The following is a 54,562-nucleotide window of genomic DNA, read 5'->3' on the forward strand; positions in this document are numbered from 1 at the left end:
GTCGAGACCCGCGCCGACGCGGAGGCGTCGCCGCGGCGGAGCGCGTCGGCGAGGGTCTCGACCGTGCCGGCCAGCGCCGAGACCAGTCGGCGCGCCTCCGCCCGCGCCGCCCGCAGCGGGTTCCGGGGCACGATCGCCGTGCAGAGCAGCGCGGCGAGACCGCCGACGAGACCGTCGAGGCTGCGCGTGAACACTCCCCCGTCGGGTGCCGGGAGCACCATCACGAGCATGGCCTGCGTGCCCGCCGCCACGGCGAAGCCGGGCGACGGCGAGAGCGCGCGTCCCACCGTGAAGACGACCGCGAGCACGAGGGCCAGCTGCCAGACGCCCGTGCCCCAGAGCAGCAGGAGCACCTCGCTCAGCGCGATGCCGAGGACCATCCCGACCGCGGTCTCGGCGACCTGCTTCGGGCGCGTGTCGCGCGCGATGCCCAGACTCGAGATGGTGGCCGTCAACGACAGCACCGGCGCCGGGTGCCCGAACACGAAGCGCGAAACGGAGTAGGCGAGCACCGCCGCGAGCACGATCTGCACCACCGCGGGCGCCGACGCCACCGCGCGGGCCACGCCCCGCGAAGGTCGCAGACGATCGCCGTGGACGAGGCTCCGGATCCGCTCGGCCGCCCGATCCCGACGTGCGGGTCCTGCGGCCACCACGGTGTGGCCTACCTGGTCTTCGCCCCGAGTCGGGGCAGACGGGGAACGCCCGCCTCCGCACCGGCTCCGGGCGGGACGACGACCTCCTGGGCCGCCGCGACGCGGATCTGGCCCGCGAGGACCGTCAGCTCGAGATCGACCGGGACGGCGCGCTTGACGACGGCGAGCGCCACCGGGCCGTCCTCGTAGTGCCAGGCGCTGGAGGTGACCGCGCCGACCTCGACGCTCTCGCCGTTCCTCACCGCGAAGACGGGATCGCCGTGCGACGGCAGCGCGGAATCGGAGCCGTCGAGCTGCAGCAGGACCAGGCGGCGGGGCGGGTGGCCGAGGTTGTGCACCTTCGCCACCGTCTCCTGACCTCGGTAGCAGCCCTTGGCGAGGTGCACCGAGGAGCGGAGCAGGTCGAGCTCGTGCGGGATGGACCGCTCGTCGACCTCGGTCGCGTGGCGCGGACGCCACGCCGCGATGCGGAGCGCCTCGAGCGCGTCGGACCCGGCGAGGACCACGCCCGCCGCCGCGGCAGCCGAGGCGAGGCCCGCGAGAGCGGCGCGCGGCACGAGGGTCTCGCGCGCGTGCCAGTCGGCCGCCGGATGCTCGGCCGCGGCGTACTGCCAGCCGCCGGGCTGGACGCTCGTCCACGGGTCGATCCAGCTGACGGCGGAGTCGCCCGCCAGGCCGAGGACGAACGAGGCGGCGGATCCGTCGCCGAGGGTCGCGAGCGTCGCGAACTCGTCGGTGCGGTCCGCGATCTCGACGCGGAGCAGGAAGCGCATCCGGTCGAGCCAGGCCGCGAGGCCGGCCGTCTCGTCGCGGTCGAGCAGGAGCCAGGCCGCCTCGCCGTCGTCGACGACGCGGATCAGGTGCTCGATGCGGCCGGTCGGGTCCAGGAGGAGCGTCTCGGCGGAGTCGCCGGGCTGCAGTCCCCGGAGCGCCTGACTGGTCAGGGAGTCGAGCCAGGTGAGGCGGTCGGGACCGGTGACGGTGACGACTCCGCGCCCCGACAGGTCGACGAGCGCGGTGCCCGCGGCGAGCGCGCGCTGCTCGCGGAAGGGCTCGCCGTAGTGCGCGGCGACACCCGGCTCGGCGACGCTCGCGGTGGCGACCGCGCCGGGGACGTCGAGCAGGGGGGAGAGCGCATCAGTCGACACGGGCGAGCCTTCCGGAGGCGTGGGTGCGCAGGCCCTGGCCGAGCGCGGCGATGTCCCACGCCCAGAGCAGGTGGTCGTCGACGAGGCCGTAGAGGCGGGTGGCGGCGGCGTAGTCCTTCGCGGCGGCGGTGCGCATGACCGCGTCCGTCGCGAGGTCGATCCTCGGGCCCTTGACCTGGCCGAGGTAGAGCTCGCTCACGCCGTCCGGGTGGACGAGCGAGACCTCGATGTCGAAGCCGCCCGCGGCGTTGCGGAGGGTCTCGACCGATTCCGCGTCCGGATAGGCGGGAGCACCGCGACCCGGCAGCATCGCGGGGCCGGCATCGGCGTCCGTCAGGGCGCGGCTGAGGCGCCAGTAGCCCATCTCGCTCACCAGCGGGCTGTGCCCGATCTCGCGCTCGTCGTCGAGCAGCCAGGTGTAGGAGCTGTAGTTGAGGTAGGGCAGACCGTCGTAGCTGAAGCTGACGCGGTGGCCGAACTCGGCCTGCACGGACTCGTCGCCGACGGCGTAGTCGACGACTCCGGACCCCTCCCAGACGCCGAGCAGCCAGGAGAGGGGGACGAGCTCGGGCGGCAGGCCCGACGGAAGGGAGATCACTCCGGTTCTGACGCGGCGGCTAGCTCTGGCCGCGGTAGAGCTTGTAGACGACGACTCCCGAGACCCACGCGATCGCGAGGGAGGCGAGCCCGAGCAGTCCGAGATAGAAGAGTTCCAGCGCGAGAAGCATGGCTCCATCCTACCCGGCGGCACGGGCGCGGAGCGGGGGCGGGGCCTGCGGGACGGCGGGGAGCGTCAGCGCCCGGCGAGAGCCGCGATCGCGCTCGCGACGCCGACGACGACCATGGAGCCGACGACGCTCGTCATCGTCCGCAGGAGGTACCCGGAGGCCCGGGCGACGGCGAGCTGCACCGCGAAGGTCGCCAGCACGCATCCTCCGAACGTGAGGGCGAGCCACGTCTGAGCCGACCCCGGCGACGCCAGCACCAGCGACACGACGGACCCCGCGAGTGCCAGCACCCAGACGATGCCGACGCCCACCCGATCACCGCTCATCCGTCAATTGTGCCCTAGGGCGCGTCGAACACGGGATCGCCGTCGCGAGCACACGGCCTGACCGTGCGAGCTGCACGGAGGAAGCAGACGGTCGATGCGGGCATCGACCGAGGATCCCGACGCCGCGGATCGTGCGATCAGGACGCGGCGGAGCACGCGAGAACGTGTTCGACACGGCCCGGGCGATCGGCCGTTCCGGCCCGCCGCTAGTATTGCCGCAGACCATTTCTGGAGGATCCGTGGCGCAGTTGTTGATACTGACCTCTGCGGGGGGCACCGAGGTGCTGCCCGCGCTGGGGCTCCTCAGCCACAAGACCCGGCAGATCCCCGCCGAGCCGGCCCAGCTCGTGAACGCTCCGAGCTGCGATCTCATCTTCGTCGACGCCCGTCAGGACCTCGCCAGCGCCAAGTCGCTCTGCAAGATCCTGACCACCACCGGCATCAACGTCCCGCTCATCCTGATCCTCACCGAGGGCGGGCTCACGGCGGTCTCGGCCGACTGGGGCGTCAACGACGTGATCCTCGACTCCGCCGGCCCCGCCGAGGTCGACGCGCGCATCCGCCTCGTCATCGGGCGCCTCGCCCAGGAGCAGTCGACGTCGCGCATCCAGGCGTCCGGCGTCGTGATCGACGAGGCGAGCTACTCGGCGAAGGTGCACGGCCGCCCCCTCGACCTCACCTTCAAGGAGTTCGAGCTCCTGCGCTTCTTCGCCACCCATCCGTCCCGGGTGTTCACCCGCGAGCAGCTGCTCAGCGAGGTGTGGGGCTACGACTACTTCGGCGGCACGCGCACGGTCGACGTGCACGTGCGGCGCCTGCGCGCCAAGCTCGGCGACCTCGAGTCCCTCATCGGCACCGTCCGCAACGTCGGATACCGGTTCAACGTCTACGAAGAGGACAATGAGCGAGTCCCTCAACCTCTCCGTTGAGAACCTGGCCGACCCCGCGGTGTCGGCCGGTCTCGAGCAGCTGATCGGCCGCGCCCAGTGGTTCGACGGGCAGCCGCCCTTCAGCGACCAGACCCTGGTCGATGCGCGCACCGGCTCGCGCACGCTGCTCATCGGCCTGCGCGCCGACGTGGTCGTCGCCGCGGCCGTCCTCGGGCAGGGCGAGCTCGAGTTCGTCGTCGACCCGGAGTGGCGCGGCGTGGGCTTCGGCCGGGCCGTGCTGGAGCAGGTGCTCGCGAGCGGACGGACGGGTCTGCTCGCCTGGGCGCACGGCGACCACCCCGCTGCGCGCTCGCTCGCCGAGTCGCACGGCTTCGCTCCGGTGCGCACGCTCCTGCACCTCGAGCTCGAGCCCCTGGCCGCCCCCGAGGTGCGGGTCCCCGAGGGGTACGTGCTCTCGGACGCCCGCGGTCTCGATCCCGCGGAGTGGGTCGCGCTCAACGCGCGCGTGTTCGCCGCGCATCCGGAGCAGGGTCGGCTCACCGAGGACGACCTCGACGCCCGCCGGTCCGAGGACTGGTTCGACGAGGGCGACTTCCTGGTGCTGCGGAACGCCTCCGGCGCTCTCGTGGGCTACGACTGGCTGAAGATCGAGCCCGGATCGACGACGGGCGAGATCTACGTGCTCGGCATCGCTCCTGAGGAGGCGGGCCGCGGCCTCGGCCGCGCACTCCTGGGCGCGGGCCTCGCCCGCATGCTCGCGCGCGGCTGCACCACCGCCGACCTCTACGTCGAGGCCGAGAACCGCTCGGCCGTGGCCCTCTACCGCTCGCTCGGCTTCACCGACGCCTCCGTCGACGTGCAGTACCTGCAGCGCACGCCCGCCGTCCGCTGATCCGGAGGCTCCTCCCCCGGCGGCGTTCACGCCCCATTCACCACCGGCGGCGCGGAGCGCGCGGAGGCGGTGCCAGGATGGTCGCATGGACGGCGACAACCTCATTCTCGAAGACGGCCTGAGCGACGAACTCGACGACGACTTCGACGACGAGGAGGAGCACTCGGACCCTCTCCTCCCGGACAACCGCTACCTCGACCGCGAGCTGAGCTGGCTGGCGTTCAACCAGCGCGTGCTGGAGCTCGCCGAGGACCCGCTGGTGCCGGTGCTCGAGCGCGCCAACTTCCTGGCGATCTTCTCCTCGAACCTCGACGAGTTCTTCATGGTGCGGGTCGCCGGTCTCAAGCGCCGCATCCTCACCGGCCTCGCCCTCACGACGAACATCGGCCGCGTCCCTCTGGACGTGCTGACCGACATCTCCGAGAAGGCGCACCAGCTGCAGCAGCGTCACGCCCGGGCCTTCAAGGACCAGGTCGAGCCCGCTCTGCGGGAGGCCGGCATCGACATCGTCCGGTGGGACGAGCTCAGCGACGCCGAGCGGGCGGTGCTGGACGACTACTTCTCGGCCCAGATCTTCCCGGTCCTGATGCCGCTGGCCGTCGACCCGGCGCACCCGTTCCCGTACATCTCCGGGCTCTCGCTCAACCTGTCGGTCCGGGTGCGCAACCCCAAGACCCAGAAGACCGAGTTCGCCCGCCTCAAGGTGCCGCAGATGCTCCCGCGCTTCGTGCGCATCGCCGGCGTCGCCGCGCCCGGCGAGCCCATGCGGTTCATCTCGCTCGAGGACCTCATCGCGAACGAGCTCGACGACCTCTTCCCCGGCATGGAGATCCTCGATCACCACGTCTTCCGGGTGACCCGCAACGAGGACGTCGAGGTCGACGAGGACGAGACCGAGAACCTCATCAAGGCACTCGAGAAGGAGCTGCTGCGCCGCCGGTTCGGGCCGCCCATCCGCCTCGAGGTCACCGACGACATGGACGACGAGACGCTCGGCCTGCTCGTCCGCGAGCTCGACATCACGACGCAGGAGGTCTACAAGCTCCCCGCTCCGCTGGACCTGGGCGGCCTCTTCAGCCTGCAGAAGATCGACCGGCCGGACCTGAAGTACCCGAACCACGTCCCGACGACGGCGGCGCAGCTCATGCCGACGGAGCCGAACCAGCGCCAGGACGTCTTCAAGGCGGTCTCCCGCGGCGACGTGCTGCTGCACCACCCCTACGAGTCGTTCGCGACGAGCGTCCAGTCGTTCCTCGAGCAGGCCGCCGCCGACCCGGATGTGCTCGCGATCAAGCAGACGCTCTACCGAACCTCGGGCGACTCCCCGATCGTCGAGGCCCTCATCGACGCGGCCGAGTCGGGCAAGCAGGTCCTCGCCCTGGTCGAGATCAAGGCGCGCTTCGACGAGCAGGCCAACATCTCGTGGGCCCGCAAGCTCGAGAAGGCCGGCGTGCACGTCGTCTACGGCCTCGTCGGCCTCAAGACCCACTGCAAGCTCGCCCTCGTCATCCGCCAGGAGAAGGGCGGGGTGCTGCGGCACTACTCCCACATCGGCACCGGCAACTACAACCCGAAGACCTCGCGCATCTACGAGGACCTCGGCCTGCTCACCGCCGACGACGAGGTCGGCAAGGACCTCACCCGTCTGTTCAACGAACTGTCGGGCTACGCGATCGAGAAGAAGTTCAAGCGCCTGCTGGTGGCTCCGCGCCACCTCCGCAAGGGACTGCTGAAGCGGATCGACGCCGAGACCGAGAACGCCCGCGCCGGCAAGCCCTCCGGGATCCGGATCAAGGTCAACTCGATCGTCGACGAGGCCGTGATCGACGCGCTCTACCGCGCCAGCCAGGCCGGGGTCCCGGTCGACGTCTGGGTCCGCGGCATCTGCGGGCTGAAGCCCGGACAGGAGGGGCTCAGCGAGAACATCCGCGTCCGCTCGATCCTGGGCCGCTACCTCGAGCACTCGCGCATCTTCAGCTTCGTCAACGACGGCGATCCGATGGTCTACATCGGCAGCGCAGACATGATGCACCGCAACCTCGACCGCCGGGTCGAGGCCCTCGTGCGGATCGTCGAGCCCGCCCACCTCAGCGAGATCGACGACATGTTCGAGCGCGCGATGGACGAGAAGACGGCCTCGTGGTGGCTCGGACCCGACGGTGTCTGGACGCGCCGCCACCTCGACGAGGACGGAGCCCCGCTGTCGGATCTCCAGAACCGTCTGATGGCGCACATCACGCACCGCAAGCGCATCGCGTCGCGGGCCGCGTCCCGGGCCTCCTCCCGCTGACGCCGTGACGGGGACCGTCTACGCGGCCGGAGCGGTGTGCTGGCGGATCATCGAGGGCCGCCCGCACATCCTCGTGATCCACCGACCGCACCGGAGGGACGTCAGCCTGCCCAAGGGCAAGGTCGACCCGGGCGAGTCGCTGCCCGAGACCGCGGTGCGCGAGATCCGGGAGGAGACCGGGCTCGCCGTCGGGCTCGGCGTGCCGCTGGGCTCGACGGAGTACACGCTGCCCAACGGGCGGCCCAAGGCCGTGTACTACTGGGCCGCGAAGGTCAGCGAGAAGGCCGTGCTCCACTCCGACTTCCTGCCGAACCGCGAGGTGGAGGCGCTGGAGTGGGTGACGCCCAAGCGGGCGCGCGGGTACCTCACCTACCCGCACGACGTCGCGATCGTCGACGAGTTCGCCCGGATCGCCGCACGAGGCGCGCTCGAGACGTTCGCGCTCGTCGTGCTGCGGCACGCGAAGGCCGTGCCCGCCTCCTCCTGGGACGGTCGCGACTCGACCCGCCGCCTCAACCGGCGCGGTGCCGAGGAGGCCGCGGCCGCGGGACGCGCCGTCGCCGCGTGGCGCCCGCGCCGCCTCGTCTCGAGCACCGCGAAGCGCTGCCGGGCGACCGTCGCCCCCCTCTCCTCCCTCCTCAAGCGCCCGGTGCGCCTGTCCGAGGACATCAGCCAGGAGTCGTTCGAGAACGGCACAGCTGACATCCGGAGCCTGGTCGGCAAGCGCGTGCGCGCGCGCAAGTCGGCGGTCCTCTGCAGCCACCGGCCGGTGATCCCCGAGATCCTGCGCGAGATCGCCCTCGCCACGGCCACTCCGATCGGCCCGTACCTCGACGAGGCCTCGCACCTGCCCACCGGCGGGTTCACGGTCGTGCACCTCTCGAGCGAGCACCCGGGCTCGGGCATCGTCGCGATCGAGACGCACTCGCCGCTCGCCTGAGCCCCCTAGCTGAGCAGCCGGATCGAGCCGGTTCACCGGCGCGCCCGGCAAGCCCCGACGGGCCTCGTTCACCGCCCGTTCACCCAGCGGACCGTGGGCGGACACGACCCCCTCGTACATTCGCTCGCGGGCTGCACCAGGCCCTGTTCTGTTTCCATGCTTTCCTACCCGAAAGGGATACTTGTGAGAATCTCGCGTCTCGGCCAGGCGGCCGTCGTCGCCGCCGTCGCAGCGATCACTCTGACCTCGTGCGCAGCCAACGAAGGGGGCGCCTCCGCAGGCGGGTCCTCCGAGTCGGCGTCCGGCAGCAGCCTCGAGGGCACGCTCAACGGCATCGGCGCCTCGTCGCAGGGGTCGGCCCAGGAGGCCTGGGTCGCCGCCTTCCAGACGGAGAACCCCGGCGTCACCATCAACTACTCGCCCGACGGCTCGGGCGCGGGGCGCGAGGCGTTCATCGCCGGCGGCGCCGACTTCGCCGGCTCGGACCGCGCGCTGAAGCTCGAGGAGCTCGACGGCTCCTTCGGCAAGTGCGCCGAGGGCACCTCCGCCATCGACGTCCCCGCCTACATCTCCCCCATCGCCCTGGTCTTCAAGGTCGACGGCGTGGACGAGCTCAACCTCGACGCGGCCACCGCCGCGGGCATCTTCAAGGGCACCATCACCAAGTGGAACGCCCCCGAGATCACTGCGCTCAACCCCGACGCGACGCTCCCGGACGCCAACATCACCGCGGTGCACCGCTCGGACGACTCGGGCACCACCGAGAACTTCGCCGCGTACCTCAACGCGACCGCTCCCGATGTCTGGGACGCGGAGCCGGACGGCGTCTGGCCCTACGAGGGCGGCGAGGCGGCCCAGGGCACCTCGGGCGTCATCGACACCGTGACCAACGGCACCAACACCATCGGCTACGCCGACGCGTCGCGCGCCGGTGACCTCGGCACCGCGAAGATCAAGGTCGGCGAGGAGTTCGTCGAGTACTCCCCCGAGGCCGCTGCCGCGATCGTCGACGCCTCGCCCGAGGCGACCGACCGTCCCGAGAACGACATCGTGTACGACATCGACTACTCCACCGAGGAGTCGGGCGTGTACCCGGTCGTCCTGGTCAGCTACCTCATCGCCTGCCAGGAGTACCAGGACCCCGCGACGGCTGAGCTCGTCAAGGCGTACCTTGGCTACGTGACCAGCGAGGCCGGTCAGGAGGAGGCCGCGACCTCCGCCGGTGCCGCCCCGCTCTCGTCCGAGCTGTCGACCCAGGTCGCCACCGCGATCGAGTCCATCAAGTAGCACCCCCCGCGCGAATCGGCCCCGGACCCCCACCGGTCCGGGGCCGTCTCGCGGCTCGGCCCCTCCCCCACACCGAACGCAGGGAACCCACCATGAGCACCGCAGAGCGGCCCGTCGGCGCCATCAAGGCGAAGCAGCGTCCGGCCGACCGGATCTTCGCCGGATCGGCCGTCGCCTCCGGCACGCTGATCCTCGTCATCCTCGCCGCCGTCGCCCTCTTCCTGGTCGTGCAGTCGATCCCCGCGCTCACCGCGCCGGCCGACGACATCTCCGGCGGCGCCGGCTTCTGGGCCTACGTCGGGCCCCTGGTCTTCGGCACGGTCTACGCCGCGGCCCTGGCTCTCGTCATCGCCGTCCCGATCTCGATCGGCATCGCGCTCTTCATCTCGCACTACGCCCCGCGCCGTCTCGCGCAGGGCCTGGGCTACGTGATCGATCTGCTGGCCGCCGTGCCGTCGGTCGTCTTCGGCCTCTGGGGCATCACGGTCCTCGCCCCCTTCGTCCAGCCCTTCTACACGTTCCTCACGAACGCCTTCGGCTGGTTCCCGCTCTTCTCCGGTCCCGTCTCGGGCACCGGGCGCACGATCCTCACCGTCGCGCTGGTCCTCGCCGTGATGATCCTGCCGATCGTCACGGCGATCTCGCGCGAGGTCTTCCTCCAGACGCCGACCCTGCACGAGGAGGCGGCGCTCGCCCTCGGCGCGACCCGCTGGGAGATGGTCCGCACCGCGGTCCTCCCCTTCGGCCGCCCCGGCATCATCTCGGCCTCGATGCTCGGCCTCGGCCGCGCGCTGGGCGAGACGATGGCCGTCGCCATCGTCCTCTCGCCGTCCTTCGTCGTGAACTTCGCGCTGCTGCAGTCGACCAACTCCAACACGGTCGCCGCGAACATCGCACTGAGCTTCCCCGAGGCGTACGGCCTCAAGATCAACGAGCTGATCGCCTCCGGCCTGATGCTCTTCGCCATCACGCTCATCGTGAACATGCTGGCTCGCTACATCATCAACCGCCGCAAGGCCTTCTCGGGAGCGAACTGATGGTCACCATGACGACTCCTCCTCGCCAGCGCCGCCGCGTCGAGGACGCCGCTCCCGCGGTGACGAACACCCTCACCAGCGGGCAGCTGCCCAAGTGGGCCCCCCTCGCGCTCCTGGTCGGCAGCATCGCCCTGATGGCCGTCGTGTACGGGCTCCTCGCCGTCAGCGGAGTGACCGCCGGCTTCGACGTCGTCGGCACCGTGTTCTTCGGAGCCGTCCTCTACACCGTGTCGGTGTTCGTGCTCGCCCGACTGGTGGAGGGCGCCCGTCGCGCCACCGACCGGGTCGTCACGACGCTCGTCACCGCCGCGTTCATCGTCGCGCTGATCCCGCTGATCTCGCTGATGTACACCGCGATCACGGCCGGAGCCGCGCGCTTCGACCTCCTCTTCTTCACCTCCTCGATGCGCAACGTCGTCGGCGAGGGCGGCGGCGCTCTGCACGCGATCATGGGCACGCTCATCATCACCGCGCTCGCGGCGGTCATCTCGATCCCGATCGGCCTGATGACGGCCATCTACCTGGTCGAGTACGGCCGGGGCGCGCTCGCCCGCGGCATCACCTTCTTCGTGGACGTGATGACGGGCATCCCCTCGATCGTCGCCGGACTGTTCGCCTACGCCCTGCTGGTGCTGTTCTTCGAGCCGGGTGTCCGCATGGGCTTCGGCGGCGCGATCGCCCTCTCGGTCCTGATGATCCCCGTGGTCGTCCGCTCGACCGAGGAGATGCTGCGCCTCGTCCCGAACGAGCTGCGCGAGGCCTCCTTCGCCCTCGGCGTGCCGAAGTGGCTGACGGTCCTGAAGATCGTCCTCCCCACCTCCATCGCCGGCATCGTCACGGGCGTCATGCTCTCGATCGCCCGCGTCATCGGCGAGACGGCTCCGCTGCTCATCGTCGCCGGCTTCACGCAGTCGATGAACTACAACCCGTTCGACGACCGGATGATGACCCTCCCGGTCTACGTCTTCCGCCAGTACGCCGACCAGGGCTCCGACGCCGCCGCCTACATCGACCGGGCCTGGACGGGCGCGCTCGTCCTCATCCTGATCGTCATGCTCCTCAACCTGCTCGCACGCCTGGTCGCGCGCATCTTCGCCCCCAAGCTCGGCCGCTAACCCGAAGGATCTCCGTTGTCCAAGCGCATCGAAGTCAACGACCTCAACGTCTACTACAGCAAGTTCCTCGCGGTCGAGGGAGTCGGGCTCACCATCGAGCCCCGCACCGTCACCGCCTTCATCGGGCCCTCCGGCTGCGGCAAGTCGACCTTCCTCCGCACGCTCAACCGCATGCACGAGGTCATCCCCGGCGCCTACGTCGACGGCGAGGTGCTGATCGACGGGAACAACCTCTACGGGCCCGGCGTCGACCCGGTCCTCGTCCGCCGACAGGTGGGCATGGTCTTCCAGCGGCCGAACCCGTTCCCGACGATGTCCATCCGCGACAACGTGCTCGCGGGGGTCAAGCTCAACAACCGCCGCATCAGCAAGAGCGACGCGGACGACCTGGTCGAGAAGTCGCTCCAGGGCGCGAACCTCTGGAACGAGGTGAAGGACCGCCTCGAGAAGCCCGGCTCCGGTCTCTCGGGCGGACAGCAGCAGCGTCTGTGCATCGCCCGCGCGATCGCCGTCTCCCCCGACGTCCTGCTGATGGACGAGCCCTGCTCGGCGCTCGACCCGATCTCGACCCTCGCGATCGAGGACCTGATCGAGGAGCTCAAGAACGAGTACACGATCGTGATCGTGACGCACAACATGCAGCAGGCCTCGCGCGTCTCGGACCGCACCGCGTTCTTCAACATCGCGGGCACCGGCAAGCCGGGCAAGCTCATCGAGTACGACGACACCGCGACGATGTTCTCGCGCCCGTCCGTCCAGGCGACCGAGGACTACGTCTCGGGCCGCTTCGGCTGATCCTCCGCCGCGACGACGAGAGCCGCACTCCCCCCCGGGGCGTGCGGCTCTCGTCGTCTCGGGAGGTCCGGCGTCAGGCGGTCTCGATCGCCAGGATCGGCTCGGTGGTCGGGGTGTCCGATCCCCCCTCGTTCTCGACGGTGACGGCGACCACGGCGCCCTCGGCCATCGTCCCCTCGAGGGGCGCGACCGTCCGGCCGTCACCGCCCTCGAAGAGGCCGGCGGCCACGGGGCCCGACGAGTCGATGTACCAGAGCTCGTAGGTCTTGCCGTCGGGCAGTGGGGCGAGATCGTCGACGACGAGCGCCGAGCGTCCCAGCGAGCTCGACCAGACCAGCGTGGCGGACTCGCCCGAGGCGACCGTGGCGGTCGACTCCTGCGCGTCGGGAGCGCTGCGGATCTGCTCGAGCGCGGTCAGCTCCTGCGTCTGTCCCGAGCCCGGCGAGAGGACCGTCGGCAGCGTCACTCCGCCGACCACGATCACCGCGGCGGCGGCCGCGGCCGACAGGTAGACCGCCGGTCGCGTGAACCAGCGCCCGCGAGCCCTGGCCTCGGCACCGTGGCGGCCGGACGCGGACGGCGGCGCTGCGGCCACCTCCCGCTCGGGTTCGACGGCGTGCAGTCGAGGCGCCTCGGCCTGCTCGACGGGCTCCTCGCGCGGGAGCTGGGGCGTTGTGGCGATGAGCGCCATCAGATCGGCCTTGAGGGTCGGTGACGGCGCCACCGACGGCGCGTCATCGGCGAGCGCCTCGGCCACGGCCGAGAACTCGTCGGCTTCGACCCGCGCCTCCGGATGCTCGGCGAGGTACTGCTCGTAGCGGGCCTGCTCGCGCGGAGTCAGGATGCCCAGGGCGTGCCCGGCGGCGAGGTCGCGGGGATCCTCCGCCTCGTCGGGTCGAAGCGCATCGGTCACCGGGTCACCCCCATCTCTTCTCGAAGTCTGATCATTCCATCGCGCAGGCGCGTCTTCACGGTACCGACGGGGCACTGCAGGATCCCCGCGATCTCGCTGTGCGAGTACCCGCCGTAGTACGCCAGCTGCAGCGCCTGCCGCTGCAGCTCCGTCAAGCGGCCCATGGCGGCCGCGACCTTCTCGTGCTCAAGAGACACCTCCGCCTGCTCGGCGACCTGGTCGTAGTCACGACCGAGATCCCGGATTCCGATGCGGACGTCCCTGTCGCGGCCCGCTTGGGCCGCGCGTACCCTGTCGATGGCCCTGCGGTGTGCCATCGTGAGGATCCAAGTCGTCGCGCTTCCTTTATTCGGAGCGAAGCGTGCAGCGGTTTGCCAGATCTCGAGGAACACCTCCTGGGTCACCTCCTCGGACTGCGCGCGGTCGACGAGCACGCGGGTGACGAGCCCGAGGACCCGCGCGGCGGTGAGGTCGTAGAGCTCGGCGAAGGCCGCCTGGTCGGCGGTGGCGACGCGCTCGAGGAGCGTGCCGAGATCGGTCGTCGTCCCGTCGCTCATCCGCGCTGCCCCGCCTGCGCCCTGCTCCGGAAGCCCTGAGCCACGGAGGAGACCACGATCGACACCGCGGAGACGAGCACGACGACCTCGATCGGGTGCACCACGAAGCGGATGTCGATCGCGAAGGCTCCGACATTCAGCGGCGCCGGGGCGGACAGCCGGGGCGAGAGCCACAGGGCGATCAGCCCGGCGGCCGCGGCGGTGAGTGCCGGGTATGTCCGGGGACGCAGCAGCACCCAGAGGCCGGCGATCACGTCGAGAATCGCCAGCGAGCGCATCACCGCTCCTTGCGAGACCGTGAGGCCTCCGCCGAGGAGGGCGCCGTCCGCGCCGTCGACGAGCGGAGCGCCGAGGAAGTACAGGACGGCGGCGACGAGCAGGCCCATCCCGGCCCACCACCGCGCGCCTCTCCGGAACGCGGTGCGGTTCTTCATCGGGATCGCGCCTGTCTGTCGAGGACTGTGACGTGCTGTGCAGAACGGCCGTCTCGGGCCACCCGTCACCGGGCCCTCACTTCCTCGCTCACGAGCGTGGAGAAGGGGCCGGACCGCAGGAACGCCTCTCGGCGCGAGGCCGCTCGAAGCGGCTATAAGTGGAGCCCGGGGTTACTGCGATCCGGCCGTACCCAGTGTAACCACTGCCCCCGGGGTGCTCGCGAGGCGCGTTCGCGAGCGGTGAACGGGGTTGCGGTGCGGGGCGGCCGCGTTACTCCAGCGAGTCGCTGCGCCAGAGGCGCGCGCAGCTGACGAGCTCGGCGGCGGTGGTCGAGAGGCGCAGCGCGCGCGTGGTGAGCTCGCTCGCCCGCGGTCCGTCGATCAGCTCGACGTCGTCGGCGACCGAGGCGGCTCCAGAAGCGCTCACGCGGCAGAACGCGGCCGCGCGATCGAGCGCCACGGCGAAGTCGCCATCGAACACCCCGCGCAGGATGCGATCGGCGAGCTCGGTGATCTCGGCCGGGCCCGTCGGCGTGCTGGCGCCCGCGACCACCGGATCGATCGTGGAGGACAGCTCCACGCCCCGCTGGTACAGGAAGCTCGTGCTGTCCGGGTCCTGCCGGATGACCAGGCGCAGCAGGTAGATGCGCCAGAGCGCCCCAGGCAGGCTGGCCGCGCTCGAGCGCGCCCAGAGCTCGGCGAGCGCGTCGATGCCGTTGTGATCGGTGTACTCGACCAGGCGGTCGATGATCACCGGATCGGGATCGTTCCGAACGCGGCTGAGGAGCGCGATGGCCGTCTCGTGGGCGACGCGGCTGATCTGCGCCGGGTCCTCGCCTCCCTGGAACGCCTCGAAGACGTGGGAGGGGAACTTGGTCGGCTTGTGGAAGCCGTCTGTCATGGGGCCGCCTTCCGCGGTCGGTGGGCGGACGCGCACGTCCGCCCGGTGGTGAAGAGGTTCGGTGAGGGTAACGCCCTCGGGTGCCCGAGTATGCCCCTCGACCTGCGTTCCCGCATGCCCGCGGGCCCCTGCTCCCGGGTCTCCGCGGGCGCGCTACCCTGGAGCCCGCGGGCCTCTAGCTCAGTTGGCAGAGCAGCGGACTTTTAATCCGCGGGTCGTCGGTTCGAGCCCGACGGGGCCCACCGGGAAGTGCCAGGTCAGGCATCGAAACCGATGCTTTGCTTTGCTCCCACTCGCAAGCATGGGGCAGGCATGGGGCAGAGGAAGCCCTCTCCCCTGTCTTGACGTCCTTCTCAACGACCGACGCGGCGAGCATCAAGCGAATGACGAGATTGCTTCCACGGGTCCCGAGGGGCGAGTTGCCCTAGCTGCCACTCCTCAACTTCCGAGGGCCAGAAGCGGTGCCGATTCCCGACACGGAACGACGGGAACGATGGATCGGTCGCGTGCCACCCGGCCTTCCACGTAGACACGCCCAGCATGGCTGCAAGACCCGGTACGTCGAGCGCCTTCTCGCCCCCGTACTGGCCCCGCTTCAACGACCGACCCGTTTACGACCGAGGGACTTCTTGGACTGCAGCCAAGGGGCACCGCTCGAGAGGTAGGCACGCACCTCGGACGGCCAGAAGCGATGCTGGCGACCGACTCGAAATGACGGGAACAGCGGATCGTTCGCGAGGGTGTAGGCAGTTGCTTCAGAAGTATTGAGCATGGTCGCCAGACCAAGAAGGTCGATAGCTCGCTCGCCCGCATATCTCGCATCGCCGTGGGCTGTGCCGGCTTCTCGGTCGCGCATGACTCTCCTGTCGTCGGTCGATTCTCGCTCTCGGCGACGCCGCGCGCAGCATGTCGAAGAGTCCGGGCATGTCCGCGACATGTGGTCGTCGTATCCGGCGGCACGACTCCTGCCTAGACGTACAACTCCGACATCTGATCCATCGCATGTCTGAGGCGAGTCATCGATGGGCCCGACTTGTAGTTGCGCGTCATCCGGTTTGAGGAGTGCCCGAGCAGCTCGACGATGGCGTCTTCGGACACGCCGGCCTCGTAGAGCATGTCGACAGCGGCGTGTCTCAAATCGTGCAGTCGAATGTTCTTCGTGATCCCGAGTTCTCGCCGGAGGGTCTTCCATCGGTTCGTCATCCAGTCAGGATCAATCGGGTTGCCGACTGGGTTGACGAAAACGAGACCGTTGCGTGGGACGGGGTTGCTCCTGATGTGGGCGAGCAAGATCCCCCGCAGGGGTTCGACGAGCGGAACGAAGCGCACCCCCGCCGTTGATTTGGGTCTCGTCAGATAGAGGGAGCCGTGCACATGCCTGCGCTCGAACGTGCGCGGCATGTCTACGTGCCTCTGAGCACAGTCGGCGCCACGCCGGTACGTCTGGCACGCGTCCGACGAGCACCCGTGCAACCAGGGGAACCGCTGTAACTGCCAGGAAAGCTCGAGCACTTCGCCGACCCGAGTGAGTTCCAGTCCGAGGACTTCTCCTCGTCGGGCACCCGTGAGAAGCGAAGTAGCCCACAGAGCTCCATCTGGCCGGGCGGCGAGCGAGCGAAACACCTGCCGGGCCTCTTCCGGCGTCAGGGCGGACAACGAGCCTGGCGCCTTCCGCGGGGGTCTCATCCGCTGAGCGGGGTTCCGGTCGAGGATCTCGTCGCGGACCGCATCGCCGAGACACACGGCGAGCACGCGATGCGTGTGCAGCGCGCTGCTGGGTGAGAGCCCGTGATCGAGCATTCGCGTCTCGACGCGGCGAAGGTGGGTCGGGCCGACTGACGCGAGAGGCACGTCTCCGATGGCCGGGAGCACGTGAAGACGGAGTGCGCTTTCGTAAGCGGCGTACGTCATCGGCTTGATGCGGCGTCGAGCGACCGTTTCGAGCCAGTGAGTCGACCATGCTCCGACGGTCCAGCGCAGGTGGTCTGCAGCAACAGCGGCGCGTAGGTCGGCCATTTTGCGGATGTTGCGGTCGTGCGCGATCTGCTCCGACATTACGCGGAACGCCTCGCGCGCCACCGCTTCGTCCTTGCTACGAACAGTCTTTCGTCGCCGTTTTCCGTTCACCTTTGGCAGGTCGACGGTGGCCGTCCAAAGCCCGCTGGTGCGAGCGAAGTAGACCGACCCGAACTGACGGGGGGTCACAGAGTCAATCGGCTTTTCTTCGGACACGGATAGAGGATGCCCGATTAATCGCTTGATGTCACGTGGCGAAAAGCTGACCTGTCCCACATGGAAGAATAAGTTCCCATACGGACAGAATTGCCGTCCATATGCGGCACCTCAAAGTTCAGATCCGGACTATCGAGCGGAGCTTTTCCGAAAGGCATTGCACTCCGCTCGCTGGCACTGGATAGGCTCACGCTCATGAAGCGACTGCTGCTGCCCGTACTCGTCCTCGTGATCGCTCTCGCCGGGTGCGCGACCAACGAGCCCGGGGACCCGACCGTGGGGACGCCTTCACTCGCGCCAACGCCGAGCCCAGCCAGTCCGACTCCGACGGCCTTGCCGATCTCGACGGCAACTCCGACGCCGACAGCCGCGCCCACTACCGCAGCAGCGGCACCGGTGTCTGCCATCCCTCGTCCGGACGCGGACCAGGAGGCGTTCCTGCGTGCGAGCCTCAACGAGGTTGACCCGGCGCTGGTCGGCGACGACGGCGTAGTGAACCACTCGCGCGACCAGTGCTCATCGATCCTCGGCGGCGCTTCCGAAGAGAGCCTCATCGCATCGACGAAGCTGCGCTTCGAGACGGCCACGTTCACGCCGACCGACTCGCAGGCAGTCCAGATCCTCGACGTGATCCGCTCGGGCGGGTGGTGTGGTTAGGGGCGCGGACCACCGACAGACACCGCCGATGTTGGCCTAGCGCCGCCCCTAGCTGGTGCTTCTCTCCTATGTCAACGCTCTCGTCTCACGGGCGCCCCCGGACATACCGTCGAGCTCGAAGTCGTTACGGCTAACGAAGTGGGGACCAGCTCGTGACTCAGCTGAACATCCAGGGAAGCGTGTACCTCCTCGCTGAGGAGACCGACCTCGATGCGCTGAAGGACGAGCTGCTCTCGGCGATGCGGGGAGAGCCGACGTTCGTCACCTTCGTGACGATGACTGGTGAGACGGTCACGACGTCGGTCACGTCGTGCACGCCCTTGGCGCTGATCGAGTCGGTCTCGCACGTGCACTATCCCGAGATGCTCCCCGACGACGATCCGCGGCCCCACCCGTACTCCGAGTTCGGCTAAACAACCGCGGTCAGTCACCTGTGGAGGGAGGCTCCGGACTGATACGAAGCCCCGCCGCGGTGTGAGAGTCGTGCAGCAGTTGACGCACCCACTCGGGGTTCATGCGCGGTGCGCGTCCACCGTGGTACTTGAAGCGCAGCGGGATGGCGGGGTGCAGCCAGATGGAAGTCCGACCGTCGCCCACGCTGTTGGAGTCCTTCCAACTGAAGAAGAACGATTCGCCCTTGGACAGCTTCGCGCCAATGACGGCCTGAATGTGAGCGAGAAGTCGGTCGTCAAAATCCGCCTCAACCGTTGAGTCGTACACGAGTCGTCCCACGATGGCTCCCGCCGTTGGGTGCGCTCCAGGATGCCCAACCAGGAATCCGGACGAACGGTTGAGCTTAGGCCGCGCCTGCGGTGTTTGGGCACGCACCCTCAACGTCGTGCGTTCCTACGAGGACGTCTGGCTTGACCGCTGCCACGTCAGGAACGCTTCTGCCGCGTCCCGAAGCGTGTCCCCGGCGCCGACGATCCACTCGTCGCGCGTGACGCACACGAACGTCGGCTGGCCCTGGTACTCGACGTACCTGATCCACCCGAGCTCCTCGCGCTTGTCGCCCATGCGCCACTCGTGGGGGCGAACGGAGCGGGAGACCATCGAGAGGGGGGTCCAGTGGTGCGACATGCGGCGATCGTGGACGCGACCACTGACACGACACCTCGCTTGCGCTCAGAGTTCACCTGCGGTCACTCTAGCTAGAGTCATGAGTCGCCTTGGTTAACCGCAAGCCTCTTCCTTATCACAGGGTAGTACGGGTTTGAGACATGCAAGACTTCGCAAAGGCTCTCAAGGAGAAGGGAATCCTTTGCCTTGAGGAGGTTTTCCTGCTTCACGCCTTGCGGTTGGGTGCTTTCCATGATGAGTACGCCAAGAGCTTGCCCATTATAGGACAGTCGATATCCCACTAGGCTACGAGCCTGCATTCGTAAACCGGCGGCAGTCCGTTTGTCGAATTTCTGATTCCTGCAAAGCTCCTCCTCCCACTCTGCCCTGACCGCTTTTTGCCTCCGGACAAGCGTCTCGCCCTGTTGCCAAGTGGTTGCGATATAACCCTGGTGATCGGGGTAGATGCCACGCCCTGACTCTTTCAGTGCGGGGTTCGCTGAATGTCGGGAGAGCATTACAAAAGACGACCCGTGGTGAAAGTACACCGACACTCGCTGATGGGTTGCGAGGAGATCGCAATGCTGCGCAATCCTAATCAACATGGCGTCCACGCTTTTCTCAAGCGCCAATGCAGTTGCATCAGCCAGAGCGTTTGCGTCGCTCAGCGATCGGGCCAGGCCGGCATATGTAGGTCGGAGGGTCGCCTGCGCCGCTATCCCGCTTAGACCCAGGATGATACCCAATGGGAGGGACCAGAACTGGGTTTCCGGAATAGAGGAGAATGCGAATACAAGTGCACTCAGAACCCCGAGCGTATATCCGCCATTGCCGCGAAAGAAGATTAGTGCCCTGTGTCCGGCGCGCTCAAGTGCGCTGCCGCGCACGTCTTTTTCGGCTACGGCGATTCTCTCGCTCAAGCTAAACGGCGACGAGCTCCGACTCTTGAAGAGTCAGACTAAGCCGAGAGTGAGTTGTGTGCGCGAAGGCGGACTCGAGAATTTCGTCAGCGAGATCATCGAGCGCAACATCGACATCCGCGTTGAGCTCTATCGTCACGTCCAGGTATCGATCGACCACGCGCGCATTTGCGCTGATTAAGCTGGGACGCATCTCACGCTCGCGCCTGAGGGCAGAATTGAAGAGACCCGCAAAGTCGAGGAGCTCTCTCTTTCGCAGCGCCCCGCCCGCTCCGCGGATTTCGAGAGTAACCGTGCCTTGGTAACGTGCCACTCGTCTCGCCCCCTCGCGGTTTGCATAAATGTATGGGATATGGTGCGAGGTTCCGACCAAACCTAACCACACTGTAATCCTCGCTCCTGAAGATCGGCGGAGGGAATCACCCCTTTTCGGGGGTGACATCTACTCGCCGCGTTTCCATCGCTGGACGGTGTTCGTGGAGATGCCGGCCGCCGCAGCGATCGCGCGCACTGAGCCACTCGCGTCGAGTGCAGCGAGTACGGCGTTGCGCAGCTCGGCGTCCGCGTCGCGTCGCGTAGTTCCGGCGGCCTCCAGGCGCGCGATCATCTGCGGAGTGAGGTCGGCCATCGCGCCAGGTTACCTAGCGGCACCTGTAGCGATATCGCTACGATTCCCCGCATGTGGTTCGCCCTGTACCGTCGCCTGTTCTTCCGCCGCACTCGTCCGTGTCGCGCGTGTGGCCTGTTGCCTGCGCGTCGTGACGGGTTCTGCTCCGACGGATGCGCGCGCACGTTCGAGTTCTACAACTGACGAAACGCGCCCCACCCGGCCGGGATGGCTAGGTGGGGCGCGGTTGTCACGAGCGGGTGATCCAGAGTTTCCAGGAGCCCGTCGGTGGCGTGTAATCGGCGCCGCTCATGTTGAGAACTTGGACGCGGATGGCGTCGGCTCCGTGCACGTGAGCGGTGATCGTGACTCCGCCGTTGATGGCGGCGGGCGGGGCGATGACCACCTGGTCGCCGAACTTGATGCCCGACCCGCTGGCGTTCACTTGCGCCCACCGGACTGTTCCGGTCGCGATGGGCACTGAAGCATTCCAGGTGAGGGTCGTGTCGATGATGGTTCGACCGCCGCGCCGGGTGAGCCCGTTGATGGTGAGCACTGACGGGTTCTGGCTGGTGGACGGCGCACTGCCGCCTAGGTAGGTGACGTCGCCGGACCTGATCGTGTACGCGGTTCCCGATGGGTTCGTGAACGTGTACGCGGGGAGGGTGTTGGCGGTGTCGCGGATGACGCGGATGTTGTCCACGATAAGTTCGCCGCTGCCTGCGATGTCAGCCCAGGAGACGACTCCGTTGCTGGCGGTGGCGGGGCTGTTGCTGTAGTCCACGAGCTGGTCGTGGACGAACATGCGCTTGGTGACGAGTCCTCCGCGGCGCACGGGTCCGGTGACGAATCCGGACACGCGGCCACCGTTGATTTCGACGTCCCACGCGTTGAAGATCGCGAACCCGTACCCCTGCTGTGTGCCGAGGATGGCGGTCGGTGATCCTTCGGCTTCGCAGTTCTCCCAGTAGTAGCGGGTTTCCGCGGTCGTCTGGTCGGCGATGTCGTTCTGGCTGGTGGTGTTGAACCCGTACCGCAGGAACCGGATGGCCCTGCAGTTGATGTACCGCACCGTGTTGTCGTAGGTCGCCTTGAAGGTGGCGCCGGATTCGCGGAACCCGTCGAAGCAGTCTTCGGCAACGCACCCTTCGAAGGTGGTGTCGTGGGCGCGGTTCTGGAACCCGACCTCGGTGGTGGTTGCGCGTGCCCCCGCGCCGGCTGCTCGCGCGGTGCAGTCGATGAACTTGGTGCCGCGTGCGCCGCCGTGGGTGTCGAACGCGGCGGAGTAGGTGTGTGATGCGACGGAGTCGGAGACGGTGTTGGAGACGGGGACGCCGCACGACCACACGTTGACTCCGCCTGTGGGGTAGGTGGATGGCTTGTTGGCGGGGTTGGTGGTGACTCCGTGGCGGCACATGGTGAAGTCGCCGTTGCTGATCTGGGTGCCGGTGGCGGCGGCTTGGATCTCGACGCCGTACCCGTATGCCTGCTCACTGGTGTTGGCGAGGTTGGGGAGCCGGTTGATGCGGGGGGCGATGATGTTCGCGCGGTGCACGGATCGGAGGACGATCGCGGAGGCGAGTGCGTAGTCGATGGTGACGTTGCGGAGGGTGGGTGCTTGTGCGCCGCTGACGACGATGGCGTCTGCTCGCTGTGAGGAACCGATGGCACGGTCGGCTGCCCCGACGGTGGAGATGCTGCAGTCCTCGAGGGTGAGGGTGCAGGTGGGGTCGGGGCGGTAGAGGCGAACGTTGGTGGTGTACGTGTCCGCGAGGAGCCCGGGTACGGCGATCATGGGTGCGGAGGCGATTGCGCCGCGGGTGGTGCCGCCGATGGTGATGTTCTCGCCGCTGGTGAACGTGCCGGTGATGGGCCGGTACAGGTAGTAGGTGTCTCCTGCTGCGGTCGCTCCGGCTCCGAGGAGGTAGGCGGTCGCGCCGGAGGTTGCCCCGGTGACGATCTTGCCGGAGTCGGTGAGCGGCAGTCCGGTGCCCGCGGTGGTGTACTTCGCGACGAGTCCGGTGGTGACGAGCCACTGCCCCTGGTACGTGTCGAGCCCGGACACGTACTGGGTGTTGTAGAGGTCTGAGCTGGTGAGGAAGAGGGCGTCTCCGGGCTGGGTGTTCGCGTAGGCGGCGGGCATGGTGATTGTGGTCATGACGCCGTAGGGGGTGTTGTCGCCGGATGACGCGAGCGCGAGCTGCCCGATGCTCGCTGCCGTGATTGTGGTTCCGGTTCCGGGGTCGGCGGTGAAGTCGAACACGCGCTTGCCGTCGCGCTGCAGGAACCGGGTGCCCGTTCCCTGCCCTCGGATACGCAGCTTCTTGAACGCGTAGTCGGAGGTCGCGGACCGCCAGTTGGCGACGTTGATGGGGTAGTCGCCGTTCGGGAACCACAGGGGCATGTCTGCGGTGATGGAGTCCTGGATGGCGGTGAGTACGAGCGCGTCCCACGCGGCGTCGGTGGTGGGTGTGCCGGTGTTGTCGAGGTACGAGCGGAAGTCGATGGCCTGGGTGGCCTGCGACTCCCGCCCGAACCCGTTGACAGGCTGGCCCTTCGCGTTCAGCGCGACGACTCCGCCCTTCTTGCCGATGGCGGTGTCGTTGATGAACCTGGGCATCTGTCACTCTCCGATCGTGATGGTGGTGAAGAACCCGTCGGGGCTTTCGGTCATGGTGATGGTTTGCGCGTCGAGCTCGGCGGCGATCTGCACCACCTGATCGCGCGCCTCGAGCGCTTCAGTAACGCCGATGGGCACGTAGGCACCCGCGGGCAGACCTTCGACTTCGAGGGGCACGAGATCGCCGTACGCCACGATCTGCCCGTCGACGGTGCCGTCTGGGAATCGCTTCACCAGGCCGAGTCGTGGTGTCCCGCTATCGGGGTACTCGTCCACTTCGAATCCCAGATCGAGGGGCGGGAACCCAAACGGGAACGGCCCCTCGACACCGTCGACGATGAACTTGCCGTTGACGACGTACACCTCAGTCACGGCTGTAGTCACGTACCCCAGGTCATTGGAGAACGAGGCGCGCTGACGGAGCACGATTCGTCCTGACTTGTTCGGTTTGAACGAACCGTCAAGCCAGGGGCCCGCTATGAGTCCACGGCCGGACGGGGACGCAACCGGCGCCTCACGCACGAGCGTGACAGCAGGGGTGTCGAACGAGAGTCCGACGCCGTTCACGATCCGCGCGAACACCTCGTTGTCCCCGTACGACAGCGCACCTACGGGGAAGTCCGCCTCATAGATGCCGGGGCTGACGAGACTTGCCGGGACCAGTTCGCCAAGTGTCGAGCTCCTCAGGGATACCGAGGAGATCCCTGATTGCGGATCGGAGGCCGACAATCTCACTCGGGAGAAAGGGGGCACCACAACCGACCCGTCAACCGGGTCGCTGATGCCACCCGTCGGCGGCGTGGAGTCCGGCGGTGCGACGACAGGCAGGCTGACCGTGCGCGCATCCGACCACGACTCGTTGCCAGCGTTATCAACAGCCTTCCCCCGGTACGAGTTCATGCCCGCGGGGAGCATGTTCACGTTGATGTCGAGCCCGTACGTGCTGCCGCTGATGAACCCGCCGATACCGACGAGCACGTCACCCCAGTACACGTCCACAGCTTTCACACCGGAGCCGGCGTCGGTCACGTCGAACCGGAACTGGACCGTGCCCGACAGTTCACCCTCACCAGGCGACTGCAGTGCGATAGTCGGACCGGCCTCGTCGAACTCCCACGTGTTGAAGTCCTTCGCGGCGGACGACGACGTGAGGTTGCTGGTCGTTTCGTATGCTTCGATGACAACGAAGTGCTGACGTGTGGGGTCGAGTCCTTCGATGTCGCGTGCGAGGTCGGTGATCTTCGTTTCGACAATGTCCCCGTCGAGGCGGAACCGGTATTCGACTTCGCCGCCGTTCTGCGCCACGGACTCGGTCCAGGTTGCGAGCGCAGCCGTGAGACCGGTGGCCTCAACGGTCAGCACCGGAACCGACGGCGGCTCGGTCGGGTCGGGCGGGCGAACGAAGTTGCTGATCGTCACGTTGACGGTCGCCGAGATCGCCTCGTTGGGTGCCGCGTCGAACGCGTGCGCCTCGATCGGATACGTGCCATCGGGGAACGCGGTCGAATCGAACCGGCCCTCCCAGATGTCGCCGGTCGTCTTCTCGAACGTGCCCGGGAGCTTCTGCCCAGCAGACCAAAGCTGTACTTCGGTGACGGCCACGTTGTCAGCGGCCTGCACCTGCACGATCACAGTGCCCGACACGGGAGACCCCACGGTGGGAGACAGGATCGACACGGTCGGCTTGACCGTGTCACCCACGCCCGCGCCGATCACAGCAGTGCGAGAGTTCGAAACCGGAGACTCGAGACCCGCCGTGTCGACCGCCTTGATGAGGTAGAGCTGCGTCGAGCTGAGGGGCCGACCCGCGTCCGTGTACACCGTGTCGGTGGTGCGGGCGATCTCAACAGCGTTCGCGGACGTGGTGCCCCGCAGGACGATGTACTCCTGCACCGCCACGTTGTCCGTCGAAGCGACCCACGAGAGCTGCACGTCGCGGCCCGCGATCGTCGGCACGTTGAGCACCGGAGTGGACGGAGGGGTGGTGTCCGTCGGGGGCGTGTACGTCGCCCCGAAGATCTGCGCCTGACGCTCCGGGGTGAACTTCGGGGAGATCGCGAAGACCTGCGCCGGGGTCATGTTCAGCAGCGTCTTGTCTACGGTCACCCGGTTGCGGGTTGCGCCAGTCCAGTCGTACGCGATCTTCGTGTTCGTGGTGCCCTCAAGGAACGTCGCCGAACCGACGCCGCCCATGATGATGCAGTCGGTCGCGAGAACGGACCCGGACCCGTTGAGGGCCTGCATGTTCCCGTCGGTTGCTTCGTTGTTCTCGAACGGCCACAGCGACTTCGCGAAGCCTTCCTTGCCGCCCGCGATGAACACGTTGTCGAAGCGGAGGTTCTGGTAGCCGCCGTTCTGGAACGCGACGTTCGTGGACGCGGCAGAGAAACCGTCACGGTAGACGATGTTCGAGACGTTCGGGCCGTTCTGGATCTGCCACGAATCCGAGTGCGCGTCGGAGGGGGCGTTGTTCTTCCACGGGACAGTGATGAGGTGGTAGCAGGGGGGCAGGAAGAACCCCTCGAGCAGCAGCCCGTTCACCGTCGCGGTGTTGTTGACGCCCAAGCCCGCGTAGTCACCTTCGCGGGTGATCTTCTCCGGCCAACCGAACTCCTTGAGCTCGTTGCCGTTCGCCGTCCTCCCCGCGTTCGCGTTGACGCGGATGGAACCGGTCTCGCACCACCCCCAACCGAACTTGTTGCAGTTGTTGATGTTGTACCCGTCGCGGGTGTACCGGCGGCTGTTGTTCGGGTCAAAGGAGGAGATGCCCGCCCAGACGATGTTCGTCGCAGACTCGAACGTGATCTGCCCGTTGACCTTCACGGACCCGTAGCCGTCGCGCGGCCAGATGAGCAGCTTCTTGGTCCAGTCCGCGGCGCCCTTGCCGTCGAACATGACCGACGGGATGATCGTGCCGTTCGTGACGAACGCCGAGGTGGCGCCGCCCTTGATGGTTCCCGGCTTGACGAGGATCGCCATGCCCGCGTCGACCTTCGCCTTCGTCGCGGTCGCCACCGCAGCCTCAATGGCGGGCACGGTCGGGTCGCACTCGATGACGTTCGGGACGAGGGCAGAGTTCCCCACGTCACCCCACCAGGGCGTGTTCGAGAACCAGTGGGTACCGTTCGGCCCCTTGGATCGGACGACTGCGGGTGCGGGCATGATGCTCCTCGAGCGGTCTCAGCCCGTTCCCGGGCACAAAAAAAGACCGCCCATCGGACGGTCTAGGTGGAGCGGAAGGGGGTAAGGGAGGGGTGCGCTACTCGGAGCGGTTGGGGACGGCTGTGACGGTGATGCCGGTGCCGAGCATCGCGACGACGATTGCCACCCACTCAGAGGGGGTGACGCCCCCGCCGCCATCACTCGAGGACAGCAGTGAAGCGCCGAGGATCAGCAGACCGGGCACAAGGAAGCCCGCGATGCCCTTGCGGTACTCGGCGATCGTCTCGAGGACGGTGGGCTTGCTAGCCGCGTGGTCGGGGCCGGGGGTGAGGTCGGACATGGCTTACTCCTTGCGTCGTGAGTGGCGGCGGATGAACGCCTTGAGGGCGTCGCGGTGGGGTGAGGCTTTCTGGACGCGCAGCAGCTCGATGAGCGTCTTCCAGAAGAACCAGATGAGCAGGCTGAGGACTGCCGCGTTGAGTAACGCCCGGTACTCGTACTCAGGGCCGAGCACACGCAGCAGCAGGGACAGGGACAGCAGCGCGAGCATCGCGAACTTCTGTCCGAGAACAGTCCGGCCGATCGCGGTCTCCCACCAAGGCGAGTACCGCATGTACCGGTAGATGAACCAGGCGATCGGGATGATGCCCGCAACCAGGAGAACGATCAGGATGTTGGATTCGAGCTCGGTCACTCTGGCGCCTTCCCCGGCTGGGCATACCCGTACGCTGCGGCGATACGGATCGCGAAGTGGTTGTTGGTTCGGGTGATGTCCAGCGACCGGGTCACTTCTTCGACGTGCGGGACGATCTTCTTGACTTCCTCGAGCGATTCCTCAGAGGACTTGCGAGCGGCAGCAGCCTCTCCGACTCCCGATTCGGCGCTCGCTAGCGTGCGCTTCCACCACCTCATGTGGCTCCCTCCCCGTTTGACTTGTGCGCCTCGGGAAGTGCGGTCAGGACACGGTCAGCGGTCTTCGCGTACACGAGAAGCTGTTGCACGGAGTCGAGAAGGATCGCGTTCTTCTCGCGCTCCGACTCCCACGCCGCCTTGTAGTCCTCCGCACGGGTGCGTTCCACGCCGAGCAGGAGGTCAACTGTGGATCGGGGCACGACTTGCCCGCGGATGAATGCGATGCCGAGGACAGCCGCGAACATGAGCGCGAGTCCGGTGGGGGTGGCTGGGGATCTGAGGATGGTTTCAAGTACGACGTCCACCGCCGGTCCTCCTCTCAGAGGCGAGAGGCGGGCTACTTAGCGAGGATCGCGTCGAGCTTCTTGCGCAGGTTGTCCTCACCGGGCGCGCCGGCGGGTGCGTCGGTCTGCTTGAGGATCGCGGCAAGCATGCGGCGCAGCTCGGCGAGCGTCTCGAACGAGCCCCGGTCGCGGAGGTACGCCTCGTACTCGTCCGGCGACGCGTTGAGGGGTACGCCGAGCGCGAGACCAGCGAGGCGGCGAGCTTCGGCCGCGTTCGTGTTGGCGTCCTCGAGGAGGCGTCGTTCGTCGGTGGTGAGCGGCATGTCGTCGTCCTCTTCTTGAGTGGGTCGCGTTGCGGCAAGGGGGGTGAAGTAGAGCCAGGGGTTGCGGCGGTTGCCATTCGGGTCCAGCAGGTGCCAGTGCAGGTGCGGGTCCTTCGTGCCGGTCTTGCCGGTGTATGCGACGACCTGCCCGACGTCGAAGTGCTGCCCGTCCTCGCCGACGTAGCCGGTGAGGTGGGAGAACACGTCCGCCCAGCCCGGGTTGTCGTCGTGCTCGAAGCGGCACGAGTTCCCCGCGCTGCCGTTGTTCGGGATGCGCCGCATGACGCCCGGGGTGCGCGCGTAGACGGGCGTGCCGACCGGGGCGACGATGTCCACGCCACCGCGGCCCGTGGTGAGCAGGTGGCGCTGGTAGGACTGCATCGGATCGCGGTTGTCGGCGAGGATCACTGTTGAGGGCGTTGCCAGTCGGTAGTTGCTGAGGGTCATCGCTTCGTCCTTCGGCTACCAGGGGTGGGGGGTGATCGTGACCTGCGTGCCGTCGCGGTAGATCGCGCCGCCGGTCGCCGCGGACAGCAGCAGGTCGAACGCGAGGTCGCCGCCGGGGTGCGTGAACTGACGCGTGGTCGACCGCGGGAAGACGTTGCCGGTCAGGTCGCTCTGGAATGTGCCACCGAGGGTCACCCCGTTGACGACGATCTGCACCAGGCCGATGGTCGCCGGGTTCGCGGACACTACCCACGACACGTCCACGTCGTAGTCGCCGGCAGGCATGTCCGTGAACGTGTAGGTCAGGACACCACCAGCGGTCGAGCCCAGGGCGTTGGAGTTCCCCGCGCCCGGGTCGTCACTGCGACGACGGGTGCGCTTCGATGTTGACTCGAACTGCACCGGCTTGTTCCCCGGCAGGCGCCGCAAGTCCACGTCACGCGTCACCGAGAAGTCCGTCGGGTGCACCCACGACCAGGCGATCGGCTGCTGGAACCGGGTCGCGTTGCGCTGCAGCGTCGGCCACGTCGAAGGCGCACGCAGCGGCCGGTCACGCGACGTCGTCGGACCAGCGACCGCCTCGAACTGCACCGACCCCGACTCGCCATCACGCGAGTACGTCGCGACGACCAGGAACCACTGCCCCAGAGTCGTCGAAGGCTGACCGGTCACCGGGTCGCGCGGCTGCGGGAGATCCACGAACGAGACGCCCGTGCGCTCCTCCTTGATGCCCGCCGCGAACCCCGTCCCCGCGGCGACCTGCACACGCCGGAAGCCGGCGACACGAGTCACCCGCCACGACGAAGTGTTCGCGACGCAGCCCTGCGCACCCGAGAGCAGGAACGCCTCCGACCAGTACACGGAAGTGAGCGTCTGCCCGTAACCAGAGGTTGCCATGACGTCTCCTACTTGTTGCGCGCCTGGGCGCGTTGATATTTGCCGAGCGCGGCGACGACTTCCATGAGTGCCCGCGTGGGATCGTCTGTCTTCTGGCCGAGCGTCGGGGTGACCGTTTCGCCGTCCACGGATGCGACGATGCGCACCTCGGTGATCTGGTCGACGAACTCGGTAGTGCCGTCGCGGATCGTCAGGAGGTCGCCGAGCTCGAACCCGCCCGGGCCGAAGAAGAACGACTCCGACGTCGACAGTTCGACAGCGACACCCGACGTTGGTGCGCCCTCAGTGAGCGCCTTCCGCAACGCCTGCTCGAGCGTCGAGATCAGGTTGTCCTTCGACTCCTGCGGGACGTCCTGCAGCAGGTGATACTTCGCGACCTTCTGGTCATCGGGGAAGTCCTCCGGGTACTCGAGCTTCGCGCCCGTCGACTCCGTGACCACTTCCCGCACACGACCGGTGCGCGCCTCAAGCTGAGTGTCGACCTTGCCGCGGAAGATGCGCTCCGCATCCTCGCCGTTCCCCATCACAACCACACGAGTCGCCGTTGCAGCAGACCGCGACCACGTGCCCTTCGCGATCAGACCCGACTCCGGGAAGATCGGCGACGGATACTCGCGACCCTCCACCACATCTATGCGGATGAACGGTTCGTCGGGATGCTGCACCATCGACAGGCCGAGCCCGCCGGCAGTGAGGATCTCCTGCACCGGCTCCTCAAGACGAGGGAACCGAACCTGCGGGACTTCGACTACCGCGCCGCGACCCAGATCGGGTGCGACGACGATCGGGCGATCGAGACGCGCGACGAGGTTCTGAGTGAGCAGCAGCTTCACCGCTGTCTCCGCAGACATGCGGGACGACGGCCACGCGTAGTAACCGTCCTGATTCAGAACCGTGCCCGCTGTGAGTGGACCGGTAGCGACCGCCTGGCCGAGCGACGAAAGAGTCGTCGCCTCGAGCCCAACGGCAGGGCGAACCCACGCCAGCGAGTCGAGCTCAGCCCAGTCATCCTCAACCTCGTATGTGATCAGCCCGCCAAGCAGGAAGTCGCCCTCCGGCTGCACGACGTACCCAGAGAACAGCGGCTCGCCCTTCCACGAGACCAGGACACGTGCGCCCTCAGCCTGCAGATCAGCGCTCACCGGATCACTCGAAGCGACCGTCACCGACAAGGTCCCGCGAGCATTCCGAGCGACCGTCACATCCGCCGACACGAACCTCGCCAACGGGGCAACCGGGAACAGCGCCCGGTCGTACACCGCAAGCTCAAGGTCACTCATGCGGCCCTCCGGAACTTCGGAGTCCACTCCGCACGCACCCGACCAGTGCCATTCACCAGCACCCCAACAGGCACCGCCAAACCAGCAGGCAGATCAGCGAACCCCCACGACACCCGCCGCGTCACATTCGACGACGACACCCCGTCATGCAGCAGCACCCGACGCCCACCCGAATCCACCGACAACGTCTGACCCTCAGCCACCACGAACTCGCCAGCAACCGTCCGACCATCCACCGTCAACTCGAACGACGTGAACGGCCCCTGCAACGACCAACGCAGAGGCGCCGGCACATCACCTGGGTTGAACAACGACTGCTCATCCTTCGTCAGCGACGGCGAAAAGTAGCCGGGGAACGCAGCAACCTGACCCTTATCGCGCCCGTAGAAGTCCACAGGCGGCCGGTTCGGGGTGAAGTCAAAGTCAAGGACGGTGCCACGCCAATACGGGTCATCAGCGACGAGCTCCATCGGCACAAGGGCAGTGCCGTTCACGTCAGGGTCCTGGACGGTCACCCATCCGCGATCGCTGACGAAGCGCACGTCGAGGAACCGGGAACCACGGTTGTGCGTGGCGACCTCGATCGTCGCCACACTCCCCGGCTGCCAAGACTGCCACCACTGGCCTTCGAGCGACCGGAACTCTCGGCCCGGCTTGTCGTAACCGATCTTCACGGGAAGTGAGATCCTCCGCGGGAGCGCCCGCGTTCCGACGAACTCCTGCCCGGCCTGGTTCGCGTACTCCCGAACTTGGTCCTGGTAGTCAGGGTCCCCGAGCAGACCTTCGAGACCTTCGACGGAGATGGCAACCCGCTCGCCCCGCTTCAGGGACCAGCGGGCGCCATCGGTGCCGACGACGTAGTAGCGACTCATCGCGGAAAGCCGCCTCTCCGGGGCAAGCCCGTCAACGTCATCGCTCGAGACAGCTCACGGCGAGCGTCACGTGCGAGGTCGGCCGGGTCATACGAGTAGTACGTGCCCGACTGAATGATCTGCGGCGAGAAGACGACGCTCCTGCTCGCGGCTGGCCCGTCTAACGGGGCAGCGGGCGCAACGACTTCACGCACGGCGTCACCAGGATCGTGCCGCCATGTCGACTCGGGAACAGCGAGAGTGATCGCTCCGCCGTCCGCGAAGCCGGAGAACTGGTTCCGGTCGAGCATCTGACGGAAGCGGTAGACCGCGTCCTGCCCTCCCATCCGTCGGACGTCCTCGGCGTCGAGGACGTGCTCGCCGTTCGACAGCCGGAAGAGCCCCGCGAGATCATCGCGTGGGCCTCCGGGCCCGTAGATCGCCCCACCGTTCGCACGACCGTCGCCGAGCCCGAACCCGATATTGGGGTTGGTCGCGTTGACGGTTATCGTCGCGGAGCGGCTGTTGATGTACCGGACGACGGCGTCGGTTGTCGAGAACGCCTGTGACGCGTCGGCGGTGATGACCACGTCTCCGTTGGGCAAGGTGACGATGCGGTCCGCGAGGGATTGCACCTTGCCCTGCTGCTCAGGCGCATTCGACGAGAACGCGGTCGTGGCCGACGGCGGAGTCTTGAGGACGGTGTCGATCAGCGATCGAGCCTGCTCCTCGGTCAGACCCATCTGTGTGAGTTGCCCGACCAGGGCCGTGGTCGCCGAGTTGTACCGGTCGGTAAGCGCCCCTTGGGCCTCGCCGGTTGCCGCGGCTGCGGCTACCTCGTCGCCGAGAGCCGCGATCGCCGCGCGGACCTGCGCCTCGAGAGTCGCGCCGGACTCGGATGCCGAGAGGTTCGCGGCGTCGACGCCCTCAAGCGAGAGCTTCGAGCCATCGGCCGCGTAGCCGACGGTGCTGACCGCTTCGGCGAGCCGAAGGCTGGCGTCGTTGAGGTAGCCCATGGCGACCGCGCCCTCGCCGAACTCATTGAGCTTGACGCGCGCCTCAGAGAGGGCGCCGCCCATGTTCTCGCGGAGGTTGCCGGCTGCCAGGTTCGACTGCTCATCGAAGCCCGCCATGTCGTCGATGAGGGTGTTCAGCCCGGTGAGGTCCTGATCGCCGGGCAACCACTCGAGGAAGTCGCGCAGTCCGACTACGGCATCCCGCAGAGGTCCGGCAACGAACTCGCCGAGGGACTCCGTCGAGGCAGCGGTCGACTCGACCATGCTGTCGCCGAAGTCGAGGGCGCCGTTCGCGAGGTCGAGCATGAACTGTAGGACGGGGCCACGGTTCTCGGACACGAACGTCGCGAGCTCGCCGAGCGGCTCGGAGAAGGCAGCCGCGAGGGCGCCCTTCATGCCGTCCGCGGCGACCTCGATGTTCCGCTGCGCCTGCTCGAGCTTGCTCGCGTCGTTGCTCGCGAGGGTGTCGAACATCTTCTGCGCAGCGCCCTCGACGCCGTTGAGCTGCTCCACTGCGGTCGAGAGGTCCATGTCGAAGAGGGCCTCGCCGAGGTCCTCCGCCTGAGTGCCGAAGAGGGCGACTGCGGCAGCGTTGCGAGCGACTGGGTCCTCGATGGCACGGAGTCCGTCGAGGACCTGATCGAGACCTTCCTTCGCGCTGTCGCCGCCGGCGGCGATCTTCGCGGTCATCTCTTCAGCGTTCATGCCGAGAGCGGCGAAGCCCTCGGCGCTGGCCTTTGATCCGTCGGTCGCCCGGATCTGGAACTCCTTGAGTGCGTCTGCGGCGAGGTCGCTGTTCCGCGCGCCACCCTCGAGCCCCTGGTTGACCAGACCGAGCGCTTCCTCACCTGAGAGCCCGAGCCGCTGGAACAGCGCCGGGTACTCGGTAAGGGTGTCGAGCAGGTCCTCGTTACGGTTCACGCCCTCGCGGGCGCCCGTGGCGAGGAGATCAAAGGCTTCGTCTGCGGACTTCACGAGACCGGTACGGAGCAGAGCGGTCACCGAAGCGGCGATCGGCTGCACGTCCTCGCCGAGTACATCGGCGATTCCGCCGAGACTCTGCACGACCTTCTGCGCGTCGCGATTCGTGGCCTCGGGATCGATGAGACTGAACTGCAGCGCGAGACGGGTCGTGTCCATGTTCTGCTCAATCGACTCGCCGAAGCCGTTCGCGTACGCCTCAGAGGCAGAGCGGCCGAAGCGGAGTGCGTCCGACTCGCTGATCCCGGTCAAGCCCTGCAGGCGGTCGGCGCTTCTCTCCTGCTGCAGTCCGTCGTTGAAGGCAGACACGAGCGCGTCGGCAGCGGCCTTCCCCACGCCGACGACAGCGCCGACGATCGGAATGGTCGCCAGCGCCGCGATGATGCCGACGCCGAAGTTCTGGCCGGCATCCTCACCCGAGCTCGATGCCTCAGCGCTCGCCTCTTCGAATGCCTCCTCCGCTGGGGAGATATCAGCGTCGACTGTCATCTCAGCGCGTGCCGAACGGAGCGCGGTCAGCGACCGGTCAGCGCGAGCGAGCTGCGCTTCCGCGCGGGCTATGTCCGCCGTGACCTCGATCTCGGGCGAGATCGCCTTGAGGTAATCGAGCTTGTCGCGCAGGCGTGTGGTGTCCGCTTCGGCCTTCTCGACCTCCGCGTCGACCTTGACCAGAACCTCCTTGGAGACGAGGCGACGCGCCGCTTCCTCGACGTTCTCCATCCCCTCCATCGCGGGCTTCGTGTCGGCGTCGACCTTCTTCGTGGTCTTCTGCTTCTCGATGCGGGTACCCGCCGCCTTGACGTCCTTCTCCGCCTTCGCGACCTCGTCGGTGTTGGCGGTGAAGAGGACTTCAAGTTCGGCTGCGCGCATCGTCGTCTGCCCTTCGGGTGAGTGCTCGTCGAAGGAGCGAGTCGGGGTTCTCGAGGAGCGCGAACAGCGCGTGCCGAATGCCCGGCCAGGGGCGCGCGAGGACGGCCGGGTCGTACAGGTCGATGCTGTAGACGCGGATCATGTCCGCGACGACCAGGCGCCAGTTCGAGACGATGGCGAGCAGCGACCCGTCGACTTGATAGGCGCTCGTGGGCGCCCTTACTTGCTGGGCTTCGCGCGGGACCGGGCGGTACTTCTCGTAGAGCGGGACGCCGTTGACGTCGAAGTCGTAGGGCTCTCCGATGCCGAGGGCTGCCCAGTCGGCTGCCGTCCAGTCCTCCGCGCTTTTGGGCGGGCGGCGTCCTTCGCTTGGGCCGCTGCGGCTTCGCGCTCCGGACCCCATACCTTCTCGGCGACGCTGTCTGCGTACTCGCGTCCTCGCGCCCAGAAGAGGGTCGCGTAGACGCCCATCCGGTCGAGGGTGTGAGAGCCGACGCCGTCGCGCACGAGTTCGTCGTAGGCGGTGCCGAGGGCGGGGTGGCCGTCGTCAGGCAGGTTCTCGAGGATCTCGAGGATCTCGGCGGGCACGTTGTCGCGGCCGACTTCTGCTCGTACCGCGAGGGCGAGCACCTGCCGCATGTCGGCGACGCTGGGCTCGGGAACCGTGTAGGTCACCGAGCCCAGCGTCAGCGTCAACCCGCGCGCCCAGGCGCCGAAGTCGACGGTGGTCACGCGCCGGGCTCGTCCTCGGTGAGGGGGTTCACGATCGGCGTGTAAGCGCCGACTCCTGTGAGCGTCCAGTTCTGGACCTCGACAGCGCCGTCGGGGCCGGTGTTGGCGCGGCCGGGGGTGACGGTGGCGGTGCCCTGTCCGGCGTCATCGGGGTTGGGCACGCCACCCTCGGACGAATCGGGCTGGTGGTACCAGCGCGCTTCGATCTGTGCAGTGGCGCCCTTCGCGTTGGGCTTGGTACGGGCGAAGAGCGCCTCGATCTCTTCGAGGTACTTGCCGGTCGTGCCGGAACGGTTGACCTGCGTCGCGAACGCTAGCGCCCAGTTCCATCCGGTGACGGCGTTGTTCTGCGAGCCCTCGTCGTCGTACGTCTGCGCGTCCGTCGTGTTGGGAGTCGGGGTGAGCTGGAAGTTGAACATCTTCCGGACGGTGCGCCAGATGGGGGCGGCGGTCGTGCCGATGTTCAGGTCGAGTCCGTATTCGTAGGACTTGCCGAGTACGGTGCCGGCGGGAAGGGCGTTGTCGGTCGCGCGGGTCATGATGCCTCCGGATTGTCGAGAGTGACGAGGTAGTTGTCGGTTCGCCCCTGCCGCGCACCGGTATCGGCACCCTGAGGGGAGATGGAGAGTCGGCGGATGCCGCTGATTCCCTCTCTGCGAGAGAGGTTTTGAAGGTGCGCGAAAGCCGCGCTCGCTAGCTGGTCGGCGTGCGCTATGCCGCCGCGAGTGCCCCGAAATCGGAGCTGCACCCAGCGGAGAGCGAGCCCGGTGACGGCATCGTCTGTGGCGTTGTAGAGGCGGACCGCGACTCCCTTGTTGGGAGACTCTGAAAGCGCGCCGTACTCGATACGAACATCCGTTGGCAGGTATACCGCGTCGACCGCAGGCTTCCATTCCCATCCGTCAATCTGCCCGAGGAGAGCGCAGATCTTCGTCGTGACCGCTGCATCGTCTCGTGAATGGTCAGCCACCGAGCGCCTCCCGAATGTGCTTCTCGATCATCGGTCCGACTTTTGGCCGGACGTCTTCGGCGGCCTTCTCGAGGAACTTCGGTTCGCCGCCGCGCGGGTGCTCGTATTCGAGATCCTCGTGCTGCAATCGCGCGACGAAGGACTCGTAGCCGGCCTGCGCGGTCAGGTCATCGACGCGCGCGAACGACGTGTCCTCGGTCTCGCCGGTCAGCCGGGGCGCTCGAGCGTTCGAGTTCTCGATGACCGCTTCTGCCACTTCAAGGAGCGCATCCTGAGCGGCCTTCTCGATGAGCGAAAGCACTGGGCGGTAGTAGCCCATGGGCGCCCCCTCTACTTGAGATAGAGCGTCTGAAAGGACGGAAGGGTGGGGTGCTGTCCGCGTCCGATGGCGACGACGGGGGCTTCTCTTTGGCCGGTGATGCCCGGCCATACGGTGACGAGGGAATCGATGGGCACGACCTCGTCGAAGTTGAGGTGCACTTGGGTGTTGGAGATGGTCTCGGAACCGTCAGCGCCGCGGACGGTTTCGGTTCGGTCCTCAACGAAGCAAGAGACGTCGCGGGCAGGCAGGTAGCCGCCACCCATGCCACCGCCCGACGCGTAGCCCCGGACGGTGGCAGTGTGCGGGAGGAAGTAGTCCGGCAGCGGGATTGTCATTCCAACCACCAGAGCGGGTCATTGACGGGCTGGTAGGTCACGAGAGGAACCGTGAACGCCTGCTGTGTCCGCGGCCTCAGCATGCGCTTGTGCTCGTCCGTCAGCATGAGCGTCCGGCCCGGGCGGTCATACGACCAGGACTCGGAGAAGGGACCCATGGTCCGCGACTTCTGCGTCACGGGGTCGATGTTCGAATCCGCCATCATGACGAAGACGACCATCTCGCGTGAGACGGTCTTGCGGACCGCGAGTTCCGCCGCGCTCACCTCGACCGGGGCGGGCGGCGGAGGAGCGTAGGCGTCGATGCGGACCGCGGCGTCCTCGAGCAGGGCAGTCGCGCGCGTCTCCTGCCCTGCGGGGAAGCCCGGCCAGATTGCTTTCACGTCCTCAGCGGTTGCGTAGGCCATGGCCGGGCTCCTCCCTACTTCGACGGGGACTTTGCGGATGCGGTCTTGCTCGTTGCGGGTCGCTTCTCAGCGGTCGAGGGCTCCCACTCGGACGCGCCGAGTCGGGCTGCCGTCTCCGCATCGACGTTGACGACCACGCCGTTCGCCTTGTTGCGGAGCCGGGGCATTACGCGACCTTGTCCTCGATGACCGCGAACTGGTCCGCGAAGACGTACCAGCCGTAGACGACCTCCGCGCGGAGCAGAACCTCGTTGTGGCCGGCGAGGTCGCGGCCGGTGTTGTCCGGGTCACCGAACTCGAGGACGCGGAACGGGATCGTGCGCTGCACGCCCCACCGGATGCCCGACTGGAAGTTGCCGACGATGGCGCGCACCTTGTTGTCCGCGGTGCTGCTGTCCTTCGGCTTGCCCGAGACGGTGGTCGAGTTGGCCGCGCTCACGCCCTGGAAGTTCGTGATCCCGTCGCCGAAGCCGAGTTCGGGGAACTTCTTGCGGCCGTCGTTGTAGCGTGCGGTCGCGAGCGTCCACGCGTACTTCGGGTCGAGAGCGACGCCGTTGACGCCGTATCCGGAGCCGATCACGAGGCCTGCAGCAGCCTCGAAGTCGAGGTCCGCGGCGGGGCCGGCCTCGACGCGCTTGGTGGTCGTGTTGAGGTAGTTCGTCCACGTCGCGACCGGGTTTCCGGTGCGCGGGTTGATCCGGTAGTAGAGGCCGAGATCGAGCGCGCGCGCGAGTGCGAGGGCGCACTTGTCCGCGAACTTGTCGAGGATGCCGGTCTGGTACTCCTCGTCGGCGTGCTTGAACTCGTCCGAGGTGCGCATCTGCACGACAGCCTTGTGAGGCGTCGCGGTGACGAAGGACGGCTTGGCGTCGTCGGAGCTCTTGGCTCCCGACTCCTCGACGAACTCGGCGGTCAGGTCGTCATCGAACGTGATGATGTCCACGTTGCCGAAGCGCATGGGCTCCTGGCCGGAGAGGGCCGCGACGGTCGAGCCGGTCTTGGCCTTCTCGACGATGCCGTCGGCGATCTGCGTGGGGAAGCGGAGGTCCGCTACCTGTGCGGTCATGGTGTTTCTCCTTAGGTGGATTGCTGGTCGAGAGCGTCAATGACGCCCGCCCAGGGGGATGTCTTGGCCGTGCCGGTGGGGCTGTCGCCCTGTGAGGGGATGACCGGCGCTTCCTGCGCCGTGAGGAGAGGCTTGAGTTCCGCGGCGTGCGCCTCGAACTCCTCCTTGGTGGAACCGCGGAGGATCGCTGCGGGGATGCCGGTTGCCGTCGCAACGTCAGAGCGCCAGGTGGCGAGCTGTTCCTTCGCAGTGAACTTCGAGACCTCGGTCTCGAGATCCGCCGCCCGGGTGGCTGCCTGGTCGCGCTCCTGCTGTGCTGCAGCGATCGCAGCATCGGCGTCGTCGGCTCGCTTCTTGAGGTCGCCGTAGTCGGCGTACTTCGCTTCGACGCGCCCGATGCGCTCCTTCACGAGGCCGTCGAACGCGTCCTGCGAGTCGATGGTGACGGGGAACTCCATGTGCTTCTCCTTGTGCCCCGATTGACCGCTCGGGTAGGCGTGAACCCGCGAGTAGCGGGTGGTCTCTGGGTGAGTCAGGCGGACGCGATCCAGTCACGGATCTTCGCGTTGTGATCGGCTTTCTGCGCGGGAGTCATGCCGCCCGTGTAGCGCGACGCCTCGTACGCTCGGACGTCGACCTCGGGTGCGTCCGGGTCCCAGGAGGGGACGGCCACGCAGCCGCAGTCGTTGTGAGCGGCGAAGTCGCCGTCGTACTTGTAGACGCCCTTGCCGGCGAGCTTTCGGCAGAAGTCGCAGCCGTCCGATCGCGTCTTCCGGTACCAGCCCGACGCTCGCGGGTCGCGGGTGGTCGCGCCGACGATCGTCAGCCGCGAGGGCTCGACGACGTAGCGTTCGACCGGCGCGAGCAGTGACGGCAGCGCGAGAGCCGCCGCGCCCGTGAAGAGGTACTGCGCCGCGAACCGGACAGTCCGCTCGATGCGGAACTGCTCGACCGAGTCGGCGACCTGAGCGCGGAAGCGACCGCGGACGTTTGCGCCCGCCCGCACCTCGTCGTACCAGTCGGCAGCGACCGAAGCGGCGCCCTGTCCGTACGAACGCACCAGGAGGGGCACGTACTGCAGGAGCGCCTCTCGAACCGCTTCGGGTTTGTCGAGATTCAGCGACCCGAAGAACTGGTCGAGCTCCTCGCGAACCTGCCGCGCCACTCCGGCCTGCAGATCCCGGAGAACGTTCGCTTGCCGGTCGGTGACCACGCGCTACTTCTCCTCGAGATCGCCGGCTTCGCTCGCGGGCATGCGGAGCGAGGCGGGGACGGCTCCGGTGAATGGGATGCCTTCGAGGCCGATGCGCGCTGCGGCTGCAGCGGGATCGACACCGGCTCGGATAGCGACGCCGAGCGCGTCGAACTTCGCCTTCAGGTCGGCGGCGTCGGGGGCAGAACCTCCGGCCGCGTCGCCTGCGTTGCCGCGTGCAGCGAGGAGCGCCGCCATGTTGAACGCACCCTCGGTCCGGCGCTTGTCCGCGAGCAGGCGCGTGATCTCGGCGCTCGAGAACCCGGCGTACTCGAGCGCGACCTCGGTGTCTCCGAGCCACGGGAACACGGTGACGAGCTTCGACAGCGCGTCCGCGGCGGTGACCGGGGACGTGAACGCGGGGTTCTGCCAATTCGCCTTGATCTGGCGCAGCTCGTCGGTCGCGGCGTCCTTCCCGTCGCGCAGAAGAACCGCGCGACGAGCGACCTGCCGGAGTGACGCGCCGAATCCGCGAGTGGCCGCGCGAGCCGAGACGATGAGATCCTTCTCGGCCGCGTAGAGCGCTTCAGCCGACGGCGGGTTGTCCTGCACGATGCCGAGCGAGGAGATCGGCAGACCCGTCTCCCCGGCCATCTGCGAGGCGTACAGGCGATGCAGGTCCGTGAGGGGCTGGGTGGTCATCTGCGGAAGTTGCTGGACGGTCGGCGTATCGCCGTCCTCGTCCTTCGTGAGCGCGAACCAGCGGTCGATAGCGGCCTGCCACTTGCCGTTCGCGAACGTGTCCGGTGCGACGCCGAGCGCGACCATGCGAGGGGCCGCGTAGAAGTCCGCGCCGATCTCGGTTCGGATGACGTTCATGAGTGCCTTGTCGGTGATCGACATGACGGCGCGCGAGATCCGCGAACGTCCGAACGGACGGTCGAGCTGCGGGTCGTAGGTCAGCGGCTCTGCGAGTACCTCGTTGAGGAGGTTCGGTCGTCGGTCCGCGACCCATGCGCCCGACGGGCGGCGCGAGCAGATCAGGACGACAGTCGGGAGGTAGACGTCCATGCGGGTCGGGCGACCGTCTCGGTCGAGCTCCGAGATGGCGAGGAATGCGGAGACGACGCGGCGACGCTTGTCCCAGAGCGCTGCTGTCCACTCGGCCGAACGCGGAAGGATCATGACGGCGGGCTCGCCGGACTGGGTGTCGCCCTTGAGGGTCGTGATGAACGAGCACGAGTGCTTGAGCGACGACGTGATCGCCTGCGGAAGCTCAAGGTCGAAACGATTGTCGTCGAGGAGTGCGCCGAGCTCGAACGGGTCCTGGTCCTGCTCCGGAGCCACGAAGCCGTCAAAGATGGTCCGAGACCCGAGTCCCGAGACCGCCTTCTCCGGCCAGCCCAGCGTCGCCCGCATGCGGGCGAACGCCTCCGGGGGGATGTTGCCCGACGGCTTGAGCAGCATCTTCCCGTCGTAGTACGTGGACCGCAGGACGTTCCGGGGGTACTTCTCCCGCCACGTCGCCAGTAGCGACCGGATGATGTCGAACTCGGGGTCTGAAACTCCCTGCATGAACCGGGGCAGGCTGTCAGCAGGGGCGTACGGGGCGACAGCGATCACAGGAGCTCCGCCTTTCGTCCGGGTACGCGCTTGCTCGTCCTCGACCCGAACAGGGCAAGGCTGACCGACTCGATCGGCGTCTCATCACCGTCCGGCGTGGTGGCTTCCCAGCCCCACGCGCCAGACGCATTTCGCTTCTTCATGTCGCACACCGCCACTGACTCGTCGAGAACTGTTTGACCTTCCGAGTCGAGATGCGACAAGGTACCGCCCTTCACGGCCTCCCACGTCATCGCGCAGGCAGTCGTGTAGTTCTGGGTGGAAGCGACGTGGATCACCCGCTGAGGTACGCCACGGTCGCGGAGAGCCTGCTGCAGCACGTTCGCGCCGGCCGCACCGGAGATCACGATGACGGCGGTGTCTCGCCAGCACTCCGCCAGCCAGTCCGCGAGAGTGCCGATACCCAGCTCGACGGGACCGGTCTGAGAATCGATGAGCTCGACGTGGAAGCCGGACGAGTGCTTGCGGCACCCGGCGAGGGACACCCTGGACCCGTCTTGCGAGAACGCGACACCGTAGGAGGCGATGCCCTGCGGTGCTGTCTCCACCCCGCGCTTCGACCAGAGCCCGGCCGGGATCAGTCGTGAGCCTTCCGACTCGTCATCCCAGCGGCCAAGCGCCTCGCGCAACCACGCGTCATCCGACGGCAGGTTCTCGCGCATCCGGTCGATCGACTCCTGCGGGGTGCGATGCGGGTACGACGGGTTCGCCTTAGCGATCTGTTCCTTGTCGTCAAGCTTTGGACCGCCAGGCTTGCCGACGTTCGGGTCTGCGGAAGTCTCGATGTACAGGCTGTTGCCGCCGACCGACACGACGTCACCGCTGTCGCCAGCGATCGCGAGCGCCTTGCGACGGCGGGCCTTGAATGCCTCACCGGGATCGACCGGGCGAGGAGGGGTGCCCATGAAGATAAGCAGACCGCCATGCGGGTTACGCGACTGATTCGCCGCGGGGACCATGTCCTCGAGCGCCTTCTCCGTGAGGATCTGCGCCTCGTCGAAAACCTCGATGTCGACCTCGTCGAAGCCGCGACCAAAGCCCTGCTCCCGCGCGCCGAACAGGATGCGGGACCCGTTCCGGAACTCGATCTCCTGCTGACCGTTCGTCGACCGCAGTCCATCCGAACGGTTCACGGCAAGGTACGGCTGCACCGCGGGCTTGCGGGCGTACGCGGCGAGCTTTTGAAACGTCATCGACGCCGTCTGCGACCGGTGAGCCGTCCACAGCGCCGTCGTCTCCGGGAAAATCGTGGACAGAGCGAAAACCATGCGGCCGACGATGAAAGTTTTCGCCACTTGCCGGGGTATGGAGAACGTCACGCCGCCGACCGTGCACGCGTACTTGCCGTCAGCCCGCAGCCCAAGAGTCAATTGCCCAAGACCGTCCTGCCACGCATCGAACTGGTCGCCCCACTCGCGGCACCGCTCCTCGACCTCGTACCAGACCGTGTCGACGATGCCCTCGGGGATCACGACGTGACGGGCAACCTCAGATAGCGGTCTGGTCGAAGGATCGGCGTTCACTCTGCCGCCCCTCCTTGCGCTCCCGCTCCTGCTTCGCGGACGCATCCATGCGGCGCACCTCGACGTCGAGACGATCCATCTCCGTGATCAGGCGGGCTAGCGCATGAGCCGGTACGCCCTCATCGATCACATCCGCGATCTGCTTCCGAGCACGCACCAAGAAGGCACGACGATCCAATGCAGTCGCAGCGGCCATCGTCTCCGCGATCGGAGGTTCCGCCTTCTCGTCAGGGTCGACAACACGAGGAGTCCACGACATCAGGGCCTCCAAACGGTTTTTTTCGACGGGGAGATATCGGCGCTACTCCTCCGGGGTCGCCCCCTCCTCCTGGGGAGGGAGGTGGTGCCCTGTCGGTCGGCGTCGTCGAGGGGTGCGTGGTCGTGGGATCGCTTCGGTGATGAACCATGCCCAAAGGAGGCGTCGGAGGCCGCGGCGGTATGAGCGCATGTCTGCGTTGAGTTGCACGGTCCCGTCGGTGGTCGGGCCGTAGCTGAGCGGGATGTCCACGGTTCCGAGCTCGACGGGTTCGCCTGTGCCGACGCGGACGAGGATGGTGTGCGTGAGTGAACGCATGGCTGCCATTGTCACGCTCCTCGTGCTGGTCCCCATCCGCTCGATGCGATGATCGGCGGGCGTGGTGCTTGGGGTTCGGGATCGGGCTTGTTCGACCGTCGGTTATTGCACCAGCGATGAAGAAGCCGCGTGTTCTCGCGTGAGAGTGGGTCGCCGCCTCGGCTAGTGTGCTGGACCTCGTCAACCTCGGGGAAGGTGTCGTCGTGCTGGTGCCGCTGCTTGGCTGCGTCTGCATTGAGCCAGTCGCCGGGCCATGGGCATGCGGGCCATGCGCAGTGTGCGCCGGCTGCGAGCAGGCGCTTGCGCAGCTCTCGGCGGCGGTGGCCGTTGGCGTATCGCGGGTTAGTCGTCAATGCGCGCTCCGAACACATGATCATGGTCATCTGCAACCGAAGATGATGATCATCGCGTGGCGAGGGCTGCGCTACTCCGAAGGCCGCCTGCGCTCGAGCATGTCTATGCGCCTAGCATCCGCTACGTACACGTCGTCGAGCACGAATCGCATGACGGTAAGCGCATCTCGGGCATCCTCTCTCGTCGGGACGTCGGCAATTTCTCCGTGTGCCATGTCGTTGCCGAGGATGCGTAGAACATGTGCCATGTCCTTCGTTCCGGTGCGGAGGTGACCATCGCTGTGCAGAACATTGATCTTCTGCACGAGAGATCCGTTTTCGATGCCCTTTTCGCGCGCCGTCGCTTCGATCACACTTCGGACGAGAAGCAGGACCGCGCGGTGGGCACCGAGGCTCATAGCGTCGTGCGCTTCCTGCACGTACCCGGAGACGCCTTCAGGGAGGAACTCGGTATCCGCTTTGAGGAGAGCCGGAGGCGACCAGGACTCTATTTCCATTGATTCGCCCCTTTGAATGGCCTCGCCGCCAGTGAAGATCGTGCCGGGCGCCTGCGTGTATGACTCTCTCGCAGACAGGCCCGCGGCTGCGTTGAACCTCCCACAGGCGTCGCATGTCGCGACTACCTCAAGCTGGAAGTGGTACCCGCCCTGAACGGCCTGCTGAGAGAAGATACGAGCAGCTCGTGCCGTGAAGTGGGTCGCGTTGGCGCAGAAGGCGCAGGTTCCGGTGAGCATGCGCTCATCCTGGCAGAGCGATGCAGCCGATTAGGGAGAGGGTTGCCTCGTGCTCGCGTCGCTGTGGCTGCTGCTGTGTCGACGGCCGAGGCACATGGCAACTACCGGATCTCCGGGTGCGCCTTGAACAGGCGCTGGCATGAGCACCCCGCTTCGAGTGCGACCGTCTACGCCGGAGCGAGAACTCCCTGGGAGTTCTTATCGACGGTCGGTTCCGCGCCTGTGCAGCCAGTGGCTACGAGCGCGAATACCTCCACGGTCAGGCCTGTAAGCGCCTGACCGTGGGACTTGGCGCATCGTGTGCGCCGGTTGTGTCCCGCCATCATTTTCATGCCCGCGGGGTTGGGGTGCGGATTCCGCACCGGTCTGTGTGGCGCTCAGTCGGGCCGCACTTTGACCCGGTGTGTGCGGCTCGTCCTGAGGTGTTCCGTCACTGATGGGTTTCTGGAATCTTGTAGACAGAGTCCATGTCGTCACCGAGTTCTTTTGCCGTCTGCCTCTCAGCATTCGCGAACAGGTGGGCGAAGATGAAGGAGATGATCGCGAGGATGATCCCAGCAACGCCGGCAACGATGATGGCTGGCGTCACCCACGCAAATTCGAGTTGCTGATCCTCGGGGAGAGCTCGCCAGGCCGGAAGCCAGGGAAAAAGAGTGAGCGCGGCGCTGAGCACCAGGCCCACGGCCGTCCACCCGAAAGCTGAAATATCGCGGCGCCTTGCCTGCAATAGCTCCACCTTCTTTCGGAGGCGTTGCCAGTCTCGGATGCGCATAGGGAAGTGAGCTTCCCCCTCTGCTCTTACTAGAATGCGTTCGGTGGGCAATGAGATTGATAGCTCACTACTCATTATCCGTAGCTTCCTCAGGTTGCGTCACAACGCCACTTACAAGGGCGTTGATCAACATGACGTAGCCACACTTTGTGCATTGCACCGTGAAGACCGGCACCAGAGGCGCTCCGAGGAACATCCCGCCGTCTTGAAATTCGCGCATCTCAACGACAGGACCGACTTCCCAGTCGTTCGTCCCGCAAATCGGACAATTTTTCGACTGAGTCCAGTTCTCGCTCATCCAGGCGAGTGCGGCTTCACCGCGCGACCGCCTCATCTCGTTATCGATCACGCGTCAAGACTAGACGGAGTGACGAACCGGTTACGGCTCGGAGGCGTTTGGCCCAGCGCGCCGAACCAGTCAACGCCGAGCGGGTTTCGTGTGCCATCAGTGATGCACTTCTATGTCTGATGACATCCTACACTCTGGGCACCGCTTCGTAAAGCAATTCGGTAGCGCGACGATCGAATCGCCTGGGAGTCAGTTTGGCGCGCGAAGGCTCGACGATCACTTCGTGGTGCGGCGCGAGTGGTCCGTGGAGCTCGCCGCGGACGAAAAGCCTGTAGCCGGGCATTCCGTTCGCTCTGACCGCGGGAGCGATGCGCTTCAGCGTCCCGGCGATGCGCACATTCGCTCCTGCGTCACCGATGCGCGCGAAGCTGACGCGGGCTCCGATGTGTTCTTGCTTGAGGGTCGAGGCGGTGAAGCGACGCCCACTCGTTCGCACGGCGAGCATGTTCTCGAGTTGGGCTGTCGGATCGTCGAGGATGAGCCACTCCGCGAGGGCCGCGACTGCGGTCCCGGTGCCGAGCCTCGTGCTCACCGCGAGGAACTGGTACTCGAGCGTGCTCATGACGCCTCCGCTCCGAGCGGAGTCACGTACTTCCGGATCAGGTGGTCACGCACTCGCCCGGGCCGGCGGAGGATCTGCTGCTCCTCGTTGTACGCGAGGACGGCAGCGGAGTACTCGTCTTCGGTCCAGATGTGTCCGCATCCGTCGCAGCGGATTGTGCGAGTGCCGCCTTCGGTCTCGGCGGGGAAGATGGCGATGCGGCGGGGCCAGCAGCAGGTGACGCCGTCGGTGTGGGGCATGCGTGACCATGCGGCGGTCATCTGTCGGGGCCACTTGCGGTCGAGGGAGCGGAAGTAGCGGGCTTCGCCGATGAAGTAGTCGATGACGTCGACGTACTCGTCGGTGAAGGCCGAGCTGAAGATCGCTTCGAGGTGGTCGTCGAGCCACCGGGCGATGAAGGCCGTCTCGCGCTGGGCGGACCAGGACGAGACGCCGGCGGTAAAGCCCTTCACTCGTCCGGTCGGGGTGCGCCAGGCGTTGAGGGCGACGGGCGGCTTCGTGACCTTGAGTCTGACGGCGAAGAGTCCGGCGAAGCGCACGAGCTCTTCGTAGATGCCGTTGACGTCGTCGAAGGCGGAGGTGTTGAACGGGAGGGGCGCTTCCTGTTGGACGGAGATCTCGGACTCGTCGGAGCTGGCAGGGGTGCCGATGAGGTTGGCGATGTGCCCGGCGAGCGTGGGGGCGAGGCGGAGGCCGGCGCGGGTGGAGTGGAAGCAGCGGTCGCAGAAGCGGCCGTGGAGCGCGCTGAGGATCTCGGGCTGGTCGTCCTTCTCGGTGCCGCGGCGGGCGCAGCCGTTCACGCAGGGCAGGGCGGTCGGGTTGATGAGTTCCGGCTGGGAGGTGGTCATGACGGTTCTCCTAGAGGTGAGGCATGTAGGCGGGCATCCACGGCAGTTCGCCGTCTGTCCCGCGTCTGAGGTGGGTGGGCCAATCTCGCTGTTCGCGGTCGCCGCGCCACTTGACGACGATGGCGAGGCTTTCGTCGCCTTCGACCGGTCGAAGGCCGAATCCGAATTCGGGCCACCCCATGAGTGCGGAGGCACCGCGGGGTCGTAGATCCCTGTCGCCGCCGAGCGACTTGGCGTGGCCGGCGTGCGCCTCCATGAGTAGGCAGATACCCCGTTCTCGGAAGGAGTCGAGCGTGAGGATCATCTGCGCGGCGTCGTCGTTCGATTCGAGCCCTTTCGGCACCAGCTTGTATAGCGGCCCGATGTAGAGCAGGTCGGGCTTGTGCTTGTCGAGGAGGGCGTGCACTTCGTTGACGTCGGACTGCAGCGTCAGGTCCGGGCGGATGCCTGCGCTGACGACCACGCTCGAGCGCGGGTCGCCCTTGCCGAGACGGCTGACGTGCGAGGTGACGTAGCGGGCACCGCGAGCCCACTGCTGCTCGCTGTTCTCCGCGTCGATGACCAGCACCTTCCGGGGCGGCATGAGCGTGCGCTGCTCGAAGGGGTGAACGCCTGCCGAGATGGCGATCGCGATCTGCCGCAGGAGGTGACTCTTCCCGGACCCTTCGCCTCCGGTGATGACGAGACGGTCGCCCCGCTCGAGGAGATCCGGGACGAGCCAGTCGTGGACGACCTTGGTGTCGAGGATCTCGCCGAGGGTCTTGGGGTGCAGCTTGCCGCTGACCTTCCCGGCAGCTTCTTCGAGGTCGCGGCGGCGAGCTTCGGCCTTGACTGCGGCGTAACGCCGTTCGCCCTCGACGGCCATTTCGAACTCGGGGTCGACGGGCTTCTCGGGGACGGGAGCGTCGACGTGCACGAAGTCGGCGATCCCGCGACCGGCCGTGATGTGGTCCGCGGCGTCTTTGCCCACCGCGGCCTCGACGATGCGGACTTCGCCGGTTGTGAGCGCCGCGAGGAGCGCCCGCAGGCCGGGTCCCCGATTCCGGCCCGCCTCGTCCTTGTCCTGAACGACGTAGATGTCGCTGCGGCCGGTGAGGGCGGTGTAGTCGGCGCGCGCCCATGAGTTTGAGCCCATGGGAGCCGAGACGGCCGTGACTCCCTCGGTCGCGAGCACGTCGGCGTCCTTCTCGCCTTCGGTGACGTAGATGTCCCTACCCGCGGCGAGCGCCGCGGCGAGATCGATTCCGGTCGGCTCGTAGAGCGGAATGACCGAGTCGTCGGTGATCCGCTGGTAGAACCGCTTCTCGGGGGTGCGGTGCACGGTCCGAACCGTCTTGCCCGCGTGCTTGTAGTCGTAGTTGATGCCCCTGGGGTCATCGAACAGGTCGGACATCGACCAGCCAAGCGATGCGGCGATCGCGTCGGCCGTGCATCCGGCGAAGCAGAACGTGAGCACCTGGCCGCGACCGCGCTTGATCGACAAGCTCGGGTTGCCGTCGGGGTGCGCGGGGCACTGAGCGAGCCACTTGTCCTGTCCAGCCCCCTTCACGGTCTTGCCGTGCGCGGTGAGTGCGTCGACGAGCGCCATGGTCGCGTCAGCCATGCGTGACCTCCGAGCTCGCGGCGCCTACCAGGCGGAAGGACGCGGCGATGAGGAGGTCACGATCACGGGTGACACTGGCGAGCTGCAGTTCCGCGTCTGCCCGAGCTGCCTCAGCTCGATCGCGCTGCTCGCGGGCGATGATCAGCGCGCGGCTCACGAGAGCGCCTTCCGCGGCTCGGAGTAGGCATCGATCGCATCGACGTCGTCGATGATGTCCGCCGCCCAGCGCTTCCCAGGCGGGGGCGCCGGGTGAGGTCCGCGGATCTCCACTTCGCGGGCGCGCTCACGGCGGAGGATCTGCACGATGTGGCCGGGCTCGAGGTACACGGCCGGCGCCGTCCGACGGTGTTCGATGAGTGCGCGGACTGCGTCCTCGTAGGCGACGTCGGCGAGGACTTCCTGCCACGCGATGACGACGGGGTCGGAGATGCGGCGCGAATCAATCGCGGACGCCCGGATCAGGAGCTGGTGCGCTTCCTTCGAGTTCATTGGGGTCACCTCCGTAGATGGCGTTGAAGTTGGCGAGGTTCGCTTCGACAGCGGTCGGGCGGCTGGCACCGGTGTCGCCGTTGGCCTTCCACTCCGCGATGGCTTTCATGCGGAGGGTCGAGAACTTGTCGCGAAGGGTTGGCATCGATCGGATGTTCGCCGCCCAGAACTCGTTCTCGGTCGCCCACCTCATGACGTTCTCGATCTGCTCAGGCTTGTAGCCGTCGATGCGGATGAGGCGCTCGCAGGACCGCCACCACGTCGCGCCGACCGTCCCGACCTTGTGACCGTTGGCTCGCACAAGGGTCGCGAGGAGTTCGCAGAGGCGGATCACGTCGGGAGCGAGACCCTTCCCGTCGGACGCGTCAGCGTCGGACGAAGAAGGCTGTTCCCCTGTTCCTCTGTTCCCCTGTTCCCCTGTTACAGGCGCTTCCTTCACGGGAGGACTCGCGAGGGTGTCGCGAATGCCCTTGTAGGAAGCGGTATTGACGACTTCCTCGTACTCCTTTGTGCCGTCTGGCCTGGGGAAACGTCCGCGGCCCGGCTTGTCGATGCGCTGCAGGTCCTTCCACTTGTCGATGTAGAGCAATTCCTCGCCTTCGATCGAGTAGCGAGCGATCAGACCGTGCTTGTGGAGGACGGAAATGGCTTCGGTAAGCCTCGCGAGGGTGTCGCGAGGGTTCCTGGCGAGGTCGCGACCGAAGACGTCGCTGGCAATCGTCTCGATGTCGTCCTTGCCGACGCCGTTGTCGTCGACGTACGACTCGAGGCCCTTGAGGACGAACCGCGTCTCCCATGTGAGGGCTGCGATGGTCTTCGACCGCCAGAACTCGGGCTTGGTTGCTCGAATCCTCACTGCGCGCTCGCCTCCCGGTATTCGCCGAGCACGCTGCGAGCGATCGACTCCGCGAACCCGAGGAGGTGAGGCTCGAGCGAGCCGGCCGGGTGGGTCGTCAGGGCACTACGAGCCATGCCGAGAACGGTCCCGGCGTAGTGGGTCGCGAGGAGTCCTCCTCCGGCGCTGCTGACCCTCTCCGCGAACGTGTTGTGCGTCGGCGCACCGCTGGCGACGTAGGCGGTTCCCACGACGTTGCGGATGCCGATGATGCGTGCCTCGGCCCGTTCAATGAGGTCGAGGAGGGCAGCGCGCTCGGGGTTGATGGACGGGCGGACGGTGGCGGTCGCGGTTGCGGCGGTCATGCGGTAGCTCCTGCCTTCGTGTGGCTGGCACCGCGCAGGGTGTCGATGGTCTTGGTGTTCTCGGCGGCTGCCCACTCAGCGGCGGCGATGATCTGCCGAGCGAGGCATCGCGCCTGAGTCACGGTGAGCGTCTGTTCGATCCCCACCGAGACCTGCAGTTCCTCCCCGACGAGGGTCGGGGCGATGACGGCAGTGATCGGCGGCGGGGGCTGTGTGGGCGTCCACCATGGGGCGGTCACCGCAGGACCGTCCCCTCGGCCACTTCCTGGGACTCCATCGATTCGGCAGCTTCCTCGAGCTCACGGGCCATGGCGCGCAGCGTCTCGGCCGAACCTTGAGCGAGGGAAGGGGCTCCGGAGATGAATCCGAGCTGCACGTACGTCGGTCCCGCGTCCACGCCCGTCGCCCCGACGTCGTCGAACCGGAAGACCGTGCACTGCACGTCGACGTCGGCGGGAAGCATGTCCCCGGCCTCGTGATGCACTTCGCCGGATGCCTCGTCGGTCGGGTAGTGGGTGCCGATGCACCAGGGCGGGCAGTAGTCGAACCGGACCGGAGGCGCGGCGATCGCCGCCGCGTAGACAGCAGTGATCCGCCGCGTGTAGGTGCTGGTCGGCAGGAACGCACCCTCCTCGAGCTTGATCAGGTACCCGGCCGAGGTGTCGGCTCGATTGGCTGCCTGCGCGACCGTCAGGCCAGCGCGATCGCGAAGCGACTTGAGGGTCCGTCCGAACGCGGCGCTCATCGGTCCGCCGCCATCGAGTCAGCCTCGCGCTCGACGCGTGCCGAGAGTGTCAGCAGGGTGACGGCGAGGTCCTGCAGCCCCTTCTTGCCGAGGCAGAGGTCGACGTCGATGTGGAGGCTGTAACGGTCGAGGCCGTTGTCCTTGACCCGTGAGCCGACGGCATGCACGACGCGCCCCCGCTCGTCGAAGCCGGAGAAGTCGGCGAGCGCGGTGTCGTCCGCGTTGTGGAAGCGTTCGGGCTCGTTCTGGGCGAGGCCGATGGCGTCGTGCCCGGAGCACCAGGAGTAGACGGTGCACCGGACGTTCGAGAGGAGCGTGAGGCGGACCATGCCGTCAGGTGAGTGCTCGTCGATGCCGTACCAGCCCACAAAGTGACCGGTCGTACCGTCCCCGGCCAGCCAGTCGGTCTCAGCGAGGAGCTCGCCGACACCGGGAGCCGGCGAACTGGTCGAGTAGGTCAGGATGCCGCGGGCGCCCTGGCTCACGTAGATCGGGTCGCGGTTGGTGAGCGCTCGGCCGAGGCTGTTGTCGATGGCGGCGAGGGGGATGTCGAAGGTCGGGCGGACATCGTCAGGGAAGTGCGCGATGTCGGTGGTCTGCGGTACGATTCGAGTAGTCATTTCAAGTGCTCCTTCGTGAGTGTTCGATCGCCTCGTAGTTCCAGCTACGGGGCTTTCGTGTTTGGTCTTGCGTCCGGTTGAGCTGGTCGTTGGCATTGGTGTCAAGGCCGCCGCCTTAGTTCCGTGACCTTCTGCTGATGGATGCACTTGTCGCCGTCAGCCCACGCCTCGGCGCAGGATTCCTTGATCGACCAGTGCGCTCGCTTCTTCTTCTGAGTCCCGTGCAGCTCTCCATTTCGGAGGGCCACGAGCACGGTCTGGAAATGACGGCGTGAGCCATCCGCAACCTCTTGTACGGTCAGCCGGCGTTCCATTACGCGGCCACCTCCGCGGGAAGGCGGATGGTGAAAAGCGTGTCCAGCGAGGCGGATGGGAACGCTCCTGCGACCTTGGCCATGAACTCGTTGCTGGGGACGGTCTTGCCTTCGCTGACGCGATAGAGGGTGGTGTAGTCGACGCCGATGACGCGCGCCAACTCGGCTTCAGATTCGATGCCGTGTGCTCGACGGAGGGCGTCGAGCGTGGACCTGTTGAGAACCAGTGCCGCCCGTGCGATGGACGGTGAGTGCGTCGGTTGCATGTCGTCCACTATGAACCCTGCACGAACGCAACGCAAGCGGCTTGCAGACGTGCAATGGCCTACTCGTACCGGAGGCTTGCTCCGCCGCTAGATTCCCCGCAAACTCATTGCACACGTGCAAGGTTTGGGGTACGCTGGCGCTCGTGTCAGCAGAGAAGAGCAAGTGGAGTCAGTACATCGACTCGGTCGTCGGCGACGAATTCAACACGACAATCGCGGCCAAAGTCGGGGTCGACGCGGCCACCGTGGGCCGCTGGCGATCGGGCACTGTCGACCCGAAGCCGAGACAGGTGGTGGCCTTCGCTCGTGCTTACGGGCAGAGCCCGGTTGGCGCCTTGTTTGCGGCGGACTACGTCGACGAGACGGACATCAATGCGCCCGTCCGCATGCCTCGTCTACACGAGTTATCTGACTACTCGACGTCCGAACTCATGGAAGAAGCTGCCACCCGAATAAGGGCAACGTCGGATCGAAGGCGGGACGCGATGCTCAGGATTGCCTCGTGCGCCGACATCATCGATTCCGAAGAGTCGTCAGCGGAAGCTATTGAAGATGCGAAAGAAGCCGTCATCGACATCCTGACTGGATTCCTCGTCATTGAAATGCCGAGGCGCTATTTCCCCGGAGATGCGGGAGAATGGAAGGTGCCGAGGCTCCGAGGTAATCGATTCCTCAGGCGTCCACGGGATGCCGAGAACGGTAATGATACCGAAGATCGTAGATGGGGAGCGCGGCTCGATGGCTTGGACTGAGACTCTTCCGTCAGGAAGGTTCCGAGGCGTCTATCGGACGCCTGAGGGCAAGAAGCGCAGCGCGGGAACGTTCGATCACGAAGACCGTGCTCGCCTAGAAGCCAGCCGTGCAGAAGAGGACGCGGCGCTTCCGAACTGGCGCGACCCGAACGCTTCGTCGATCTCCTGGTCGAAGTGGTGTGCGGCATGGTGGCCGACTCGTGCGGTCGAGCCTTCGACCCTGCTCCGTGATGAGTCACGGCGGAAGAAGCTCGAAGCGAAGTGGGGTCACCGAACTCTCGGATCGATCACCAGGCACGACGTCAAGGAGTGGGCCGGTGAGATGCGGGCGGACGGCCTCTCCCCCGCGACTGTTCAGCGGTACCTGTCGCTCCTGTCTGCGTCGTTCGTCGGCGCGGTAGACGCCGAGATCCTCCTGTCGAATCCCGCTGCCCGCCTTAAGCTGCCGATGCCTCAGAACACCAACGAGCGTTACCTGGCACGTGATGAGGCCGGGGCACTCCTCGCCGAGTTCGTTCCACAGTCCATCGAGCGCGCGATCGTCGCGTTTCTCCTCGGGTCAGGGCTCCGTTGGGGCGAGGCTGCCGGCGCCCGGGTTGAGCAGCTCGACAGGGCCACCAGCATGTACCGGGTGTCGATGACATGGGACGACGCGAATAACGCCGTGAAGGACTACCCGAAAGGTCGGCGGCGCAGGACGGTGCCGGTCCCGGTGTGGGTCATGCGCGAGGTCGAGCCGCTTGTCGATGGTCGTCGCACCGGGTTCATATTCGCGGCCGGTGACGTGCCTCTCGACTATCACAACTTCAGGAATCGCGTCTGGTCCGCAGCGACGAAGCGGGCGGGCGTTGCTCCGTTCAACATCCACGCCTGTCGCCACACTTATGCATCTTGGCTGATCCAGGACGGCATCCCTCTCGAGGAGGTTGGCCTACTGCTCGGGCACGTGTCGCCGCTCACCACCCGTCGCTACGCCCACCTGATCGAGGCGAACTCGACTGCGGTCTTGGCATCGCTGGTCGATCCGCAGATCGGAACCGTCCGTGAGGAGCATGGGGCAGACGTGGGGCACATGGCCACTCATTCCGGCTCACGCGTGCTTGATCTTGCGCAGGCGCGTTCATCGCGAAACGGTCGCTGACCGGCCGATTAGGTAGTCGCACTCACTCCCGCTCAGCAGGGCGATGGGGCCGTGCAGCCACTTTTAATCCGCGGGTCGTCGGTTCGAGCCCGACGGGGCCCACTCCTCCCCCGCCGTGCGGGACCGCCACCGCCCACCGGCCGGTCGCTACGGTCTCGGCGGCTCCGGCACGGCGCTCGACTCGGGCTCGCGCGTCACCACGACGCCGCGGTCCCCGTGGGCCGTCGCGAGCATCTCCCGGAGCCACAGGTCGTTCAGGCGCGGCGGGCGGCCGCCGACGAAGTAGAACTGCAGCGGGATGTGGGGCGAGATCCACACGGTGACGCGTCCGGATCCGCTCTCGACGGGCTTCACCCAGCTCAGGTAGAAGGTCTCCTGCCGGCGGAGCTTGCGACCCACGACGGCCTGCACGTGGGCCAGCACGCGGTCCTCGAACTCGTAGACGTCGGAGGAACCGTAGATGAGCTGACCCATGGATCGATTTTCCCAGTGGTGCCGGATCGGCCCGTCGGGGTGGACACGGCGCGCCGTCCTGGGGCAGCCCCCCGATCGTGGGGGCCTTGTCCGGGGTGCTAGCGACCTCGGCGGAGGAACGGAATCCCCCTGCGGGCGCCGGGAGCCGAAGCGAGCATGGAGGGCATGAAGCGCCTTCACTACGCCGGTGGTGCACTCCTCGTCGGGGACGCCGTGGCACACGAGATCCTCGCCTACGCCCGCGAGCTCGGACTGCGCGGCATCGCCGACACCGTCCGGGTCGCGGGCACCTCGCTCGAGGGGGAACGGGAGCAGGCCGAGCTGCTCATCGGCCCCGCGAGCCAGCTGCTCCTCGTCGAGGACGACGCCCCGGAGGATCCGGATGCGGACGCGGCGACGCTGGCCGACCTGGCGGAGCGCACGCGCGCGCTGACGCCCCGCGTGGAGCACGTGGCGGCCGAGGAGCAGTCGGACGCCGTCGACGAGTACGACGAGTGGGCCCTGCTGAGCCGCGATCAGGACTGATCCGGCGCCCTACTCGTGGCAGAGCGCCCAGATCGAGTCGGGGT

Annotated in this window: 67 protein-coding genes and 1 tRNA gene (1 of these 68 cut by a window edge); 14 read left to right on the forward strand and 54 right to left on the reverse strand. The window is 67.1% G+C overall.

What is annotated here, in order from left to right; translation table 11 throughout:
• From NB037_RS02910 to NB037_RS02925, 4 genes are all read right to left on the reverse strand, one after another.
• Positions 1 to 566: FUSC family protein (locus tag NB037_RS02910; RefSeq protein ID WP_251943496.1), on the reverse strand; the 566-nt coding region annotated here is incomplete at its 3' end.
• Positions 567 to 664: 98 nt separating this feature from the next.
• The gene (gene ygfZ, locus NB037_RS02915) at positions 665 to 1,804 is read right to left on the reverse strand and encodes a CAF17-like 4Fe-4S cluster assembly/insertion protein YgfZ (protein ID WP_251943498.1); all 1,140 of its coding nucleotides are present in this window, start codon (positions 1,802 to 1,804) and stop codon (positions 665 to 667) included.
• Entirely contained in the window at positions 1,794 to 2,402 is a 609-nt protein-coding gene (locus tag NB037_RS02920; RefSeq protein WP_207406577.1) for a nitrobindin family protein, read from the reverse strand. The genes ygfZ and NB037_RS02920 overlap by 11 nt, the downstream gene beginning before the upstream one ends.
• Before the next feature lie 195 nt (positions 2,403 to 2,597).
• Positions 2,598 to 2,858 carry a hypothetical protein gene (locus NB037_RS02925; protein WP_251943500.1) on the reverse strand — a complete coding sequence of 87 codons (261 nt, stop codon included), beginning with the start codon at positions 2,856 to 2,858 and terminating at the stop codon, positions 2,598 to 2,600.
• Positions 2,859 to 3,097: 239 nt separating this feature from the next.
• Between NB037_RS02925 and NB037_RS02930 the strand changes: the two genes are divergently transcribed.
• The 8 genes from NB037_RS02930 (at position 3,098) to pstB (ending at position 12,104) form a co-directional block, all read left to right on the forward strand.
• On the forward strand, positions 3,098 to 3,787 hold the full coding sequence (locus NB037_RS02930; RefSeq protein WP_207406579.1) for a winged helix-turn-helix domain-containing protein: 690 nt from the start codon (positions 3,098 to 3,100) through the stop codon (positions 3,785 to 3,787).
• The gene (gene mshD / locus NB037_RS02935; RefSeq protein WP_251943502.1) at positions 3,759 to 4,640 is read left to right on the forward strand and encodes a mycothiol synthase; all 882 of its coding nucleotides are present in this window, start codon (positions 3,759 to 3,761) and stop codon (positions 4,638 to 4,640) included. The genes NB037_RS02930 and mshD overlap by 29 nt, the downstream gene beginning before the upstream one ends.
• An 85-nt stretch (positions 4,641 to 4,725) precedes the next feature.
• The gene (locus NB037_RS02940; protein WP_251943504.1) at positions 4,726 to 6,930 is read left to right on the forward strand and encodes an RNA degradosome polyphosphate kinase; all 2,205 of its coding nucleotides are present in this window, start codon (positions 4,726 to 4,728) and stop codon (positions 6,928 to 6,930) included.
• Positions 6,931 to 6,934: 4 nt separating this feature from the next.
• Positions 6,935 to 7,870, forward strand: a complete 936-nt coding sequence (locus NB037_RS02945) for an NUDIX hydrolase (protein WP_251943506.1) — start codon at positions 6,935 to 6,937, stop codon at positions 7,868 to 7,870.
• A gap of 183 nt (positions 7,871 to 8,053) precedes the next feature.
• Complete coding sequence (locus tag NB037_RS02950; protein WP_207406584.1) at positions 8,054 to 9,157, forward strand: phosphate ABC transporter substrate-binding protein PstS; 1,104 nt, start codon at positions 8,054 to 8,056, stop codon at positions 9,155 to 9,157.
• Positions 9,158 to 9,249: 92 nt separating this feature from the next.
• Positions 9,250 to 10,194 (forward strand): phosphate ABC transporter permease subunit PstC, encoded by a 945-nt coding sequence (gene pstC / locus NB037_RS02955; RefSeq protein ID WP_207406586.1) that lies wholly within the window; start codon positions 9,250 to 9,252, stop codon positions 10,192 to 10,194.
• Between the two features lie 8 nt (positions 10,195 to 10,202).
• Entirely contained in the window at positions 10,203 to 11,309 is a 1,107-nt protein-coding gene (gene pstA, locus NB037_RS02960) for a phosphate ABC transporter permease PstA (protein WP_242683339.1), read from the forward strand.
• A gap of 15 nt (positions 11,310 to 11,324) precedes the next feature.
• Positions 11,325 to 12,104, forward strand: a complete 780-nt coding sequence (gene pstB / locus NB037_RS02965) for a phosphate ABC transporter ATP-binding protein PstB (RefSeq protein WP_159985721.1) — start codon at positions 11,325 to 11,327, stop codon at positions 12,102 to 12,104.
• A gap of 73 nt (positions 12,105 to 12,177) precedes the next feature.
• On the opposite strand, the gene NB037_RS02970 is transcribed toward pstB, so the two are convergent.
• The 4 genes from NB037_RS02970 to NB037_RS02985 form a co-directional block, all read right to left on the reverse strand.
• A complete protein-coding gene (locus NB037_RS02970; RefSeq protein WP_251943508.1) occupies positions 12,178 to 13,017 on the reverse strand; it encodes an anti-sigma factor in 840 nt (279 codons plus the stop codon).
• Positions 13,014 to 13,574 (reverse strand): ECF RNA polymerase sigma factor SigK, encoded by a 561-nt coding sequence (gene sigK / locus NB037_RS02975; RefSeq protein ID WP_251943510.1) that lies wholly within the window; start codon positions 13,572 to 13,574, stop codon positions 13,014 to 13,016. Before sigK ends, NB037_RS02970 begins: the two co-directional genes overlap by 4 nt.
• Positions 13,571 to 14,008 (reverse strand): hypothetical protein, encoded by a 438-nt coding sequence (locus NB037_RS02980; RefSeq protein ID WP_251943512.1) that lies wholly within the window; start codon positions 14,006 to 14,008, stop codon positions 13,571 to 13,573. Before NB037_RS02980 ends, sigK begins: the two co-directional genes overlap by 4 nt.
• A gap of 271 nt (positions 14,009 to 14,279) precedes the next feature.
• Positions 14,280 to 14,909 (reverse strand): DNA-directed RNA polymerase subunit beta, encoded by a 630-nt coding sequence (locus NB037_RS02985; RefSeq protein WP_207406595.1) that lies wholly within the window; start codon positions 14,907 to 14,909, stop codon positions 14,280 to 14,282.
• 169 nt (positions 14,910 to 15,078) lie between these two features.
• Here NB037_RS02985 and NB037_RS02990 point away from each other — a divergent pair.
• Positions 15,079 to 15,151, forward strand: a tRNA-Lys gene (locus NB037_RS02990).
• 353 nt (positions 15,152 to 15,504) lie between these two features.
• Here NB037_RS02990 and NB037_RS02995 read toward each other — a convergent pair.
• Together NB037_RS02995 and NB037_RS03000 are read right to left on the reverse strand one after the other, a co-directional pair.
• Entirely contained in the window at positions 15,505 to 15,765 is a 261-nt protein-coding gene (locus NB037_RS02995; protein WP_251943514.1) for a helix-turn-helix domain-containing protein, read from the reverse strand.
• A gap of 113 nt (positions 15,766 to 15,878) precedes the next feature.
• Complete coding sequence (locus NB037_RS03000) at positions 15,879 to 17,141, reverse strand: tyrosine-type recombinase/integrase (protein ID WP_251943515.1); 1,263 nt, start codon at positions 17,139 to 17,141, stop codon at positions 15,879 to 15,881.
• 195 nt (positions 17,142 to 17,336) lie between these two features.
• Here NB037_RS03000 and NB037_RS03005 point away from each other — a divergent pair, with 195 nt between their 5' ends.
• Together NB037_RS03005 and NB037_RS03010 are read left to right on the forward strand one after the other, a co-directional pair.
• Positions 17,337 to 17,798, forward strand: coding sequence for a hypothetical protein (locus NB037_RS03005; RefSeq protein ID WP_251943517.1), 462 nt, complete (start codon positions 17,337 to 17,339; stop codon positions 17,796 to 17,798).
• Positions 17,799 to 17,950: 152 nt separating this feature from the next.
• Complete coding sequence (locus NB037_RS03010) at positions 17,951 to 18,211, forward strand: hypothetical protein (protein WP_251943519.1); 261 nt, start codon at positions 17,951 to 17,953, stop codon at positions 18,209 to 18,211.
• 10 nt (positions 18,212 to 18,221) lie between these two features.
• On the opposite strand, the gene NB037_RS03015 is transcribed toward NB037_RS03010, so the two are convergent.
• The 42 genes from NB037_RS03015 to NB037_RS03215 form a co-directional block, all read right to left on the reverse strand.
• Positions 18,222 to 18,518 carry a DUF7882 family protein gene (locus NB037_RS03015; protein ID WP_308202039.1) on the reverse strand — a complete coding sequence of 99 codons (297 nt, stop codon included), beginning with the start codon at positions 18,516 to 18,518 and terminating at the stop codon, positions 18,222 to 18,224.
• Positions 18,519 to 18,644: 126 nt separating this feature from the next.
• A complete protein-coding gene (locus tag NB037_RS03020) occupies positions 18,645 to 18,878 on the reverse strand; it encodes a hypothetical protein (RefSeq protein WP_251943523.1) in 234 nt (77 codons plus the stop codon).
• Positions 18,879 to 18,955: 77 nt separating this feature from the next.
• Complete coding sequence (locus NB037_RS03025; RefSeq protein ID WP_251943524.1) at positions 18,956 to 19,777, reverse strand: hypothetical protein; 822 nt, start codon at positions 19,775 to 19,777, stop codon at positions 18,956 to 18,958.
• A gap of 442 nt (positions 19,778 to 20,219) precedes the next feature.
• Positions 20,220 to 20,405, reverse strand: a complete 186-nt coding sequence (locus NB037_RS03030) for a helix-turn-helix domain-containing protein (RefSeq protein ID WP_251943526.1) — start codon at positions 20,403 to 20,405, stop codon at positions 20,220 to 20,222.
• 229 nt (positions 20,406 to 20,634) lie between these two features.
• Complete coding sequence (locus tag NB037_RS03035) at positions 20,635 to 23,004, reverse strand: hypothetical protein (RefSeq protein WP_251943528.1); 2,370 nt, start codon at positions 23,002 to 23,004, stop codon at positions 20,635 to 20,637.
• Positions 23,005 to 23,007: 3 nt separating this feature from the next.
• Positions 23,008 to 26,166, reverse strand: coding sequence for an Ig-like domain-containing protein (locus NB037_RS03040; protein ID WP_251943530.1), 3,159 nt, complete (start codon positions 26,164 to 26,166; stop codon positions 23,008 to 23,010).
• Between the two features lie 97 nt (positions 26,167 to 26,263).
• Positions 26,264 to 26,506: a hypothetical protein gene (locus tag NB037_RS03045; RefSeq protein ID WP_251943532.1), complete on the reverse strand. Its 243-nt coding sequence runs from the start codon at positions 26,504 to 26,506 to the stop codon at positions 26,264 to 26,266.
• Positions 26,507 to 26,509: 3 nt separating this feature from the next.
• Positions 26,510 to 26,860 (reverse strand): putative phage holin, encoded by a 351-nt coding sequence (locus NB037_RS03050; protein WP_251943534.1) that lies wholly within the window; start codon positions 26,858 to 26,860, stop codon positions 26,510 to 26,512.
• Positions 26,857 to 27,078 (reverse strand): DUF7620 family protein, encoded by a 222-nt coding sequence (locus NB037_RS03055; protein ID WP_251943536.1) that lies wholly within the window; start codon positions 27,076 to 27,078, stop codon positions 26,857 to 26,859. The genes NB037_RS03050 and NB037_RS03055 overlap by 4 nt, the downstream gene beginning before the upstream one ends.
• On the reverse strand, positions 27,075 to 27,383 hold the full coding sequence (locus NB037_RS03060; protein WP_077222561.1) for a hypothetical protein: 309 nt from the start codon (positions 27,381 to 27,383) through the stop codon (positions 27,075 to 27,077). The genes NB037_RS03055 and NB037_RS03060 overlap by 4 nt, the downstream gene beginning before the upstream one ends.
• A gap of 32 nt (positions 27,384 to 27,415) precedes the next feature.
• The gene (locus NB037_RS03065; protein WP_251943537.1) at positions 27,416 to 28,132 is read right to left on the reverse strand and encodes a M23 family metallopeptidase; all 717 of its coding nucleotides are present in this window, start codon (positions 28,130 to 28,132) and stop codon (positions 27,416 to 27,418) included.
• A gap of 15 nt (positions 28,133 to 28,147) precedes the next feature.
• Positions 28,148 to 29,029, reverse strand: coding sequence for a hypothetical protein (locus tag NB037_RS03070; protein WP_251943539.1), 882 nt, complete (start codon positions 29,027 to 29,029; stop codon positions 28,148 to 28,150).
• Positions 29,030 to 29,037: 8 nt separating this feature from the next.
• Positions 29,038 to 30,309 (reverse strand): Gp37-like protein, encoded by a 1,272-nt coding sequence (locus NB037_RS03075; protein WP_251943541.1) that lies wholly within the window; start codon positions 30,307 to 30,309, stop codon positions 29,038 to 29,040.
• Positions 30,306 to 31,181, reverse strand: a complete 876-nt coding sequence (locus tag NB037_RS03080) for a hypothetical protein (protein WP_251943543.1) — start codon at positions 31,179 to 31,181, stop codon at positions 30,306 to 30,308. Before NB037_RS03080 ends, NB037_RS03075 begins: the two co-directional genes overlap by 4 nt.
• The gene (locus tag NB037_RS03085) at positions 31,178 to 34,027 is read right to left on the reverse strand and encodes a phage tail tape measure protein (RefSeq protein ID WP_251943545.1); all 2,850 of its coding nucleotides are present in this window, start codon (positions 34,025 to 34,027) and stop codon (positions 31,178 to 31,180) included. Before NB037_RS03085 ends, NB037_RS03080 begins: the two co-directional genes overlap by 4 nt.
• A 219-nt stretch (positions 34,028 to 34,246) precedes the next feature.
• Complete coding sequence (locus NB037_RS03090) at positions 34,247 to 34,759, reverse strand: DUF7426 family protein (RefSeq protein ID WP_251943547.1); 513 nt, start codon at positions 34,757 to 34,759, stop codon at positions 34,247 to 34,249.
• Positions 34,756 to 35,298 carry a phage tail tube protein gene (locus tag NB037_RS03095; RefSeq protein ID WP_251943548.1) on the reverse strand — a complete coding sequence of 181 codons (543 nt, stop codon included), beginning with the start codon at positions 35,296 to 35,298 and terminating at the stop codon, positions 34,756 to 34,758. The genes NB037_RS03090 and NB037_RS03095 overlap by 4 nt, the downstream gene beginning before the upstream one ends.
• A complete protein-coding gene (locus NB037_RS03100; RefSeq protein ID WP_251943551.1) occupies positions 35,295 to 35,729 on the reverse strand; it encodes a hypothetical protein in 435 nt (144 codons plus the stop codon). The genes NB037_RS03095 and NB037_RS03100 overlap by 4 nt, the downstream gene beginning before the upstream one ends.
• Positions 35,722 to 36,048 (reverse strand): hypothetical protein, encoded by a 327-nt coding sequence (locus tag NB037_RS03105; RefSeq protein WP_251943553.1) that lies wholly within the window; start codon positions 36,046 to 36,048, stop codon positions 35,722 to 35,724. The genes NB037_RS03100 and NB037_RS03105 overlap by 8 nt, the downstream gene beginning before the upstream one ends.
• A gap of 11 nt (positions 36,049 to 36,059) precedes the next feature.
• Positions 36,060 to 36,386, reverse strand: coding sequence for a hypothetical protein (locus tag NB037_RS03110; protein WP_251943555.1), 327 nt, complete (start codon positions 36,384 to 36,386; stop codon positions 36,060 to 36,062).
• On the reverse strand, positions 36,383 to 36,793 hold the full coding sequence (locus NB037_RS03115; RefSeq protein WP_251943557.1) for a Gp19/Gp15/Gp42 family protein: 411 nt from the start codon (positions 36,791 to 36,793) through the stop codon (positions 36,383 to 36,385). Before NB037_RS03115 ends, NB037_RS03110 begins: the two co-directional genes overlap by 4 nt.
• Before the next feature lie 14 nt (positions 36,794 to 36,807).
• Positions 36,808 to 36,960: a DUF7302 family protein gene (locus NB037_RS20050; protein WP_443722508.1), complete on the reverse strand. Its 153-nt coding sequence runs from the start codon at positions 36,958 to 36,960 to the stop codon at positions 36,808 to 36,810.
• Positions 36,960 to 37,859, reverse strand: coding sequence for a phage major capsid protein (locus tag NB037_RS03120; RefSeq protein ID WP_251943559.1), 900 nt, complete (start codon positions 37,857 to 37,859; stop codon positions 36,960 to 36,962). Before NB037_RS03120 ends, NB037_RS20050 begins: the two co-directional genes overlap by 1 nt.
• An 11-nt stretch (positions 37,860 to 37,870) precedes the next feature.
• Positions 37,871 to 38,317 (reverse strand): hypothetical protein, encoded by a 447-nt coding sequence (locus tag NB037_RS03125; RefSeq protein ID WP_251943560.1) that lies wholly within the window; start codon positions 38,315 to 38,317, stop codon positions 37,871 to 37,873.
• Positions 38,318 to 38,391: 74 nt separating this feature from the next.
• Positions 38,392 to 39,072, reverse strand: a complete 681-nt coding sequence (locus NB037_RS03130; protein ID WP_251943562.1) for a VG15 protein — start codon at positions 39,070 to 39,072, stop codon at positions 38,392 to 38,394.
• Positions 39,073 to 39,075: 3 nt separating this feature from the next.
• Entirely contained in the window at positions 39,076 to 40,626 is a 1,551-nt protein-coding gene (locus NB037_RS03135) for a phage portal protein (protein WP_251943564.1), read from the reverse strand.
• Positions 40,627 to 40,670: 44 nt separating this feature from the next.
• Complete coding sequence (locus tag NB037_RS03140; protein ID WP_251943566.1) at positions 40,671 to 42,197, reverse strand: hypothetical protein; 1,527 nt, start codon at positions 42,195 to 42,197, stop codon at positions 40,671 to 40,673.
• Positions 42,163 to 42,456: a hypothetical protein gene (locus tag NB037_RS03145; protein WP_251943568.1), complete on the reverse strand. Its 294-nt coding sequence runs from the start codon at positions 42,454 to 42,456 to the stop codon at positions 42,163 to 42,165. The genes NB037_RS03140 and NB037_RS03145 overlap by 35 nt, the downstream gene beginning before the upstream one ends.
• A gap of 739 nt (positions 42,457 to 43,195) precedes the next feature.
• The gene (locus tag NB037_RS03150) at positions 43,196 to 43,858 is read right to left on the reverse strand and encodes a DUF4145 domain-containing protein (RefSeq protein ID WP_251943570.1); all 663 of its coding nucleotides are present in this window, start codon (positions 43,856 to 43,858) and stop codon (positions 43,196 to 43,198) included.
• Positions 43,859 to 44,288: 430 nt separating this feature from the next.
• Positions 44,289 to 44,630 carry an Asp23/Gls24 family envelope stress response protein gene (locus tag NB037_RS03155; RefSeq protein WP_251943572.1) on the reverse strand — a complete coding sequence of 114 codons (342 nt, stop codon included), beginning with the start codon at positions 44,628 to 44,630 and terminating at the stop codon, positions 44,289 to 44,291.
• Between the two features lie 67 nt (positions 44,631 to 44,697).
• Complete coding sequence (locus NB037_RS03160; protein WP_251943574.1) at positions 44,698 to 44,979, reverse strand: zinc ribbon domain-containing protein; 282 nt, start codon at positions 44,977 to 44,979, stop codon at positions 44,698 to 44,700.
• Between the two features lie 127 nt (positions 44,980 to 45,106).
• On the reverse strand, positions 45,107 to 45,541 hold the full coding sequence (locus tag NB037_RS03165; RefSeq protein ID WP_251943575.1) for a hypothetical protein: 435 nt from the start codon (positions 45,539 to 45,541) through the stop codon (positions 45,107 to 45,109).
• A complete protein-coding gene (locus NB037_RS03170; RefSeq protein ID WP_251943577.1) occupies positions 45,538 to 46,389 on the reverse strand; it encodes a hypothetical protein in 852 nt (283 codons plus the stop codon). The genes NB037_RS03165 and NB037_RS03170 overlap by 4 nt, the downstream gene beginning before the upstream one ends.
• Before the next feature lie 10 nt (positions 46,390 to 46,399).
• Positions 46,400 to 47,992: an AAA family ATPase gene (locus NB037_RS03175; RefSeq protein ID WP_251943579.1), complete on the reverse strand. Its 1,593-nt coding sequence runs from the start codon at positions 47,990 to 47,992 to the stop codon at positions 46,400 to 46,402.
• Positions 47,985 to 48,149: a hypothetical protein gene (locus NB037_RS03180; protein WP_251943581.1), complete on the reverse strand. Its 165-nt coding sequence runs from the start codon at positions 48,147 to 48,149 to the stop codon at positions 47,985 to 47,987. The genes NB037_RS03175 and NB037_RS03180 overlap by 8 nt, the downstream gene beginning before the upstream one ends.
• Complete coding sequence (locus NB037_RS03185; RefSeq protein ID WP_251943583.1) at positions 48,146 to 48,481, reverse strand: hypothetical protein; 336 nt, start codon at positions 48,479 to 48,481, stop codon at positions 48,146 to 48,148. The genes NB037_RS03180 and NB037_RS03185 overlap by 4 nt, the downstream gene beginning before the upstream one ends.
• Complete coding sequence (locus NB037_RS03190) at positions 48,432 to 49,337, reverse strand: phage replication protein O (protein ID WP_251943585.1); 906 nt, start codon at positions 49,335 to 49,337, stop codon at positions 48,432 to 48,434. Before NB037_RS03190 ends, NB037_RS03185 begins: the two co-directional genes overlap by 50 nt.
• Complete coding sequence (locus NB037_RS03195) at positions 49,334 to 49,681, reverse strand: hypothetical protein (protein ID WP_251943587.1); 348 nt, start codon at positions 49,679 to 49,681, stop codon at positions 49,334 to 49,336. Before NB037_RS03195 ends, NB037_RS03190 begins: the two co-directional genes overlap by 4 nt.
• Positions 49,678 to 49,920 carry a hypothetical protein gene (locus NB037_RS03200; RefSeq protein ID WP_251943588.1) on the reverse strand — a complete coding sequence of 81 codons (243 nt, stop codon included), beginning with the start codon at positions 49,918 to 49,920 and terminating at the stop codon, positions 49,678 to 49,680. Before NB037_RS03200 ends, NB037_RS03195 begins: the two co-directional genes overlap by 4 nt.
• Positions 49,917 to 50,426 carry a helix-turn-helix domain-containing protein gene (locus tag NB037_RS03205; RefSeq protein WP_251943590.1) on the reverse strand — a complete coding sequence of 170 codons (510 nt, stop codon included), beginning with the start codon at positions 50,424 to 50,426 and terminating at the stop codon, positions 49,917 to 49,919. The genes NB037_RS03200 and NB037_RS03205 overlap by 4 nt, the downstream gene beginning before the upstream one ends.
• Complete coding sequence (locus NB037_RS03210) at positions 50,423 to 51,046, reverse strand: hypothetical protein (RefSeq protein WP_251943592.1); 624 nt, start codon at positions 51,044 to 51,046, stop codon at positions 50,423 to 50,425. The genes NB037_RS03205 and NB037_RS03210 overlap by 4 nt, the downstream gene beginning before the upstream one ends.
• 313 nt (positions 51,047 to 51,359) lie before the next feature.
• Complete coding sequence (locus NB037_RS03215) at positions 51,360 to 51,635, reverse strand: hypothetical protein (protein WP_372490686.1); 276 nt, start codon at positions 51,633 to 51,635, stop codon at positions 51,360 to 51,362.
• Between the two features lie 134 nt (positions 51,636 to 51,769).
• Between NB037_RS03215 and NB037_RS03220 the strand changes: the two genes are divergently transcribed.
• Together NB037_RS03220 and NB037_RS03225 are read left to right on the forward strand one after the other, a co-directional pair.
• Positions 51,770 to 52,378, forward strand: a complete 609-nt coding sequence (locus tag NB037_RS03220) for a helix-turn-helix domain-containing protein (protein ID WP_251943594.1) — start codon at positions 51,770 to 51,772, stop codon at positions 52,376 to 52,378.
• The gene (locus NB037_RS03225) at positions 52,329 to 53,519 is read left to right on the forward strand and encodes a tyrosine-type recombinase/integrase (protein WP_251943596.1); all 1,191 of its coding nucleotides are present in this window, start codon (positions 52,329 to 52,331) and stop codon (positions 53,517 to 53,519) included. The genes NB037_RS03220 and NB037_RS03225 overlap by 50 nt, the downstream gene beginning before the upstream one ends.
• Positions 53,520 to 53,666: 147 nt before the next feature.
• On the opposite strand, the gene NB037_RS03230 is transcribed toward NB037_RS03225, so the two are convergent.
• On the reverse strand, positions 53,667 to 53,993 hold the full coding sequence (locus NB037_RS03230) for a DUF7882 family protein (RefSeq protein ID WP_251943597.1): 327 nt from the start codon (positions 53,991 to 53,993) through the stop codon (positions 53,667 to 53,669).
• 165 nt (positions 53,994 to 54,158) lie between these two features.
• On the opposite strand from NB037_RS03230, the gene NB037_RS03235 reads away from it, so the two are divergent.
• Positions 54,159 to 54,518, forward strand: coding sequence for a hypothetical protein (locus NB037_RS03235; protein ID WP_251943599.1), 360 nt, complete (start codon positions 54,159 to 54,161; stop codon positions 54,516 to 54,518).
• Positions 54,519 to 54,527: 9 nt separating this feature from the next.
• Here NB037_RS03235 and NB037_RS03240 read toward each other — a convergent pair whose 3' ends face one another.
• Positions 54,528 to 54,562: the end of a hypothetical protein gene (locus NB037_RS03240; protein WP_251943601.1), read on the reverse strand. 157 nt of this gene lie beyond the right edge of the window; the window shows 35 of its 192 coding nt (coding positions 158–192); the start codon falls outside the window, past its right edge; its stop codon occupies positions 54,528 to 54,530.

The sequence above is a fragment of the Rathayibacter rubneri genome, from assembly GCF_023743255.1.
In the GTDB taxonomy this organism is placed as follows: Bacteria; Actinomycetota; Actinomycetes; order Actinomycetales; family Microbacteriaceae; genus Rathayibacter; species Rathayibacter rubneri.

Bases quoted from the DNA above. Each gene is read 5' to 3' on its own strand.
- NB037_RS03020 (WP_251943523.1), bottom strand. From the start codon at position 18,878: ATGTCGCACCACTGGACCCCCCTCTCGATGGTCTCCCGCTCCGTTCGC.
- NB037_RS03045 (WP_251943532.1), bottom strand. From the start codon at position 26,506: ATGTCCGACCTCACCCCCGGCCCCGACCACGCGGCTAGCAAGCCCACC.
- NB037_RS03115 (WP_251943557.1), bottom strand. From the start codon at position 36,793: ATGGCCTACGCAACCGCTGAGGACGTGAAAGCAATCTGGCCGGGCTTC.
- NB037_RS03105 (WP_251943553.1), bottom strand. From the start codon at position 36,048: ATGGGCTACTACCGCCCAGTGCTTTCGCTCATCGAGAAGGCCGCTCAG.
- pstC (WP_207406586.1), top strand. From the start codon at position 9,250: ATGAGCACCGCAGAGCGGCCCGTCGGCGCCATCAAGGCGAAGCAGCGT.
- NB037_RS02995 (WP_251943514.1), bottom strand. From the start codon at position 15,765: ATGCGCGACCGAGAAGCCGGCACAGCCCACGGCGATGCGAGATATGCG.
- NB037_RS03170 (WP_251943577.1), bottom strand. From the start codon at position 46,389: ATGACCACCTCCCAGCCGGAACTCATCAACCCGACCGCCCTGCCCTGC.
- NB037_RS03155 (WP_251943572.1), bottom strand. From the start codon at position 44,630: ATGCGCATCCGAGACTGGCAACGCCTCCGAAAGAAGGTGGAGCTATTG.
- NB037_RS03135 (WP_251943564.1), bottom strand. From the start codon at position 40,626: ATGCAGGGAGTTTCAGACCCCGAGTTCGACATCATCCGGTCGCTACTG.
- NB037_RS03120 (WP_251943559.1), bottom strand. From the start codon at position 37,859: ATGACCGCACAGGTAGCGGACCTCCGCTTCCCCACGCAGATCGCCGAC.
- NB037_RS03205 (WP_251943590.1), bottom strand. From the start codon at position 50,426: ATGAGCGCCGCGTTCGGACGGACCCTCAAGTCGCTTCGCGATCGCGCT.
- sigK (WP_251943510.1), bottom strand. From the start codon at position 13,574: ATGAGCGACGGGACGACGACCGATCTCGGCACGCTCCTCGAGCGCGTC.
- pstA (WP_242683339.1), top strand. From the start codon at position 10,203: ATGACGACTCCTCCTCGCCAGCGCCGCCGCGTCGAGGACGCCGCTCCC.
- NB037_RS20050 (WP_443722508.1), bottom strand. From the start codon at position 36,960: ATGCCCCGGCTCCGCAACAAGGCGAACGGCGTGGTCGTCAACGTCGAT.
- NB037_RS03070 (WP_251943539.1), bottom strand. From the start codon at position 29,029: ATGGCAACCTCTGGTTACGGGCAGACGCTCACTTCCGTGTACTGGTCG.
- NB037_RS03185 (WP_251943583.1), bottom strand. From the start codon at position 48,481: ATGAACTCGAAGGAAGCGCACCAGCTCCTGATCCGGGCGTCCGCGATT.
- NB037_RS03230 (WP_251943597.1), bottom strand. From the start codon at position 53,993: ATGGGTCAGCTCATCTACGGTTCCTCCGACGTCTACGAGTTCGAGGAC.
- NB037_RS03225 (WP_251943596.1), top strand. From the start codon at position 52,329: ATGATACCGAAGATCGTAGATGGGGAGCGCGGCTCGATGGCTTGGACT.
- NB037_RS03030 (WP_251943526.1), bottom strand. From the start codon at position 20,405: ATGGCCGACCTCACTCCGCAGATGATCGCGCGCCTGGAGGCCGCCGGA.
- NB037_RS03235 (WP_251943599.1), top strand. From the start codon at position 54,159: ATGAAGCGCCTTCACTACGCCGGTGGTGCACTCCTCGTCGGGGACGCC.
- NB037_RS03125 (WP_251943560.1), bottom strand. From the start codon at position 38,317: ATGGAGTTCCCCGTCACCATCGACTCGCAGGACGCGTTCGACGGCCTC.
- NB037_RS03210 (WP_251943592.1), bottom strand. From the start codon at position 51,046: ATGACTACTCGAATCGTACCGCAGACCACCGACATCGCGCACTTCCCT.
- NB037_RS02925 (WP_251943500.1), bottom strand. From the start codon at position 2,858: ATGAGCGGTGATCGGGTGGGCGTCGGCATCGTCTGGGTGCTGGCACTC.
- NB037_RS03145 (WP_251943568.1), bottom strand. From the start codon at position 42,456: ATGTCGTGGACTCCTCGTGTTGTCGACCCTGACGAGAAGGCGGAACCT.
- NB037_RS02980 (WP_251943512.1), bottom strand. From the start codon at position 14,008: ATGAAGAACCGCACCGCGTTCCGGAGAGGCGCGCGGTGGTGGGCCGGG.
- NB037_RS03080 (WP_251943543.1), bottom strand. From the start codon at position 31,181: ATGAGTCGCTACTACGTCGTCGGCACCGATGGCGCCCGCTGGTCCCTG.
- NB037_RS03085 (WP_251943545.1), bottom strand. From the start codon at position 34,027: ATGCGCGCAGCCGAACTTGAAGTCCTCTTCACCGCCAACACCGACGAG.
- NB037_RS03110 (WP_251943555.1), bottom strand. From the start codon at position 36,386: ATGACAATCCCGCTGCCGGACTACTTCCTCCCGCACACTGCCACCGTC.
- NB037_RS03040 (WP_251943530.1), bottom strand. From the start codon at position 26,166: ATGCCCGCACCCGCAGTCGTCCGATCCAAGGGGCCGAACGGTACCCAC.
- NB037_RS02940 (WP_251943504.1), top strand. From the start codon at position 4,726: ATGGACGGCGACAACCTCATTCTCGAAGACGGCCTGAGCGACGAACTC.
- NB037_RS02985 (WP_207406595.1), bottom strand. From the start codon at position 14,909: ATGACAGACGGCTTCCACAAGCCGACCAAGTTCCCCTCCCACGTCTTC.
- NB037_RS03150 (WP_251943570.1), bottom strand. From the start codon at position 43,858: ATGCTCACCGGAACCTGCGCCTTCTGCGCCAACGCGACCCACTTCACG.
- NB037_RS03035 (WP_251943528.1), bottom strand. From the start codon at position 23,004: ATGCCCAGGTTCATCAACGACACCGCCATCGGCAAGAAGGGCGGAGTC.
- NB037_RS03005 (WP_251943517.1), top strand. From the start codon at position 17,337: ATGAAGCGACTGCTGCTGCCCGTACTCGTCCTCGTGATCGCTCTCGCC.
- NB037_RS03065 (WP_251943537.1), bottom strand. From the start codon at position 28,132: ATGACCCTCAGCAACTACCGACTGGCAACGCCCTCAACAGTGATCCTC.
- NB037_RS03055 (WP_251943536.1), bottom strand. From the start codon at position 27,078: ATGAGGTGGTGGAAGCGCACGCTAGCGAGCGCCGAATCGGGAGTCGGA.
- NB037_RS03165 (WP_251943575.1), bottom strand. From the start codon at position 45,541: ATGAGCACGCTCGAGTACCAGTTCCTCGCGGTGAGCACGAGGCTCGGC.
- NB037_RS03075 (WP_251943541.1), bottom strand. From the start codon at position 30,309: ATGAGTGACCTTGAGCTTGCGGTGTACGACCGGGCGCTGTTCCCGGTT.
- NB037_RS03095 (WP_251943548.1), bottom strand. From the start codon at position 35,298: ATGACCCGCGCGACCGACAACGCCCTTCCCGCCGGCACCGTACTCGGC.
- mshD (WP_251943502.1), top strand. From the start codon at position 3,759: ATGAGCGAGTCCCTCAACCTCTCCGTTGAGAACCTGGCCGACCCCGCG.
- NB037_RS03175 (WP_251943579.1), bottom strand. From the start codon at position 47,992: ATGGCTGACGCGACCATGGCGCTCGTCGACGCACTCACCGCGCACGGC.
- NB037_RS03195 (WP_251943587.1), bottom strand. From the start codon at position 49,681: ATGACCGCCGCAACCGCGACCGCCACCGTCCGCCCGTCCATCAACCCC.